This is a genomic window from Streptomyces sp. NPDC032126, assembly GCF_055580085.1.
Genome location: NZ_JBVIMA010000008.1, coordinates 171333 through 226167, shown reverse-complemented (window position 1 = coordinate 226167; position 54835 = coordinate 171333). Strand labels below are relative to the sequence as shown.

Annotated in this window: 54 protein-coding genes and 1 pseudogene (1 of these 55 running past the window's edge); 29 read left to right on the top strand and 26 right to left on the bottom strand. The window is 70.3% G+C overall.

Annotation, left to right across the window (positions count from 1 at the left end; all coding sequences use genetic code 11):
- The 8 genes from ACZ5NW_RS28490 to ACZ5NW_RS28455 all read left to right on the top strand — a co-directional run.
- A protein-coding gene (locus tag ACZ5NW_RS28490) for a winged helix DNA-binding domain-containing protein (RefSeq protein WP_468746794.1) crosses the window boundary here: on the top strand, positions 1 to 476 show its end. The gene continues 619 nt to the left of window position 1, outside the view; the window shows 476 of its 1095 coding nt (coding positions 620-1095); the start codon falls outside the window, past its left edge; its stop codon occupies positions 474 to 476.
- Positions 477 to 706: 230 nt separating this feature from the next.
- On the top strand, positions 707 to 1351 hold the full coding sequence (locus ACZ5NW_RS28485; RefSeq protein ID WP_468746793.1) for a LysE family translocator: 645 nt from the start codon (positions 707 to 709) through the stop codon (positions 1349 to 1351).
- 274 nt (positions 1352 to 1625) lie between these two features.
- Positions 1626 to 2477: a class I SAM-dependent methyltransferase gene (locus tag ACZ5NW_RS28480; protein WP_468746792.1), complete on the top strand. Its 852-nt coding sequence runs from the start codon at positions 1626 to 1628 to the stop codon at positions 2475 to 2477.
- Positions 2478 to 2679: 202 nt separating this feature from the next.
- Positions 2680 to 3618, top strand: coding sequence for a tetratricopeptide repeat protein (locus ACZ5NW_RS28475; RefSeq protein ID WP_468746979.1), 939 nt, complete (start codon positions 2680 to 2682; stop codon positions 3616 to 3618).
- Positions 3619 to 3656: 38 nt separating this feature from the next.
- Positions 3657 to 4622: a DUF1152 domain-containing protein gene (locus ACZ5NW_RS28470; protein ID WP_468746791.1), complete on the top strand. Its 966-nt coding sequence runs from the start codon at positions 3657 to 3659 to the stop codon at positions 4620 to 4622.
- A 303-nt stretch (positions 4623 to 4925) separates the two neighbouring features.
- A complete protein-coding gene (locus ACZ5NW_RS28465) occupies positions 4926 to 6668 on the top strand; it encodes a VanW family protein (RefSeq protein ID WP_468746790.1) in 1743 nt (580 codons plus the stop codon).
- 82 nt (positions 6669 to 6750) lie between these two features.
- The gene (locus ACZ5NW_RS28460) at positions 6751 to 7308 is read left to right on the top strand and encodes a PadR family transcriptional regulator (protein WP_468746789.1); all 558 of its coding nucleotides are present in this window, start codon (positions 6751 to 6753) and stop codon (positions 7306 to 7308) included.
- Positions 7309 to 7371: 63 nt separating this feature from the next.
- Entirely contained in the window at positions 7372 to 9096 is a 1725-nt protein-coding gene (locus ACZ5NW_RS28455; protein WP_468746788.1) for an acyl-CoA dehydrogenase family protein, read from the top strand.
- Between the two features lie 53 nt (positions 9097 to 9149).
- Here the strand turns inward: ACZ5NW_RS28455 and ACZ5NW_RS28450 are convergent, their stop codons facing one another.
- Entirely contained in the window at positions 9150 to 10019 is an 870-nt protein-coding gene (locus ACZ5NW_RS28450; protein WP_468746787.1) for a helix-turn-helix transcriptional regulator, read from the bottom strand.
- 112 nt (positions 10020 to 10131) lie between these two features.
- Between ACZ5NW_RS28450 and ACZ5NW_RS28445 the strand changes: the two genes are divergently transcribed.
- Positions 10132 to 10341, top strand: coding sequence for a 4-oxalocrotonate tautomerase family protein (locus ACZ5NW_RS28445; RefSeq protein ID WP_468746786.1), 210 nt, complete (start codon positions 10132 to 10134; stop codon positions 10339 to 10341).
- A 5-nt stretch (positions 10342 to 10346) separates the two neighbouring features.
- Here the strand turns inward: ACZ5NW_RS28445 and ACZ5NW_RS28440 are convergent, their stop codons facing one another.
- Positions 10347 to 11990, bottom strand: coding sequence for an LGFP repeat-containing protein (locus ACZ5NW_RS28440; protein WP_468746785.1), 1644 nt, complete (start codon positions 11988 to 11990; stop codon positions 10347 to 10349).
- A 237-nt stretch (positions 11991 to 12227) separates the two neighbouring features.
- On the opposite strand from ACZ5NW_RS28440, the gene ACZ5NW_RS28435 reads away from it, so the two are divergent.
- Positions 12228 to 13025 carry a VOC family protein gene (locus ACZ5NW_RS28435; RefSeq protein WP_468746784.1) on the top strand — a complete coding sequence of 266 codons (798 nt, stop codon included), beginning with the start codon at positions 12228 to 12230 and terminating at the stop codon, positions 13023 to 13025.
- Positions 13026 to 13065: 40 nt separating this feature from the next.
- Here ACZ5NW_RS28435 and ACZ5NW_RS28430 read toward each other — a convergent pair whose 3' ends face one another.
- Positions 13066 to 14244: an epoxide hydrolase family protein gene (locus ACZ5NW_RS28430; RefSeq protein ID WP_468746783.1), complete on the bottom strand. Its 1179-nt coding sequence runs from the start codon at positions 14242 to 14244 to the stop codon at positions 13066 to 13068.
- 127 nt (positions 14245 to 14371) lie between these two features.
- Between ACZ5NW_RS28430 and ACZ5NW_RS28425 the strand changes: the two genes are divergently transcribed.
- The 4 genes and pseudogenes from ACZ5NW_RS28425 to ACZ5NW_RS28410 all read left to right on the top strand — a co-directional run bounded on the left by ACZ5NW_RS28425 (position 14372) and on the right by ACZ5NW_RS28410 (position 17818).
- A complete protein-coding gene (locus ACZ5NW_RS28425; RefSeq protein WP_468746782.1) occupies positions 14372 to 15076 on the top strand; it encodes a VanZ family protein in 705 nt (234 codons plus the stop codon).
- A gap of 80 nt (positions 15077 to 15156) precedes the next feature.
- Complete coding sequence (locus ACZ5NW_RS28420; protein ID WP_468746781.1) at positions 15157 to 15879, top strand: response regulator transcription factor; 723 nt, start codon at positions 15157 to 15159, stop codon at positions 15877 to 15879.
- Positions 15869 to 16950 (top strand): annotated as a pseudogene (locus ACZ5NW_RS28415) (sensor histidine kinase). Before ACZ5NW_RS28420 ends, ACZ5NW_RS28415 begins: the two are co-directional and overlap by 11 nt.
- Before the next feature lie 178 nt (positions 16951 to 17128).
- On the top strand, positions 17129 to 17818 hold the full coding sequence (locus tag ACZ5NW_RS28410) for a DUF4232 domain-containing protein (RefSeq protein WP_468746780.1): 690 nt from the start codon (positions 17129 to 17131) through the stop codon (positions 17816 to 17818).
- A gap of 12 nt (positions 17819 to 17830) precedes the next feature.
- On the opposite strand, the gene ACZ5NW_RS28405 is transcribed toward ACZ5NW_RS28410, so the two are convergent.
- Positions 17831 to 20542 (bottom strand): LuxR C-terminal-related transcriptional regulator, encoded by a 2712-nt coding sequence (locus ACZ5NW_RS28405; protein WP_468746779.1) that lies wholly within the window; start codon positions 20540 to 20542, stop codon positions 17831 to 17833.
- Between the two features lie 115 nt (positions 20543 to 20657).
- Positions 20658 to 21362, bottom strand: coding sequence for an IclR family transcriptional regulator (locus ACZ5NW_RS28400; RefSeq protein ID WP_468746778.1), 705 nt, complete (start codon positions 21360 to 21362; stop codon positions 20658 to 20660).
- Positions 21363 to 21679: 317 nt separating this feature from the next.
- Here ACZ5NW_RS28400 and ACZ5NW_RS28395 point away from each other — a divergent pair, with 317 nt between their 5' ends.
- The 3 genes from ACZ5NW_RS28395 (at position 21680) to ACZ5NW_RS28385 (ending at position 23171) form a co-directional block, all read left to right on the top strand.
- Complete coding sequence (locus tag ACZ5NW_RS28395; protein ID WP_468746777.1) at positions 21680 to 22054, top strand: hypothetical protein; 375 nt, start codon at positions 21680 to 21682, stop codon at positions 22052 to 22054.
- Between the two features lie 205 nt (positions 22055 to 22259).
- On the top strand, positions 22260 to 22586 hold the full coding sequence (locus ACZ5NW_RS28390; protein ID WP_468746776.1) for a hypothetical protein: 327 nt from the start codon (positions 22260 to 22262) through the stop codon (positions 22584 to 22586).
- Between the two features lie 93 nt (positions 22587 to 22679).
- On the top strand, positions 22680 to 23171 hold the full coding sequence (locus ACZ5NW_RS28385; RefSeq protein WP_468746775.1) for a GNAT family N-acetyltransferase: 492 nt from the start codon (positions 22680 to 22682) through the stop codon (positions 23169 to 23171).
- A gap of 96 nt (positions 23172 to 23267) precedes the next feature.
- Here ACZ5NW_RS28385 and ACZ5NW_RS28380 read toward each other — a convergent pair whose 3' ends face one another.
- The 6 genes from ACZ5NW_RS28380 to ACZ5NW_RS28355 all read right to left on the bottom strand — a co-directional run bounded on the left by ACZ5NW_RS28380 (position 23268) and on the right by ACZ5NW_RS28355 (position 27274).
- Positions 23268 to 23852, bottom strand: a complete 585-nt coding sequence (locus tag ACZ5NW_RS28380) for a DinB family protein (protein WP_468746774.1) — start codon at positions 23850 to 23852, stop codon at positions 23268 to 23270.
- Between the two features lie 33 nt (positions 23853 to 23885).
- Positions 23886 to 24104: a helix-turn-helix domain-containing protein gene (locus tag ACZ5NW_RS28375; RefSeq protein ID WP_468746773.1), complete on the bottom strand. Its 219-nt coding sequence runs from the start codon at positions 24102 to 24104 to the stop codon at positions 23886 to 23888.
- Positions 24104 to 24595, bottom strand: coding sequence for a DUF2975 domain-containing protein (locus ACZ5NW_RS28370; protein ID WP_468746772.1), 492 nt, complete (start codon positions 24593 to 24595; stop codon positions 24104 to 24106). The genes ACZ5NW_RS28375 and ACZ5NW_RS28370 overlap by 1 nt, the downstream gene beginning before the upstream one ends.
- Positions 24596 to 24726: 131 nt before the next feature.
- Positions 24727 to 25380 carry a LysE family translocator gene (locus tag ACZ5NW_RS28365; RefSeq protein WP_468746771.1) on the bottom strand — a complete coding sequence of 218 codons (654 nt, stop codon included), beginning with the start codon at positions 25378 to 25380 and terminating at the stop codon, positions 24727 to 24729.
- An 89-nt stretch (positions 25381 to 25469) separates the two neighbouring features.
- On the bottom strand, positions 25470 to 26135 hold the full coding sequence (locus tag ACZ5NW_RS28360) for a response regulator (RefSeq protein ID WP_468746770.1): 666 nt from the start codon (positions 26133 to 26135) through the stop codon (positions 25470 to 25472).
- Positions 26126 to 27274 (bottom strand): sensor histidine kinase, encoded by a 1149-nt coding sequence (locus tag ACZ5NW_RS28355; RefSeq protein ID WP_468746769.1) that lies wholly within the window; start codon positions 27272 to 27274, stop codon positions 26126 to 26128. The genes ACZ5NW_RS28360 and ACZ5NW_RS28355 overlap by 10 nt, the downstream gene beginning before the upstream one ends.
- Before the next feature lie 307 nt (positions 27275 to 27581).
- Here ACZ5NW_RS28355 and ACZ5NW_RS28350 point away from each other — a divergent pair, with 307 nt between their 5' ends.
- A complete protein-coding gene (locus ACZ5NW_RS28350) occupies positions 27582 to 28715 on the top strand; it encodes a serine hydrolase domain-containing protein (RefSeq protein WP_468746768.1) in 1134 nt (377 codons plus the stop codon).
- Between the two features lie 67 nt (positions 28716 to 28782).
- Here the strand turns inward: ACZ5NW_RS28350 and ACZ5NW_RS28345 are convergent, their stop codons facing one another.
- Entirely contained in the window at positions 28783 to 29238 is a 456-nt protein-coding gene (locus tag ACZ5NW_RS28345; protein WP_468746767.1) for a MarR family winged helix-turn-helix transcriptional regulator, read from the bottom strand.
- Positions 29239 to 29359: 121 nt separating this feature from the next.
- On the opposite strand from ACZ5NW_RS28345, the gene ACZ5NW_RS28340 reads away from it, so the two are divergent.
- From ACZ5NW_RS28340 to ACZ5NW_RS28330, 3 genes are all read left to right on the top strand, one after another.
- Entirely contained in the window at positions 29360 to 30226 is an 867-nt protein-coding gene (locus tag ACZ5NW_RS28340) for an NAD(P)H-binding protein (protein WP_468746766.1), read from the top strand.
- 222 nt (positions 30227 to 30448) lie between these two features.
- Complete coding sequence (locus ACZ5NW_RS28335) at positions 30449 to 31708, top strand: SLC13 family permease (RefSeq protein WP_468746765.1); 1260 nt, start codon at positions 30449 to 30451, stop codon at positions 31706 to 31708.
- A gap of 3 nt (positions 31709 to 31711) precedes the next feature.
- Entirely contained in the window at positions 31712 to 32212 is a 501-nt protein-coding gene (locus tag ACZ5NW_RS28330) for a universal stress protein (RefSeq protein ID WP_468746764.1), read from the top strand.
- Positions 32213 to 32279: 67 nt separating this feature from the next.
- On the opposite strand, the gene ACZ5NW_RS28325 is transcribed toward ACZ5NW_RS28330, so the two are convergent.
- Positions 32280 to 32951 carry a response regulator gene (locus ACZ5NW_RS28325; protein WP_468746763.1) on the bottom strand — a complete coding sequence of 224 codons (672 nt, stop codon included), beginning with the start codon at positions 32949 to 32951 and terminating at the stop codon, positions 32280 to 32282.
- Positions 32926 to 34101: a sensor histidine kinase gene (locus tag ACZ5NW_RS28320; RefSeq protein WP_468746762.1), complete on the bottom strand. Its 1176-nt coding sequence runs from the start codon at positions 34099 to 34101 to the stop codon at positions 32926 to 32928. Before ACZ5NW_RS28320 ends, ACZ5NW_RS28325 begins: the two co-directional genes overlap by 26 nt.
- 308 nt (positions 34102 to 34409) lie before the next feature.
- Here ACZ5NW_RS28320 and ACZ5NW_RS28315 point away from each other — a divergent pair, with 308 nt between their 5' ends.
- A complete protein-coding gene (locus ACZ5NW_RS28315; protein WP_468746761.1) occupies positions 34410 to 36593 on the top strand; it encodes an MMPL family transporter in 2184 nt (727 codons plus the stop codon).
- Positions 36594 to 36601: 8 nt separating this feature from the next.
- On the opposite strand, the gene ACZ5NW_RS28310 is transcribed toward ACZ5NW_RS28315, so the two are convergent.
- Together ACZ5NW_RS28310 and ACZ5NW_RS28305 are read right to left on the bottom strand one after the other, a co-directional pair.
- The gene (locus tag ACZ5NW_RS28310) at positions 36602 to 36961 is read right to left on the bottom strand and encodes a DoxX family protein (protein ID WP_468746760.1); all 360 of its coding nucleotides are present in this window, start codon (positions 36959 to 36961) and stop codon (positions 36602 to 36604) included.
- A 13-nt stretch (positions 36962 to 36974) separates the two neighbouring features.
- Positions 36975 to 37469, bottom strand: a complete 495-nt coding sequence (locus ACZ5NW_RS28305; RefSeq protein WP_468746759.1) for a cupin domain-containing protein — start codon at positions 37467 to 37469, stop codon at positions 36975 to 36977.
- 81 nt (positions 37470 to 37550) lie between these two features.
- On the opposite strand from ACZ5NW_RS28305, the gene ACZ5NW_RS28300 reads away from it, so the two are divergent.
- A complete protein-coding gene (locus ACZ5NW_RS28300) occupies positions 37551 to 38402 on the top strand; it encodes a LysR family transcriptional regulator (RefSeq protein ID WP_468746758.1) in 852 nt (283 codons plus the stop codon).
- A gap of 22 nt (positions 38403 to 38424) precedes the next feature.
- Here the strand turns inward: ACZ5NW_RS28300 and ACZ5NW_RS28295 are convergent, their stop codons facing one another.
- Together ACZ5NW_RS28295 and ACZ5NW_RS28290 are read right to left on the bottom strand one after the other, a co-directional pair.
- Positions 38425 to 39933, bottom strand: coding sequence for a DUF4246 domain-containing protein (locus ACZ5NW_RS28295; protein WP_468746757.1), 1509 nt, complete (start codon positions 39931 to 39933; stop codon positions 38425 to 38427).
- 129 nt (positions 39934 to 40062) lie between these two features.
- The gene (locus tag ACZ5NW_RS28290) at positions 40063 to 41205 is read right to left on the bottom strand and encodes a GlxA family transcriptional regulator (RefSeq protein WP_468746978.1); all 1143 of its coding nucleotides are present in this window, start codon (positions 41203 to 41205) and stop codon (positions 40063 to 40065) included.
- 119 nt (positions 41206 to 41324) lie between these two features.
- Between ACZ5NW_RS28290 and ACZ5NW_RS28285 the strand changes: the two genes are divergently transcribed.
- Entirely contained in the window at positions 41325 to 41621 is a 297-nt protein-coding gene (locus ACZ5NW_RS28285) for a DUF1330 domain-containing protein (protein ID WP_468746756.1), read from the top strand.
- 82 nt (positions 41622 to 41703) lie between these two features.
- On the opposite strand, the gene ACZ5NW_RS28280 is transcribed toward ACZ5NW_RS28285, so the two are convergent.
- Positions 41704 to 42222 carry a hypothetical protein gene (locus tag ACZ5NW_RS28280; protein WP_468746755.1) on the bottom strand — a complete coding sequence of 173 codons (519 nt, stop codon included), beginning with the start codon at positions 42220 to 42222 and terminating at the stop codon, positions 41704 to 41706.
- Between the two features lie 233 nt (positions 42223 to 42455).
- Between ACZ5NW_RS28280 and ACZ5NW_RS28275 the strand changes: the two genes are divergently transcribed.
- Positions 42456 to 43361 (top strand): S41 family peptidase, encoded by a 906-nt coding sequence (locus ACZ5NW_RS28275; RefSeq protein WP_468746754.1) that lies wholly within the window; start codon positions 42456 to 42458, stop codon positions 43359 to 43361.
- Positions 43362 to 43398: 37 nt separating this feature from the next.
- Here ACZ5NW_RS28275 and ACZ5NW_RS28270 read toward each other — a convergent pair whose 3' ends face one another.
- From ACZ5NW_RS28270 to ACZ5NW_RS28245, 6 genes are all read right to left on the bottom strand, one after another.
- On the bottom strand, positions 43399 to 44688 hold the full coding sequence (locus ACZ5NW_RS28270; protein ID WP_468746753.1) for an MDR family MFS transporter: 1290 nt from the start codon (positions 44686 to 44688) through the stop codon (positions 43399 to 43401).
- Positions 44685 to 46490, bottom strand: a complete 1806-nt coding sequence (locus ACZ5NW_RS28265) for an ABC transporter permease subunit (RefSeq protein ID WP_468746752.1) — start codon at positions 46488 to 46490, stop codon at positions 44685 to 44687. Before ACZ5NW_RS28265 ends, ACZ5NW_RS28270 begins: the two co-directional genes overlap by 4 nt.
- A 77-nt stretch (positions 46491 to 46567) precedes the next feature.
- Entirely contained in the window at positions 46568 to 48094 is a 1527-nt protein-coding gene (locus tag ACZ5NW_RS28260) for an ABC transporter substrate-binding protein (RefSeq protein WP_468746751.1), read from the bottom strand.
- A gap of 74 nt (positions 48095 to 48168) precedes the next feature.
- Entirely contained in the window at positions 48169 to 48648 is a 480-nt protein-coding gene (locus tag ACZ5NW_RS28255; protein WP_468746750.1) for a GNAT family N-acetyltransferase, read from the bottom strand.
- Positions 48649 to 49046: 398 nt separating this feature from the next.
- Positions 49047 to 49385 carry an inner-membrane translocator gene (locus tag ACZ5NW_RS28250; protein ID WP_468746749.1) on the bottom strand — a complete coding sequence of 113 codons (339 nt, stop codon included), beginning with the start codon at positions 49383 to 49385 and terminating at the stop codon, positions 49047 to 49049.
- A gap of 78 nt (positions 49386 to 49463) precedes the next feature.
- On the bottom strand, positions 49464 to 50036 hold the full coding sequence (locus ACZ5NW_RS28245; protein ID WP_468746748.1) for a hypothetical protein: 573 nt from the start codon (positions 50034 to 50036) through the stop codon (positions 49464 to 49466).
- A gap of 367 nt (positions 50037 to 50403) precedes the next feature.
- On the opposite strand from ACZ5NW_RS28245, the gene ACZ5NW_RS28240 reads away from it, so the two are divergent.
- Complete coding sequence (locus ACZ5NW_RS28240; protein ID WP_468746747.1) at positions 50404 to 51099, top strand: response regulator; 696 nt, start codon at positions 50404 to 50406, stop codon at positions 51097 to 51099.
- On the top strand, positions 51096 to 52214 hold the full coding sequence (locus ACZ5NW_RS28235; RefSeq protein WP_468746746.1) for a sensor histidine kinase: 1119 nt from the start codon (positions 51096 to 51098) through the stop codon (positions 52212 to 52214). Before ACZ5NW_RS28240 ends, ACZ5NW_RS28235 begins: the two co-directional genes overlap by 4 nt.
- 323 nt (positions 52215 to 52537) lie before the next feature.
- On the opposite strand, the gene ACZ5NW_RS28230 is transcribed toward ACZ5NW_RS28235, so the two are convergent.
- Positions 52538 to 52753: a hypothetical protein gene (locus ACZ5NW_RS28230; RefSeq protein WP_468746745.1), complete on the bottom strand. Its 216-nt coding sequence runs from the start codon at positions 52751 to 52753 to the stop codon at positions 52538 to 52540.
- Between the two features lie 214 nt (positions 52754 to 52967).
- On the opposite strand from ACZ5NW_RS28230, the gene ACZ5NW_RS28225 reads away from it, so the two are divergent.
- Together ACZ5NW_RS28225 and ACZ5NW_RS28220 are read left to right on the top strand one after the other, a co-directional pair.
- The gene (locus ACZ5NW_RS28225; RefSeq protein ID WP_468746744.1) at positions 52968 to 54215 is read left to right on the top strand and encodes a DUF418 domain-containing protein; all 1248 of its coding nucleotides are present in this window, start codon (positions 52968 to 52970) and stop codon (positions 54213 to 54215) included.
- A 50-nt stretch (positions 54216 to 54265) separates the two neighbouring features.
- Positions 54266 to 54496, top strand: coding sequence for a leucine-rich repeat domain-containing protein (locus tag ACZ5NW_RS28220; RefSeq protein WP_468746743.1), 231 nt, complete (start codon positions 54266 to 54268; stop codon positions 54494 to 54496).
- Positions 54497 to 54835: the final 339 nt, after the last annotated feature.

Genomic DNA, 54835 nt, shown 5'->3' with positions numbered 1-54835 from the left:
AACTGCTGCGCCGCTATCTCGCCGCCTACGGGCCCGCCGCCAGCTCGGACCTACGCGCCTGGTGCGGCCTCGCCGGCCTTCCCGCCGCGATCAAAGCCGCCCGCGAAGAACTCGTCGTCTTCCGCGACGAACGCGGCCGCGAACTGCTCGACCTGCCCGACGCACCCCGCCCCGACCCCGACACCCCCGCCCCCGTCCGGTTCCTGCCGGCCTTCGACAACGCCGTCCTCGGCTACCACGACCGCAGCCGCATCATCGACGCCTCCCACCTCGGCCTGTCCGTCGCAGGCCACCGCATGGTCCTGGTCGACGGACGCGTCACCGCCACCTGGACCGTGCGCAGCAACCACCTGCGCATCAGTCCCCTCCGACCCCTCACTGCCGTGGAGCAAGAAGCCGTCCGCGCCGAAGCCCAGGATCTGACCGCGTTCCTGGGCGAGGACATCGAGCACATCCAACTCGACACCGAGAAATGACGATGGGGCCCTCTGATCGGAGCGGAGTTCTCGCCGGTTCGGCCTGGTAGACGACCAGTTGCTGTCATCGGCCGACGGGTGTCAGGGTGCACGCCGATACCGACCGGCAGGGCCGTATCCTGAGGCAGGCCGGCGCTGCAGCACTGCCTGTGCGTCGCCATCGTCCGACACTGCCGGGCGCTGCCTCACCCCGGGTAACGGATACCCGGCGAACGATCGGGAGTTGACCGTTGATCAGCCTGGCCGCACTGGGGGGAGTGGCCCTGGTCGAACTGGGCATGGCCCTGACTCCGGGACCGAACATGATTCACCTCGCGTCTCGCGCGATCACCCAGGGCCGCAGGGCGGGCCTGGTCAGCCTGAGCGGGACCGCCGTGGGATTCGTGTGCTATCTGCTGGCCGCGGCCGCGGGCCTGTCCGCGTTGTTCGCCGCCGTGCCGCTGGCGTTCACGGTGGTCAAACTCGCCGGAGCCGCCTACCTGGCTTACCTGGCGTGGGGGATGCTCAAGCCCGGCGGCCGCTCGCCCTTCGCGCCGGCCGAGGACCTGCCTCCGGTCTCCGACGCCCGCCTGTTCTCGATGGGGCTCCTGACCAACCTGCTCAACCCCAAGATCGCTCTCATGTACGCCGCTCTTCTGCCCCAGTTCATGGATCCGCAGGCGGGCCCGGACTGGGCGCAACTGCTCCAGCTCGGTGGTGTGCAGATCATTGTGGGGATCTCGGTGAACGCTCTGATCATGCTGGGCGCGGCACGGGTGTCGGGGTATCTGGCCACCCGGCCCCGCGTGATGAGCGCTCAGCGCTTCGCGTCAGGCGGCTTGCTCGGCGTCTTCGCGCTGCGCACCGCCCTGTCCCGCACGCCCGTCTCGGCCTGAACCAGCCGACGAGGGGCTGCCGCGGGGTTTCGCCCTGGCGTTCCAGCGTCTCGTCCCCTGGGGTGGCGAGGGCTGGCGCCGGGCCGTCGCGGGCACCGACCACATGCTGGCGTCCGCGCACGAGGGCGGAGTCCACCGAGACTTCCCAGCCGATCTCGCCCGCTGCGTCGGCCGGGGCCTGGACTCGTGGTAGCAGCACTTCCCAGGCGCCGTCCGCGGAGCAGAGGGGCTGAAAACCCACCCAGTCTCAGGAACCCTTCTCTAGGCTGGCGCGATGACTGATGAGCAGCAGCGGATGCAGCCGTCGGGAGTGTGGGCCACAGCGGTAGGGGTGGCGAGAGTGCGGGCGCTGGAGACCGAGCGGGAGAACGCGCTGTTCCGCGACCCGCTGGCACAGGCCTTCGCCGCCGCCGGCGGTCTCTGGCCCTCCTCGCCGCCACCGCCCGATGACGAGGTCGCGCGACGACGTCGGCTGGCCGTGGCGTTCTCCATCGTCATCAGGACGAAGTTCCTCGACGACCTGCTGCGGCAGGCCTCCGCATGCGGGGTCCGGCAGGTCGTACTGCTCGGCGCCGGCATGGACAGCCGGGCCTTCCGGATGGACTGGCCCGAGGGCACCCGTCTGTTCGAGGTCGACACCGCAGCGCCACTGGACTTCAAGGCTTCGGTGCTACGTCAGGAGCGGGCCGCCGCGCGCTGTGAGCGGATCACCGTCGCGGTGGATCTGCGGGACGACTGGCCGGGCGCGCTGGCCGCCGCAGGCCACGATCCGGCCCTGCCGACCGTATGGATCGCCGAAGGACTGCTGATCTATCTGCCTGCGGATGCGGTGGAACTGCTGCTGGCCCGGATCAGCGCGCAATCGGCGGCGGGCAGTCGGATGGGGCTGACGTTGGGCTCGCAGGGGGTGATCGAGCGCTTCGGCGCGGACGCCGTACCGGGGTCGGCGGCATCCATGTGGGTCTCGGAGATGCCCGACGACCCGGTGGGTTGGCTGGCCGGGCATGGCTGGGAGGCCGAGAGCCACACCCTGCGCGAGTGCGCTGCCGCCTACGGCCGCCCGATCAACACCCCGCCGCAGCGCGAGGAGCGCCCCGGCGGACTGATCGCGGCGGTACGCCGGTAGCGCCTGCCGGCGCCCGTACCCCCTCGGCATCGTCGCGTCTGCCGGCGGCGTACCACCGGCATCGTCGCCGCCCCTTCGTCAGCACCCCGCCCTGAAGCGGTACCGCCCGCCCGAAGTGCTCGCAGAACCTTGGCCCAGCCACGGCTATTCTCCTGCGGTGTCGAATCAGTCGGTGGCGGCGGGAGTCAGTCTCGCTGGTGTTATGGCGCATTGCGGTGGCAACCCCGTCGGCGCGGTGCGGCTTCTGGTGGGGGCCATAGCCTCGGCACCGGCGGCTCCGGAACCCTACGCGGCCCTCGCCGAGTTGTGGCGGGACCGGCGTTCGGAACTGAAGGAGAGCCTCGAAGAGGACGGCTCCTTGAGCGCTGTGCTGGCGCAGGCGTACTTCTTCTTCCTCGAAGGGGACATGGACAACGCGGCGATGGCTCTGGGTTCGGTCACCGGTGTGCGGCCCGACGTGCCATGGGGAGCCGCACCTTGGTTCGGCGACGCGCGCTTTCTCGACGCGGTGAGTGCCGAGGCGCTGGCCGAAGCGTGCCTGCGGACGTTGGACTACGGCCACGACCTGGATACCGACGAGATGCGTGAGCGGTTCGCCCCTTGGTTCCATGCCCTTGATGTGGTGTCCGAACGGAGCCCTGTCCCGGAGTCGCTGGCCTCCATGGCCCGGCTGCCCCGCTCCTGCGGTCGTTACGAGCTGGCCCTCGCCCTGTGCGATCGCGCCGATGCCGTCGATCGGGTCATGTGGACCGCGGTCGCTCGAGCGGCCACCTGGCGCGTGATGGGCGACCTGGATCAGGCCGCGGCGGCCTTCGAAACAGCCTTGCTCCTGGACCCCGCCAACTGGTCCCTCTATCTGGACCTGGCGGACGTGCGTGCCGAGCAGGGCGACTTCGCCGCGGCCGTGAGCCTCGTCGAACAGGGCCTGGCCCACGAACCCCACGAAGTCGTCCTGCGCGCAGCGGGCGCCGCCTACCGCACGCGCCTGTCCGGTTCGTCCGACGACCTGAACGCCCTGATCGACCTGGCTCCGAAGCTCGCGAACACCACCTACCGGAACCTGTTGATCGACTACGCGTGCGCAGGACCGAAGCTGCCTCGCGGACTCGTCACCAAGGCTCACCGCATCCGTAGCAGTTGACGCGCCCGGTGCCGGATTGCCCCTGCTAGCGTTCTGCGGTGATCTCTCTGGGGGAACCCGCGCTCTTCACCCGTCTGCGGGACGCGCGGCGGGTGCTCATCGCCGGTGCGGGCGGCGGCTTCGATGTGTACGCCGGGCTGCCGCTCGCCCTCGCGCTGCGGTCGGCGGGCAAGGACGTGCATCTCGCCAACCTGTCCTTCGCCGACCTGTACGGCCTGGACCTCGATGTGTGGGTGGACCAGGACGTCGCGGCCGTCGGACCCGACACCCCCCTGCGCGGCGACTACTTCCCCGAGCGGACCCTCGCCCAGTGGCTCGCTACGCAGGATCTTCCGTCGACCGTGTACGCGTTCCCGGGCATCGGGGTCCGTCCGCTGCGGGCGGCCTACCGGACGCTGATCGCGCATCTCGGCGGTGTCGACGCGGTCGTCCTGGTGGACGGCGGCACCGACATCCTGATGCGCGGCGACGAGCACGGTCTCGGTACACCGGAGGAGGACATGGCGAGCCTGGCCGCCGTGAGCGGGCTCGACGAGGTCCCGCACCGGCTGGTGGCCTGCCTCGGCTTCGGGGTGGACGCCTACCACGGGGTGAACCACTCGCTCGTACTGGAGAACCTGGCCGCCCTGGACCGGGACGGCGCCTATCTCGGCGCGTTCTCGCTGCTCGGGGCGGCGCGGGAGGGCGCGCTGTATCTCGACGCGGTGGCGCACGCCCAGCGCCACACCGCGAGCCACCCGAGCATCGTGAACGGATCCGTCGCCGCCGCCGTACGCGGTGACTTCGGAGACGTCCGGTTCACGGAGCGGACCAAGGACAGCGAGTTGTTCGTCAACCCTCTGATGGCCCTGTACTTCTGCGTGGACCTGCCGGGACTGGCCCGCCGCAATCTCTACCTCGGCCTGCTGGAAGGGACTTCGCTGATGCGGCAGGTGAGTTCCGTGATCGAGGAGTTCCGCACCAGCCTGCCCCGTCAGCGTGCGCCGCGGGCATTCCCGCACTGATCCCTCTCCGGTACGGGCGCGTACGGGATCCGTCCCTGTTCGGACGGTCGCCGACCACGACACACCCCCTCGCCGCCACGATCTGCGCTCAGGCCATCACGTTGTGTACGCGGCCTCTCGGTCGGCGCGGCGGACGGCCTCCCGGGGATCGCGCGCGGAATATGCGCCCTGACCAGCCACGAAGGCCTCCGCGTGACGTGAGACATAGGCATCCGGTGTCCGTTTGTGGATAGTTTGATGCTCTTGCCCTGCGCGCAGAGCTGCGTCATCGGGCGCCCGTTCAGTCGATCTTCCGGGAGATTCATGCGCCCCCGCATACCCTCCACCAAGCCCATATCCGCACGTCCGTCCTTCGCCCTGGCCGGAGGTGCGCTCGCCGTCGGCCTGGGAGGTCTGTATCTCACCGGGCTGCTCGTCACGGGTGGCGAGATCGAGGCGGGGACGACGGTGCGCGGGGTGGACATCGGGGGCCTCAGCCCCGCGGAGGCCGTCCGCAAGCTGGAGAAGCCCCTGGCGGAAGCCGGCTCGCATGAACTGGCGGTCAAGGTCGGCGACCGCCGGGGCGCGGTCGATCCTCGGCAGGCCGGACTCGCCTTCGACGCGCAGCGCACCGTCGAGCGGGCGGCGCGCACCGGCTCCGATCCGTTCAGTGTCATCGGCGGGCTCTTCCACTCGGGCGGGGGTGACATCGAGCCGGTCGTACGGCACGACGACGACAAGACCCGGGCGGCCCTGCGGAAGCTGGCCGGCTCACTCGATCAGAAGCGCCGGGACGGCGCCGTCACCTTCGCCGACGGCCAGGTCCGCCAGACCGCCGCACGCGACGGATACGCCCTGGACGTGGACGCGGCAGCCGCCCCCCTGCGCACCGCCTTCGCGCGCCAGGAAGCCCATGCCGTCACGGCGCTGCCCGCCCGCGAGAGCAAGCCGAAGGTCACCACCGCGGAGGTACGGCGGGCCGTGCGCGAGGTCGCACAGCCGGCCGTGTCCGGTCCGGTCACCCTCACCGTGGGCGGCAAGCGGTTCACCATCAGCCCAACCGTCCTGAGCCAGCACCTCACCCTGCGGCCGGACGACACCGGCCGGCTCACACCGCGCCTCGACGTCAAGGGCCTGCGCGCCGCACCCACGGTCGCCCGCTTCCTGAACGACATCCCCCGCAGGCCCGAGAACGCCAAGCTGCGCCTCGCCGGTGACAAGGTCCAGGTGGCAGCCGACGCCATACCCGGCCGAGAGATCACCGACAAGGCGCTGAGCGAGGCCGTACTGCCCCTGCTCACCAAGTCCGGCGCCGCCCGCACCGGCGAGGTGGCCACACGGACGATCCAGCCGCAGGTGACCCGCGAGAACGCCGCGAGGCTGGGGCTGACGGAGAAGATGTCCTCCTTCACCGTCCACTTCGAACGGGCCGCGTACCGCACGAAGAACATCGGCAGGGCCGCGGAGCTCATCAATGGCTCCGTCGTCATGCCGAACCAGACCTGGAGCCTCAACCGGACCGTCGGCGAGCGCACCGAGGCCAACGGCTTCACCGAGGGCATCATCATCCTCGACAACGAGTTCACCAAGGCCGCGGGCGGCGGTGTCTCGACCGTGGCCACGACGGTCTACAACGCGTTGTTCTTCGCCGGGGTCAAGCCCCTGGAGCACGGCGCCCACTCCTTCTACATCGAGCGGTACCCCGAGGGCCGCGAGGCGACGGTCGCCTGGGGCAGCCTCGACCTCAGGTTCCAGAACGACTCCGGCAAAGCCATCTACATCCAGGCCGAGTCGACCGACACCTCGGTGACCGTCACGTTCCTCGGCACCAGGAAGTACGACGAGATCAAGTCGGTCAAGGGGCCCCGCACCAATGTGCGGCAGCCGGTGAAGAAGGTGAGCACCGCTGAGCAGTGCGTGCCGCAGACGCCGCTCGAAGGCTTCGACGTCACGGTGGAGCGGGTCTTCTACAACGACGGCCGAGAGGTGAAGCGGGAGCCGTTCCGGACCCACTATGTCCCGCGCGACGAGATCGTCTGCGAGCCGCCCAGCGGCGGGGTTCAGTGAGGGAGAGCCGCTGCCGGTAGGTGAGCCGGGTCTCACCGTGCCCCTGTTGCTATGCAACGAGGTGCATAGGAAGATCATGTGCATGGCGCTCGAGCACGCGATCCTCGTCTCCCTGCTGGAGAAGCCCGGCTCCGGGTATGAGCTGGCCCGGCGGTTCGAGCGGTCCATCGGGTACTTCTGGACCGCTACCCACCAGCAGATCTACCGCGTTCTGAAGCGGATGGAGAGCGACGGGTGGGTCGACGTCCGGGAGGTCCCGCAGTACGGGCGTCCGGACAAGAAGGAGTACTCCGTCGCCGGGCCCGGACGGGACGCGCTCTCCGCGTGGCTGCATGAACCGACCGAACCCGAGAGTGTCCGGCACGACCTCGCGGTGAAGGTCCGCGGCGCCGCCTTCGACGATCCGGCCGCTCTGATCCATGAGGTCGAGCGGCACCGGCAGGCGCACACGGACCGCCTCGCCCACTACCTCGCGGGCGAGGTCCGCGACTTCGGCGACGCCCCGGCGGACGGTCCTCCCGATGCCGAGCGGGAACTCCAGCATGTCGTCCTGCGGGGCGGCATCGCGTACGAGCGCATGATGATCGCCTGGCTCGACGACGTCCTCGTCACGCTCGCCGGCTTCGACGCCGACCACTGACCGGTCGCCCAGCCGGCGCACCCTCACCCTCACACCGCATCCCTCAGCCGAAAGGCGGCACCCATGGCCGACGCGCTGCTGTTCAACCCGCGCACCTACGACCCCGCGCACTTCGACCCGGAGACCCGCCGGCTGCTGCGCGCCACCGTCGACTGGTTCGAGGAGCGGGGCAAGCGCCGGCTGATAGAGGACTACCGGACGCGAGCCTGGCTCGGCGACTACCTCGCCTTCGCCGCCAAGGAGGGCCTCTTCGCGACGTTCCTCACGCCCGCCTCCGCCGCCGCGCAGGGCGAGGGCGACAAGCGCTGGGACACGGCCCGCATCGCCGCCCTCAACGAGATACTCGGCTTCTACGGCCTCGACTACTGGTACGCCTGGCAGGTCACGATCCTCGGTCTGGGCCCGGTCTGGCAGAGCGAGAACGCCGCCGCTCGCGCCCGCGCCGCCGAACTCCTCACCCAGGGAGAGGTGTTCGCCTTCGGCCTGTCCGAGAAGGCCCACGGAGCCGACATCTACTCCACCGACATGCTCCTGGAGCCCGACGGCGACGGCGGCTTCCGGGCCACCGGTTCCAAGTACTACATCGGCAACGGCAACGCCGCCGGGCTCGTCTCCGTCTTCGGCCGCCGCACCGACGTCGAGGGCCCCGACGGCTACGTCTTCTTCGCCGCCGACAGCCGCCACCCGGCGTACCACCTCGTCAAGAACGTCGTCGACTCGTCCAAGTTCGTGAGCGAGTTCCGCCTGGAGGACTACCCCGTCGCCGCCGAGGACGTCCTGCACACCGGCCGCGCCGCCTTCGACGCCGCCCTGAACACCGTCAACGTCGGCAAGTTCAACCTGTGCACCGCCTCGATCGGCATCTGCGAGCACGCCATGTACGAGGCCGTCACCCACGCGCAGAACCGCATCCTCTACGGCCGCCCCGTCACCGCGTTCCCGCACGTGCGCCGGGAGTTGACGGACGCGTACGTCCGGCTGGTGGGCATGAAGCTGTTCAGCGACCGCGCCGTCGACTACTTCCGCACCGCGGGTCCCGACGACCGCCGCTACCTGCTCTTCAACCCGATGACGAAGATGAAGGTGACCACCGAGGGCGAGAAGGTCATCGACCTGATGTGGGACGTCATCGCCGCCAAGGGCTTCGAGAAGGACAACTACTTCGCCCAGGCCGCCGTCGAGATCCGCGGCCTGCCGAAGCTGGAGGGCACCGTCCACGTCAACCTGGCGCTGATCCTCAAGTTCATGCGCAACCACCTCCTCGCCCCGGTCGACTACGAGCCCGTCCCGACCCGCCTCGACGCGGCCGACGACGACTTCCTCTTCCGGCAGGGCCCGGCGCGCGGCCTGGGCTCGGTGCGCTTCCACGACTGGCGTCCCGCCTTCGACGCGTACGCCCATCTGTCCAACGTCGCCCGCTTCCGCGACCAGGCCGACGCGCTCTGCGAGTTCGTCACCACGGCCGCCCCGGACGAGGAGCAGAGCCGGGACCTCGACCTGCTCCTCGCGGTCGGGCAGCTCTTCGCACTCGTCGTCCACGGGCAACTGGTCCTGGAGCAGGCGGCCCTGACAGGCCTCGACGAGGACGTCCTCGACGAACTGTTCGCCGTCCTGGTACGGGACTTCTCCGCGCACGCCGTCGAGCTGCACGGCAAGGACTCCGCGACCGTGCAGCAGCAGGAGTGGGCGCTCGGTTCGATCCGACGGCCGGTCGTCGACGAGGCACGCACGGACCGCGTCTGGCAGCGCGTCGAGGCCCTGTCCGGAGCGTACGAGATGGCCCCGTAGCCACGCCCCGCGCATCGACACCGGTGGCCGGGCCGCTTCGGCCCGGCCGCCCTTCAAGGCGTCGAATCGGCGATCTCCTGGGTGCCGATGACGGTGAGCAGGTCGAGCAGGTCGGCACTGTCCGTGCCGAGCGCGGGGGTGAACCAGAGCAGTCGTTGCCGGCCGTCCTCACTGAACAGGCTGAGGCAGTTGACCTCGATGAGCCCGAGCGTGGGGTGGTTGAGGCGTTTGCGGTCGTCCCGCCGGAACGCCACGTCGTGCTCGGCCCACAGCGCGGCGAATTCGGACGAGAGGTCGAGCAGCGCACCGACCATCGAGCGGGCTTCGCCGTCCCTCGCGTCCCGCCGGGCGGCGGCTGCCCGCAGATCGGCGACGAAGGCGCGGGACTGCGCCTCGTGGTCCGCTTCCGGGTAGAGCAGCCGGGCTTCGGGTTCGGTGAACCACCGGTGGACGAAACTCGCCCGCGGGCCACGGAAGCCGGACTGGTCTCCCAGCAGGGCCACCGCGAGCGGGTTCTGCACCAGAGTGACATGCAGATCGGTGATGACCTGCGCGGGTGTCGACGTCAGACGCTGGAGCAGATCGAGCATGCCGGGGTGTACGTGCGAGGCGGCCCCGCCCTGCACGGGCACCGGGCGACCGGCGAGATGGTAGAGGTGGTCGCGTTCGTCGGCGGTCAGCCGCAGCGCCCTGGCCAGGGCGGCGATCATCTGCTCGGACGGCTGGGATCCGGCTCCGCGCTCGAGTTCGTTGTAGTAGTCCACCGATGCCCCGGCGAGCTGGGCGACCTCCTCACGCCGCAGCCCGGGCACCCGGCGACGGGGCCCGGTGGGGAGACCCACCTCGGCCGGGCGGATGCGGTCCCGCCGCGAGCGCAGGAAGGCTCCCAGTTCGGTGTATTTGGCAGAACTCATGTGCCCCATTGTCGGGGGCGGTCGGGCCCGGACCCAGGGGATGACGTCCCCTGGTTGCGCCGGTCGGCGCCGTCCAGGATGAAGTCACCGAGCGAAGACTTCGACACCAGGAGAAACAGCCATGCCTTTCGCACATTTCAAGGTCCCTGCCGGCACCCTTACCGCCGAGGACAAGAAGAAGATCGTCGAGCGCACCACCGAGCTTTATGCGGAGATCTACGGCGAGCGGGCTCGCCCCACGACCGTCGTACTGGTCGACGAAGTCACCGACGGCGGCTGGGGCGTCGCGGGGAACGTGCTGACCGCCGCGATGCTCAACGGCGGCGCTTGACAGGGTCAGAGGCTTTCGCTGGTTGTCCCCAGATAGAGGTAGCTGTCCCCAGGGATGGCGAAGAGAGTGGGCGGGTTGGCGGGACCGTCCTGGAAGTCTTCCATGTACGGAAGGTCCGGGGCGCTCACCCGGTAATCAAGCATGCGTGACTTCCACTGACCGACCAACGGCCGGTCCGGGATCTGCCAGTGCCGCCAGTCGGCTTCGTACTCGAAGACTTGGCGCCGCCAGCCAGGGCCGACCTGGAACGGCCCCTTCCAGTCGTTGTCCTGGAATTCGTAGACCCAGTTCGGGAACCAGTCCTCGTTGTCGGGCGCGATGTAGGTCTCATCGCTGACGGGATAGCCGTGGGACCCGAAGGGGCCTCCGTTCGCCCAGTAGACACGGAAGACGTTCCACCCCACGCCGAAGGCGCCGTGATCAGGGTGGTAGAAGAGACCCGCGACCGGATCTCCCTGTCCGTTGTCCTCTCGGAAGAGGATGTACCGCCCCCCTCGGGGGCCCGGCTGCCAGTCGTCCCTCGTCGTGCGTGCGCCCAGATTCTCCCGACGGAAATGCGGGGAGATGAGGTCGTCGTGGGCGAGGATCCACTCCCACTTCGCCGCGAGGGGGTCCTCGTCCCGGATGCGGCGGGGGAAGGGCGGTGGTACGGGCACGTCTTCGTCGGGGGCGATCACGCATTCGTCGATGTCGCCGGCGCAGGCCGTGGCGCGCCGAGCCCAGCGCGCGAGCCGCGCTTCGAGAGCGGCTCGGTACGCCACGAGCGGCGTTTTGTCGAACGCTTCGAACTGGTCCGGGTAGCGCAGAATGAAGCCGACATCATTGCGCTGGGCAAGACCGTCGATCACCTGCTGACCGCACTGATTGATGATGTTCTCCCGCAGCACCGATTCCACCCAGCTGGGACCGGGCGGCAGTGGGAGGTACTTCAACTCCTTCAGGCTGGCCTGATAATCGACTGGATGATCACGGACCGCGATATTGAAGTCGCGATACAGCCGCTGCAGATCGGCGAGGTCGGAAGGGTTCTGCAACCCTTCCCCGCCATCCATCAGAGCAATGATCGACATGTTGGTCTCTTGTCGGAACTGATCGACAGTCCGCTGGAACGCGGCGGTGAACTCACCGCCGGCCAGGAAGGTCCCGATGCTCGCGCGCAGCTGCAATTGAAGATCGTTATGAGACCGCTCGCTGCGTGTTTCGAACTTGAAGAGGCCGAAGAATTCCCCACCGCTGTAGATCTCATCGATGAAGTAGTCGCCGTAGAGCGACCGGAAGTCCTCGGGGCGAGTCTTGTAGAGAGTGTCCGCGGGCTCGGTGAGACGCGCTCTGACCATACGCCGCGCGGGATTGCGTACGTGTGCCCAGAACTGGACGTACAGAGAGTGCGCGTTCACGGCGCTCTCCTGGAGGAACTGCGCCTTCGCCTCGGCCGACGCCAGGCCGTAGTGGAACGACGCCCCCACGGAGATGTTCAGACTCTGCATCAACGACTCTTGCGACTCGATCAGCCGCACGCCCGCCTGGGTCTGCGCTCCACCGCTGTTCGTCGTCTCTCCGTCGAACTCGATGACCTCGCCGCGGACACCTTCGGTCAGGCCGTCCATGCCGATGCCGAAACGCATGCCCTCGCGCATGTTCACCAGCATGTCGATCCCTCACGTCTGCTCGGCCGCGGGCTCCCCGCACGGGTCAGATGGGCACTGACCGCCCGCTCCTTCAGACTTACCGCCCGATCGGCTTGATCAACCAATGCGATGGGCCGCGCCGGGCGCCCAGAGGTCGTGGCGTCCGCTTCCCACGCGGCCGCGGGCGGCCGGCGCGCGATGATCGCCGCCCGGTGCCAGGCTGGGTCCAGAAGTGATCCACCGAAGGGAACCATCGCCATGATCACCACGGACTTCGCCCCCGGCTCCCCCTGCTGGCTCGACCTCGGTACCCCCTACGTCCGGCCCACCGTGTCCTTCTACGGCGACGTGTTCGGCTGGCAGTACGAGTCCATGGGCGAGGGGGAGGACATGGAAGGCGGCATGTTCCGCAAGGACGGCAAGATCGTCGCCGGGATCGGCAAGCTCACCGAGGAGGGCGCGCGCTCGGCCTGGATGATCTACTTCAGCGTCACCGACGCGGACGCCACGACCCAGGCGGTCGAGCGCGCCGGCGGTACGGTGCGGGTGGCGCCGAGGGACCTCGACGGGTGGGGCCGAATGGCGCAGTACAGCGACCCCTTGGGGGGCCAGTTCGCCGTCTGGCAGCCGGGGACGAGCAAGGGCGTCGAGCTGGTGGACCAGCCCGGCTCGCTGTCCTGGACCGAGCTGTACACGAGCGACGCCGCTGCCGCCAAGGAGTTCTACGGGGGCACCCTCGGCTGGCAGTTCAGTGACACACAGCTGCCCGGCGGCGCGGGCGTGTACTCGCTCATCACACCCGCCGGGCTCCCCGAGGAACGCATGCAGGGCGGCCTCATGGAGATGCCCAAGGAGAACCTCGCCCTGGCCGACGGGCGGCCCTACTGGCACCCCGTCTTCAACGTCACCGACTGCGACGCCGTGGTGGCCAAGGTCACCCAGAACGGTGGCAGCGTGCAGATGGGACCGACGGACGTGGAGGGCGTCGGCCGACTGGCCGTCTGTCTCGACCGGTCGAACGCGGACTTCGTGGTGCTCACCCCGTCCCCGAGCTGAGTCGCCGGTCATGGCGAGGCCGGTGGGCCCGCCCGCAGGTTCAGCCCGCCGCCGCCCGGTAGGGGCGGAAGAACGCGCGCACCTCCTCGGCGTAGAGCTCGGGCTCCTCGAACGGCGCGAAATGGCCACCGCGAGCCGGCTCGGTCACCCGCACGACGTTCGCCGTGCGGTCGAGCCACGCCCGTGGCGGGCGCACGAGGTCGCCGGCGAAGAGTGAGAAACCGGACGGCACCTCGACCCGGCGGGCATGCTGCGCCGGCGGGATCGCGGCGTTCGCACGGTACATGCGCATCGACGGGCCGATCGTCGCGGTGAGCCAGTAGATCGTGAGGTTCGTGAGGATCTCGTCCTTGGTGAAGCGCCGCTCGACATCGCCGTCGCAGTCGCTCCACGCGCGCAGCTTCTCGACGATCCACGCGGCCAGCCCGGCCGGCGAGTCGGTGAGTCCGACGGCGGCGGTCTGGGGCTTCGTACGCTGCATGGCGGCGTAGGCGCCCTCCCCGGCGCCCCAGGCCGCGGCGCCCTCGAGCCAGGCGCGCTCCTCGGGCGCGAGGTCCGCCGGGTCACCGGTGAAGACGGGCAGGCCCGCGTCCATGCGGTGGACGGCCACGACCCGGTCGGCGTGGTCGAGGGCGAGATAGCGGCTGACGTGGCTGCCCAGGTCGCCGCCCGCCGCGCCGAAGCGCGCGTAGCCGAGAACGCCCATGAGGTCGGCCCACAGGTGGGCGACGCCGATGGAGTCCAGGGGCGGCCCGGTGGGGTGGTCGGAGTACCCGTAGCCAGGAAGGTCGGGGACGACCACGTCGAACGCGTCGGCGGGGTCGGCGCCGTGCGCGCCGGGGTCGGTGAGCAGGGAGATGACCTTCGTGTAGCGCCAGAACGAGTCCGGCCAGCCGTGAGTGAGGATCAGCGGCAGGACAGGACCGGCCGGTGCGGCGGCCCGGGCGTGCACGAAGTGGATCCCCAGGCCGCCCACCCGGACGCGGAAGCGCGGCAGCCGGGCGAGCCGCGCCTCCTGCGCCGGCCAGTCGAACCCGTCGGCCCAGTAGGCGGTGAGCTCGCGGAGGTAGGCCACATCGGTCCCCAGCGACCACCCGGCGTCCTCGGGGGCGTCCGGCCAGCGCGTCGCGCGCAACCGCGCGCGCAGGTCCTCCAGCGCCGCGGTGCTGGCACGCGGGCTGAACGGCTCGATGCGGGGCGAGGCGGCGGCATCCGGCATGTCACGCACCCTACAGACCGACGGTGTTGGACGCCGTCGCGTCGCGGGCCGACACGACCGCCGTATATCGCGGGCGTATCGAAAATCGCATACGCCACCGCAACGGCCCACCACCTGCAATGGGGGCATGAGCCGTAACGCATCCCTGTCGGTACCGCTGCGCCGCACGCGCACGATCGTGCTCCTCGGCCTGGCGATCCTCGGCATCGCGAGCGCCGCGTTCGTCGTGCGGCGGCCGCTCATGATGGCCGCTCCCACGTGCATGGCCGGGCGGTGGCACGGCTGCTTCGACACCTTCAACGGCGTGGTGCTCATCACGCTGGTCACGCTGCCGTTGGCCGCGTCGGTGGCGTGGGTTCTGGCGCGCCGTCGGCGTGCCGCCGGTGTCACCGGGGTGTGGCGGATGTCGCTGGCCGACGTGGGCATGGTCCACGGGACGGTGCCGTTCCTGTGGATGACCATGATGCCGGGCGCCGCGCCCGGCACGGCCCCCGCCCGGGTGAGCCTGGTACCGCTGCGGGACCTGGTCACGATGGGGCCGCTCGGGATCATCGGCAACCTGCTGGTCTTCGCGGCACTGGGGTTCTTCGCCCCCATGCGGTGCGCGGCGCTGGCGTCCGTGCCTCGGGTTCTGGCGCTCGGGGCGGGCTGCTCGGTCCTGGTCGAGACCGCGCAGTACGTCCTGCGGCTGGACCGGGTGTCCTCCGTGGACGACGTACTGGTCAACGCCGTCGGCGCCGCGCTGGCCGGGCTGGCGTCGCGCCGCTGGTGGCGCACCACGGCGGACGCGCCGTCGGACCGGCCCCGCCCCGCACCGGCACCGGCGCGCTGAGTCGCGTGTCCGGTCCGCCCCCGTCATCGCGGGTGCCCTTGCATACGTCGGAGATATGCGGTGCTGCTTAGGCTTCGGACATGCGTGTACTGATCGTGGAGGATGAGCCCTACCTGGCCGAAGCCGTCCGTGACGGTCTGCGTCTGGAGGCGATCGCCGCCGACATCGCGGGCGACGGCGACTCCGCCCTGGAACTGCTCAGCGTCAACTCCTACGACCTCGCGGTCCTCGACCGCGACATCCCCGGCCCTTCCGGCGACGAGGTCGCCCGGCGCATCGTCGCCTCCGGGAGCGGGATCCCGATCCTCATGCTCACCGCTGCCGACCGGATCGACGACAAGGCGTCCGGGTTCGAGCTCGGCGCCGACGACTACCTCACCAAGCCGTTCGAGCTGCGGGAGCTCGTCCTGCGGCTGAGGGCGCTCGACCGCCGACGCGCGTACGCGCGGCCCCCGGTCCGCGAGATCGCGGGGCTGCGCCTCGACCCCTTCCGCCGGGAGGTCTTCCGCGACGGACGCTACGTCGCACTCACCCGCAAGCAGTTCGCCGTGCTCGAAGTCCTCGTCGCCGCCGAAGGCGGGGTCGTCAGCACGGAGGAACTGCTGGAACGGGCCTGGGACGAGAACACCGACCCCTTCACCAACGCCGTCCGCATCACCGTCTCCGCACTGCGCAAACGGCTGGGCGAACCCTGGGTCATCGCCACGGTGCCGGGTGTCGGCTACCGCATCGACACCCCCTGCGAAACCTCGGATACCTCTCACACCCCCGCCACCCGCCCCGGCCGTAGGCATGACGCGTAGACGCCCGGGGCTCAGCGTCCGACTGAAACTCACCCTCAGCTACGCCGGGTTCCTCGCCGTCGCCGGCGCGCTCCTGCTCGCCGTGGTGTGGTGGACCTGCTGCGCTACGTACCCGACAACTCCCAGGGCCTCCTCGGGATCTCACCCAACCGCTACCTCCTGGTGCACACCTTCGCCCCGGCCGCTGCCGTGGCGATGGCCTTCCTGCTCGTGTTCGGACTCGTCGGGGGATGGATCCTCGCCGGCCGGATGCTCGCACCGCTCACCCGGATCACGGCCGCGGCACGGACTGCCGGGAACGGATCCCTGTCCCACCGGATCCGCATGGAGGGCCGCCAGGACGAATTCCGTGAACTCGCCGACTCGTTCGACACCATGCTCGAACAACTCGAGTCGCACGTCGCCGAGCAGGAGAGGTTCGCCGCGAACGCCTCCCACGAACTGCGCACCCCGCTGGCCATCTCGCGGACGCTGCTCGACGTCGCCCTCAAGGACCCCACACGCGACCGGGACGAACTCCTCCAACGCCTGCAAGCCGTCAATACGCGCGCGATCGACCTCACCGAGGCCCTTCTGCTCCTCAGCCGCAGCGCCCGCGGGAACTTCGTCCGTGAGAGCGTCGACCTCTCCCTCGTCGCCGAAGAGGCCGCCGAAAATCTGTTCGGCCTCGCCGAACAACGGGGAATCACCCTCCACGTCACCGGCGGTGCGACACCGACCAGCGGCTCCGCGGAACTCCTGCTGCGGATGGTGTCGAACCTCGTCCAGAACGCCATCGTCCACAACCTCCCCGCCGGCGGCACCGTGACGGTCCGTACGGAAACGGTGCGCGGCGCGAGCGTGCTGCGGGTCGAGAACACGGGCCGGCCGGTGCCACCTGAACTGGTACCGACCCTGACCGAGCCGTTCCAGCGCGGAACGGAACGCGTACGCACCGACGAGCACGTCGGCGTCGGCCTCGGCCTGGCCATCGTGCACAGCATCGTTCGCGCCCACGACGGGATCCTCGACCTCGCCCCCCGTCCCGACGGCGGCCTCCTCGTCACGATCAGGCTGCCCGGCACGCCGTGACGTCAGGATGGCGGCCTGCTCCAGCCTTCGCGGACGCGCCGCCTCCTCCACAACGGGCCCTGTCACCACCCTGTCACAGGTGGCTCACCGGGGAACCCGTCCCCGTGCCGGCCCGGTCTCCATCGGCGAGTGCCGGGGGAGACCAGGCCCTGCGCGCCATCCGATCTCGGGGGACCTCATGCAGTACATGAACAGCATCCGCTATGCCGCGCCGGCGATGGCAGCGATCGCGGCCGCCCTGACGCTGACCGGCTGTCAGCCCGCTGCTTCCACGTCCGGCGCCGACGCGCCCTCGAAGGCGTCGAACAGCGCGGCTCCCTCCTCGCCCACTTCCGCGGCCGCGGAGCCCTCCGACCTCGCCTCTTCTCCCGCTGGACGTGACACCGCGAGCGCTGTTGCCACCTCCCCCTCACCGGCGAGGCCGGAGAGGACCTGCGCGGCCGACGCCCTGACGGCGGCCGCCTTCCAGGCCGCCGACCGGCCGGCCGGCACGGGAATCGGAGCGGCGGTCGTGGAGTTCCACAACGTCTCCGCACGGTCCTGCGTCCTGCGGGGCCATCCCACGGTGGCCGGCGCGGGCAACGGTTCCCCGCAGCACAACGCGCCGCTCAAGGTGACGCCCTCGGGCCCCGCCTCGCCGGTGCGGGTGGCGCCGGGCGGCAGCGCCTGGCTGAAGCTGACCTTCGTCCAGGTGCAGGGCGAGGCGGACGGCTACTGCGAATCCGGATCACAGCCCGTCGCCTACCCGACCCTGGTAGTTGGTCTGCCGGGATCCGGGGCGCACCAAGTCGCGTTGGAGGACGGCCTGTTCGCGGAGTGCGACAACACGGTGACCGCCACGGCCGTATCGGCGACGAAGCCTTCCTGAGCCCACCGGCGATCAGCGGGTCGTGGCGTCCGCGTCCGACCCGTTCCGTCGCCGCCGCAGGGCGTCGGCCAGGTCACGGCGGTTGGTGATGCCGAGTTTCGTGTAGACGCGCTGCAGATGGTTGTCGACGGTGCGGACGGAGAGCAGGAGTGAGTGGGCTATGTCCTTGCTGCTCGCGCCGGTCGCGGCGAGCAGAGCGATCTCGTGTTCTCGTGGGGTGAGGGCGAGAGTGGCGGCGCCGGTGTTCAGCAGGGGCGTGCCGACGGTGCCGCAGGTGGCTCGCAGGCCGGCGGCGCGTGTGTCGGCCGCGACGGCCTGGCGGTGCATGCCTCGTGCGCGCAGCGTCGCGGAGGCGACGGTGGCCGCCTCGGCGGCCATCAGGTCGGCTCCCGCTTCGTGCAGGGAGTCGGCCGCCGCAAGGAGCTGTACGGGCTCCCCGGTGGTGAGAGCCGCGGCGAACCGGGCCCGGGCGGGGGCGAGCGAGCCCTGGCACCGGTCGCCGAGAGCGGACAGTCGGTCGGCGACGTCCTTGGCGCCGCCCAGACGCGCCACGTCGGTGAGCAACATCATCTCGGTGGTGAGGTGCCCGCCGGCGCCCGCGGTGCGTGCCGCTCGGCGCAGGGCGTCGCGTGCCGCGACGAGATCGCCGCGTGCCGCGGCCGTCCAGGCCCGTCCGAGCTCCGCTTCGCTGGGGCACAGCAGGCCGGAACGGGGACTCGGGTCGTCCGGGGGACCGGCGGCCGGATCGGTCAGGTGCTCCAGTTCCGTCAGGGCTTGCTGGGCGGCCGCGAGGTCATCGCTCACCGCACAGGCAGCGGCCATGCCCCCGAGGGCGATGCGCAGTGCGTCACGGTGGTCGAACGCCCGGGCGGAGGCGATGGCTTCGGCGTACCAGCGGCGGGCGGTCGCCGCTCGGCCGACGAGCCACTCGACTCTGCCGAGCAAGCAGGCCAGCCAGATCCGGGGATACAGCACTCCGGCGGCGACGAGTTGGGCGAAGGCCTCTTCTCCCACGGTCCGCGCCCGTACGAGGCAGCCGTCCTCGGTGTGGGCGAGCACCATGGCTCGAAGCAGCCCCGCGGGATGCATGGTGGGAAGGACAGGGGCTTCGAGGCACACGGAGTGGATCTTCTGCGCCCAGGTGATGGCCTCTCCCGTCCGGCCGACTGCCGCGAGTGCCACGGGTTTGAACTCCGCCAGGCTCAGCCACACGGCGACACGCGCGGGGGAGGACGGCTCCGGTCCGACGTCGGACAGCAGGGCGAGGCCCTCACGCGGGTGCCCTGACGCCATCAGAAGAGAACCCTCGTTGGCGCGTAGTTCGGCTCGGCATGCCGTGTCGGACAACTGTGAGCGCGCCTCGGCGTTCATGGCCAGGACGTGGTCGGGCGGGCGGCCCTCGTCGAGCAGGTTCGCGGTGCGCAGCACCGTGACGGCGACACGTTCCTCCTCCGTCAGGCCGCTCTCGTCGATGCCCGCGAGGGTCTGCTCGGCGGCGCGCGAGCTGCCGGTGATGAACCTGGTCTGCCCGAGCAACAGCCGCGTCGCGACGGTGTGCTCGGATTCCGGAACGGCCTCCAGCAGCGGCAGCGCGGCGCAGTAGTCGTACCTGCGCAGCGCGTGGGTCGCGCCCCGGTACAACAGGGCGGTGTCGGCGCGGCCGGTGGACTGCAGCGTCCAGGTGGCCACGCGCTGGGCGTCGTCCGCGCGCCGGCACCCGCGCTCCTGGATCCGCTGGGCCTGACGCAGCAGGATGGAGCGTCGCCGCAGTGGGGGGATCCGGCCGCGCAGTACCTGCCCGTACAGCGGCTCGGCCAGCGTCACGACCGTACGGCGTCCCTCCTGGGCGGCTTTGATCAACCCCGCGGTCTCCAGAGCGAGGAGGACGTCCAAGGGCGCCGTGTCGTCCAGATCAGCCGGTGCGACGGGTTCGCACAGCGCCACCACGTCCAGAGCATCGCGCGCTGCCGCCCCGCTCAGGCTCAACCGTCGCTCGACCAACTCGGTCAGCCGAGGCGTCCCCAGGTAGGTGCCGTCCTCCCATAGCTCCATGAGGCCGCCGTTGCGCCGCAGCGCCCCTGAGCGCAGCGCCCCCAGGGTGAGTTCGCGAAGGAACAGGGGGTTGCCTCCACTGGCCCGGAAGAGGGCGTATGCCGCGCGTTTGACGGGGGGTTGCTCCAAGGAACGCGTGAGCAACTCCTCCACGTGCTCAAGGGGCAGTGGCGCCAGATCGAAACGCATCATGCCGTCGCCGGGTAGCAGGACGTCGGATGCCGCGGTTCTGCAGCCCGGCTGACCGGTGGGCAGAGTCGCGATCAGCCGGACGGTGTCCGTTTCGACCAACTGCCGTAACAGCAAGGCGGAGGGAGTGTCGAGAAGGTGTGCGTCGTCCACGAGCAGGACCCGGGGACGTGCGTCCGTTCCGCTCAACGCTCGGGCGGCTGCCGTGAAACGGCTCATCGGGGTGGACAGGTCGGCGTCCCCCGGCAGCAGATGGGCCAGCGCGCCCAACGCGACCGCGGAGTATCCGGCGCTCGTCACCGCGCGTGCGGTGGCCGCTCCGGCGGCAGCCGCGCCCGCCAGGAGTTCCTCCGCCAGCCGGGTCCTGCCCACCCCCTGCGGTCCACAGAGCAGCACGCCGTAACAGCTGGGTGCGTCCAACAAGGCGTTCACCGACTGGAGTTCGCTGTCCCGCCCGGCTAACGGCCATAACATGTCGGCCATGGGGCGCACCGTCACCTGCATCGGACGAATGCCCACCACCCACCCCCCATCAAGGTTCGGCCACCAGGACCGTACAACCTGGCGGCTCGGACGATGCGTTCTTCGCGATGTGATGTCAACGCCCTTGTCGGCGGCGGCCGTTGACGTCCCGCGTGCAGAGAGCCCCGCCTGATGGCGGCCGTCTACGCAGTCCGCCCTCGATCGCGCGGCCGGTCTGTACCGCGGCCCGGGCGAGTCGATCGAGCGGCTGTCCCGGTGTGGCCAGTACGCACAACGCCCCGACAGGTGTGCCGTTCGGGGCTCGCAGAGCCACTGCCGCGCAGCAGACGCCCTCCACCACCTGTTCGTGATCGTAGGCAACGCCCTCACCACGAATCCGTGCCGCCTCACGCGGCCACCACGAAGGCATCGGGTCCAGCGGGACCTCCGGGCTCGCGGCGATCTGTGCTTTGCCCGCCGCGGTGAACCATGGCCACGTGACATCGTCCAGCAGCGGGCCGAAGGGCGTGTCCGGGCCTGCGGTCCAGTCCAGGGTCAGGGTATGGCCGCCCCGGACCACATTGATGGCCGCGCTCGTCCCCGTCGCCGCGACGAGGCGGCGCACCGGCTCGCGCGCCGCAGAACGCAGTCCGGGATGCGGCTGCCACCTCCGGCCCAGGAGGAACATCTGCGGCCCCACGCCATAGTGAGTGCCGCGCCTTTCCACGGCCCCGAGTTCCGCCAGTTGCGTCAGCACGCGATGGGCCGTCGACTTCGGCAGTCCGCTGTCCGCGGCCAGCCGTGTCACGCCGGCCTGACCTCGTCGTTCCAGCGCGGCCATCAGCCGGAAGGCGCCTTCGAGGACGCCTCGGCCCGCAGGCGTCTGATGGCTCCCGAGCGTTGTGGTCGCGTGGTGTGTGACAGATGCGGTCCCCGTCTTCTGCGGCACTTCGTCCCCCCTGTCAGCGCGTCCCCTGCGCGCTGTCGTCCGGCACCCTGCCCCGGCGGCGGACGTCTGCGCATGAGCAGTGATTACTCACCGCGGACTCCCGCTGGCCAAAGCGGCCTCGTGCCGCTGACCGGACCCCGGCGCGACAACCGAGGGCGTGGCGGCGCACGCTCGGCATCGCAACCGACGAGCGAGACGAAGGAGCAAGCATGAGGCACAAGTTCGGCCGTCGAGGCGCGATGATGGCGGCTGTCGCCGCACTGAGCGCGGGCGGGCTGATGCTGTCGGCGACGGAAGCGTCCGCGACGGCGGCCATCCCGTTGAGCACGGAGTTCAACGCCCCCGTCTACCGCAGCACCAATGTGTCGTCGGGCAAGGTCGGAGTGACCGACCTCGCACCCGGCGACGTGATCATCGCGGACTGCTGGAGCCGGGGCCAGAACCTCGGGCGCGGCAACGTCTGGTACCACACCCTGGGGGAGCGCTACCGCAACGGCACCGAACTGTTCATCACGGGGTGGACGTACGGGGCCTTCGTCGACGGTAACGACGCGTTCCACGACGGCTCCGTACCGGCCTGCTGAGACCGAGACAGTCGGTCGAGTGGGTCCGTGCGGAAGAGGTAACCGCCTCCGGGTTGATGCCGGAGGCGGTTCTCTGCCTCCGGGATGAGTAGCCGTACTTATTGCGGCATTCGAGGGATCCTCGGGAGACGGTGCAACTGACACGGTGGGCCCCGCGACTTCATGGGGCAGAGACAGGCACCACCCCGAGCGAGGGAGATCCGCGGTGAACCCGTACAGCGACACGCTCGCCCCGGTCCAGGACATCTGGTCCATGAGTGACTCCTCGACACCCACCATCGATCTCGGCCCCCAGCGTCCCCCCACCAGTGAGCGCGGCGGTGACTACCTTTTGCCGCCTCCTGACCCGAGGCAGCGTCTGGACATCCACGTCAGCCCCGCCGACCGGCGACGCTTGGACCTGTTCGCCGCACTCACCATCCGAGGCATCGCACCCCTCCCCGGCGATCAGGATGCCGTGACCGCCATCAGCGCCCTCGGCGATGCGGTGGCCACGGCTGTCCTGCGATGGGTGTCGCACCCCGTCAGCTGATGCGGCACGAGCGATGTGGCGCGGACTGAGGGCAGACACGGCCACCGTTTACTCAGTTGCAGTGAACCTCATGCGACTCCAACACTCGAGGCCATGAGTGATTTCGTGATCCGTGCGGCGATGACGGCTGACGCATCGTTCTTGCAGGACATGCTCGTTGAGGCGGCGAACACGCCCAGTCACCCGGGGCGGAGCCGAGCGGACACGTTGGCCGTCCCGGAGGTTGCGCGCTACGTCGACGGGTGGCCTCGCGCCACCGACCTCGGTGTGGTGGCCGTCGAGGTCGACGGGCGCGCCGTCGGTGCGGCATGGCTCAGGTTCTTCACCGAGGCTGAGCCTGCCTACGGCTTCGTCCATGCCGACATCCCCGAGCTGGCGATCGGCGTTGTCGCTGATCGGAGGGGGCGCGGTGTGGGTCGTGCGCTGCTGCGGGCGCTGGCCGACACCGCCCGACAGCACGGCTTGGAGTACATCAGCCTCAGCGTGGAACGCGTCAATCCTGCTGCCGCGCTCTACCACGCGGAGGGCTACCGGGTGGTCGAGAGCCGCGACCATGCTGACACCATGCTGCTCGACCTGCGGTAGGCCCGCTGCGGACGACAGTCACAACACAGACCTCGGCGGGCGGTAGCGGCCACGAGATCGCCCGCTCGATCACCCACCTGCGGCATGGGAAACCGTCTAAGCCTTGATGCCTGCCGCCGACCTGGCGGCCTGCTCGATCTTCGCGCGGTAGGCCGCACGGGCTTCCTCGTCGATCTGCTGCTCGTATTCGGCGCGCAACCCGGTCCGGCCGTCGAGGCTCTCGCGCAGGATATCGGCGTGCCCGGCATGCCGGATGGACTCGCCGAGGACATGGACCATGACGGCGAACAGGTTCGTGTTGGGATAGGGCTCCGACCACCACGGCACATGGCCGGGGGCGTCGAGGGGAAGCTCGTTGATCGTCGCGTCCGAGTGTTCCCACGTGCGCCGGTAGAACCCGATGATCTGCTCGCGGGTCTCGTCCTCGGTCGCCCACTGATCGCTGCCGTCGTGGTCCTGCCACCGGGGCAGCGGTTCCGGGGAAGGGCGGTCGAAGACCTCGCCGAAGTACCTGGCCTCGACGGTTGCCACGTGTTTGACCAGGCCGAGCAGATTGGTCCCGGTCGCTGTCAAAGGCCGGCGGGCGTCGTATTCGGACAAGCCGTCGAGTTTCCAGAGCAGCGCCTCGCGGTCCCGCCGCAGTCTCCCGTGCAGGTTGTGCTTGGCGAATTCATCGATCATGCGGCATGAGCCTGCCATGGGCTGCTCGGGGTCTCAACATCCCGCATCCTCCGCCTCCCAGCGCAGCAGGTCACCCGGCTGGCACTCCAGTACCTCGCAGAGCGCGGCGAGCGTCGTGAAGCGCACCGCCTTGGCGCGGCCGTTCTTGAGAACCGCGAGGTTGGCGGGCGTGATGCCTACGCGGTCCGCGAGCTCGCCCACGGACATCTTCCGCCGGGCCAGCATCACGTCGATGTCCACGGTGATCGGCATCAGATCACCTCGTCCAACTCGGCCTGCATCTGCGCCGCTTCGACATCGCGCGCGACGGCCTGGGCGAGCAGCATCCGCAGCACCTGCACGATGAGCGCGACGCCCAGAATGGCCACGCCGACCCCGCCCATGATGACGGTGACTCCCGGGTCCTCCCGCTGGCCCGGTGCATTGACGATGGTGACCGCGAACCACACGAGGGCGGCTGCCACGATGGCACCGATCACGCCGTCCACGTACCGGAAGGCGGCGTGGGAGAACACGGTTCCGCGCCGCACCATCGACACCAGTCGCCCGACGCAGACCAGGGCGACCTGGACCGACACCATGCCCAGGATCGTGATCACGCGCAGCGGGGTCAGGGGGACCGATCCGTCCTCCGGGTCGTTCCCGCTGACCAACGTCCACACCATCAAGGCCTGTACGAACACGGTGCCGGCGAACACCACCGCGAGCACGGCACGCAGCGCACGCACTGTCAGCTTGCCCAAGGCTCATCCTTCCATCGACTTGCGATGGGAATCTATCGACTCTCGATAGATTGGGCAAGGGCTGGGGCGGAGGGTGCACGGCGGATTCCCATCAACGGAGGGCGCCGCCCTCCCCTCTCCTCGGGGCGTCTTCAGTTGTCCCCGAGTGCCAGCTTGATGCCGAAGCCGACGAGTACCGTTCCTGTGGTCGCGTCGATGGCCCGCTGCACCGAGCCGCGGTTCAGCCACCGGCGGACGAGCTGGGTGCCGTATATCAGCGCGCTGAACCAGACCAGCCCCTCCAGATCGTGCACGGTCGCCAGGACGACGCCCATCAGCAGATGCGGGGCGTCGGCGGGGATGAACTGGGGCAGCATCGCCATGTAGAAGACGCCGTTCTTCGGGTTCAGCAGGCTCGTGCCCAGCCCGCGCGCCCAGGACCCGGCCCACGTCGCCTCCACGATCGTGGCTCCCGCCCCGCCCGGCACGTCCCCCGACGCGGGCCGACCGCGCTCCTTGAGCGTCCGACGGAGCATGGCGATCCCCAGCCAGGCCAGATATCCCGCACCGGCCAGACGCAGCCCGTCGTACAGCAGATGGGATGCCGTGAGCACCGCCGAGGCACCGACCGCGGCGGCCACGCCCCATACGAGGACGCCGCTGAGGATCCCCAGCGCCGTCGCGAAGGCTCGGCGCCTGCCCAGGGTGATGGCGGAACGCAGCACGAGAGCGGTGTCCAGGCCCGGCATGACGGTCAACATGCCCGCCACGACGGCGAAGGAGGCGATAGCGGAGGGAACGGTCATGCGCCCATCCTGAAGCGGCGGTATCGATCACGTCCAACGCGTCTTGCTTCACGGGTCATTAGCGGGACTGATGCCCAACCTCACCCGTCTCAACGTCCGTTGAGATGGCTGCCGTCGTGGCGGCGGAGGTAGGCCAGGACGGCGCGGACCCGGCGGTGGCCGCTGTCGCCGGTGGACAGGCCGAGTTTGAGGAAGACGCCGCCGATGTGTTTGTGGACGGCGTTGTCGGTGATGAAAAGCCGCTCGGCGATGGTGGCGTTGTCGTGCCCTTCGGCCATCAGCGCCAGGACCTCGCGTTCGCGGGGGGTCAGGGCGTCGACGGGATCGCCGCGGACGGCGAGAAGCTGGGCGATGACCTCCGGGTCCATGGCCGTACCTCCCGCGGCCACGCGGCGCAGCGCGTCGGTGAACTCCGCGATACGGCTCACCCGGTCCTTGAGGAGATAGCCGATGCCGCCGCGGGTGTCGGAGAGGAGGCGGCCGGCGTATTCCTGCTCGACGTACTGGGACAGGACCAGGACGGGAAGTCCGGGGCGGTCGCGGCGGGCCCGGAGGGCGGCGCGGATACCCTCGTCGCGGAAGGTCGGGGGCAGCCGCACATCGACGATGGTGACGTCCGGGCGGTGGGTCTCGACGGCGGCGAGGAAGCCGGCGGCGTCAACGGTGATCGCGGCCACCTCGAAGCCCTGGGAGCCCAGCAGGAGTTCGAGTCCGGAGGACAGCAGCACGTTGTCCTCGGCGATGACTACACGCACGGCAGCTCCACGGTTACGGTGGTCGGCCCGCCCGGCGGGCTGCTGATCTTCATGGTGCCGTCCAGAGCGGCGGCGCGGCGGCGAATTCCGTCCAGACCGCTGCCCCGGGACGCGTCCGCCCCGCCTCTCCCGTCGTCGGTGATCTGTGCGGACAGCGTCGCGCCGGTGCGGATGACGCGGACGGCGGCCTTGGTGCCTCGGCTGTGCCGGGCGATGTTCGCCAGCGCCTCGGCGACGGCGAAGTAGGCGACCGCTTCGACCGTGGCGGGGACCTCACCGAGCTCACCGACGTCGATGCGGGTCGGCACGCCGGCCCTGGTGGCCAGGGTGCCGAGCGCGCCCACGAGGCCCTGGTCGGCCAGGACCGGCGGGTAGATGGTGCGGATGACCGAGCGCAGCTCGGTCATCGTCTCCTCGGTCTCGGCCTGGGCCTGCCGTACGAGCGCGGCGGCCGCGTCGGGGTCCCGGGGAAGGGCCTCCCCGGCCACCGCCAGCCGCATGGCGATGGCCACCAGCCGGGCCTGGGTGCCGTCGTGCAGGTCGCGTTCGATCCGGCGGAGTTCCGCGCCGTGCGCCTGCAGGACGTCTGCGCGCGTCCGGGTGAGCTCGGCGACGCGCACGGCCAGCTGTTCGGCGGATGCCGGTGCCAGGACGGCCAGGCAGCACCGCGCGTGCGTCCGGGCGAGCGGTGGCAGGACGAGGATCGCCACCGCCGCGAGGAGCAGGAACTGCACGAGGTTCATCGTCAGTGCGGGGACCCAGCCGTCGACACGGACGTCGATCAGCAGCAGCCGTGGCGGATCCGACGCGGGAAAGGCCCACCACGCGACGGTGGCGACCAGGGTGAGGAGCAGATTGCCCAGGCACAGCAACGCAAGTGCCCCTGTGGGCAGGCCGGTTGCCACCTGAGTCACGAGCCACGCGAGGTCCCGGCGGAGGGCCGGTCGGCGCGCCTCCACCGGTCGGCCCAACAGTGCCCCGGCGCGCCGGCGGTGAGCTTCCGCCCACCCGGCCGCCAGCGACGGGACGCACAGCAGCGGCGCCGCCACGAGCGTCACCGTCGCGGTGATGAGGGTGCCGAGCAGGTAGCGTCCGCTGCGCCAGGTCTGGATCAACCGTGCGCGGGCCTCGCCGTTCATGCCGAGCACTGGTCCGCCCTCGTCTGTCGTACGGACCGGGACCGGCCCTCGGATGTCGTACGGGACCGGGACCGGCCCTCGGAGGCGCCACTGTATGTGCCGGGCGCCCCTGCGGCACTACAGCCTGCTGTAGGTTTCCGGCGGTTGTCTGCCGTAGCGACACGCAACGCGACACGTACCTAGCGTGCGATTCATGAGATCAACGACTCAGGCCGCCGCGCCGCAGCACCGTCCCTCCCAGAAGCGTCGACGTCGGATCGGCCGGGGGTGGTCGGCCGTCGCGGCGGTCGCACTCGGGACAGCGGGTGTGGCCATCGCTGTCCAGTCCCCGGGCGGCGCGGGCGCGACGTCCGCCCCCGGCTACCGGCAGGACGACCTGCGCCGGGACACTCATGCCCTCCACGCGTTGGGGGTCACCGGCGTTCAGGCGCGGGTGACCATCGCATCCGGCCGGGATCTGGTCGCCACCGCCGGTGTCGCCGTGGTGGGCACGAAGCGCCCGGTGCCCCCCGACGGCTACTTCCGCATCGCCAGCACCGGCAAGGCACTCATGGCCACGGTGATCCTGCAACTGGTCGACGAGGGCAAACTGTCCCTGGGCGACACGGTGGACCACTGGCTTCCCGGCGTCATCGAGGGCAACGGCAACGACGGACGGAAGATCACCGTGCGTCAGCTGCTGCAGAACACCAGCGGCCTCCACGACGACCTGCCCGGCTTCGACACCCCGCAGCAGTACTACCAGCACCGCTACGACACCTACACCCCCGAACAGATCGTCGCCCGGGCGATGAAGCACCACCCGGACTTCCGCCCCGGCACAGGCTGGAGCTACTCCAACACCGGCTACGTCGTCCTCGGCATGATCGTCGAAAAGGCCACCGGCCGCCCATGGCAGGAGGAGGTCGACAGCCGCATCCTGAAGCCGCTCGGCATGAACCACACCTACCTGCCGGGCACCACTCCCACCCTTCGTCGCCCGCACGCCGACGGCTACCAGGTCTTCGCCTCCGGTGAACGGACCGACGTCACCGAACAGATCGTCCCCGACCTCGGCGGGTACGTCTCCACCACCGCTGACGTCAACCGCTTCTTCCAGGGACTGCTGGGCGGCAGGCTGCTTTCCCCGGCGCGCAGGGCCGAGATGCAGGACACCGTCCCGGTCGACAAGCGGATCGAGACGTTCTGGCCCGGCGGACGCTACGGCCTCGGCCTGGTCAGCCGTCCTCTGACCTGCGGCGGCAGCTACTGGAGCCACGAAGGGGGAGAAGCCGGCTACATCACTCTGAACGGCGCCACGGACGACGGCAGCCGCACCGTCACCGTCTCCCTGTCCACCAGCGTGAGCGACCTCGACACAACCGTCCGACAACACAAGGCCGCCAGCGACCTTGTCGACCACGCACTGTGCGACACCTCCAGCAACAGACAGGGAAGGTGACCGGGGAGGTCGACCGACTCTGGTACACCGCCGGCGAAGGCAAGGCCCCACACGGGACGTGGGCGTGTCAGGTGGCGGCCGAGTCGCGGTGATCGATGGGTTCGTTGAGCAGCTCCCTCGCCGCCTGGTGGACCTTCGTCAGGGCGTTCAAGAGGGCTTCGCGTTCGGTCGCGGTGAGATCCGCGGTGACCTTCTCTTCGATCGACCGCCGCTCCGCCTCGACCGGCTTCTGCAACGCACGCCCCGCGTCGGTGAGCCAAAGCCTCACGAGGCGGTTGTCCCGGTCGTCGCGGCGACGGGTGAGCAGGCCGGCCGCGGTCATCCGGTCGGCCATCTTGACGACGGTGGGAGTCGTGACGTTCAGCGCGGCGGCGAGTTCGCCGGGCGTGCTGCCGTCCCGCTCCCACAGCGCGGCGAGCAGGTAGTTCTGTCCGACGTGCAGCCCGTGGCGTCGCATGGCCGCGTCGGACAGGGCCCGGAGCACCTTCGACGTCCTGCCGTGCAGGTCCAGGAACTCTGACATCGCGGCCTTTCGGTGAGTGCGGGAGTGGCTTCCGGAGCCACACACAGCTCGATTGACGGCTAATCATTCACCGGCTAACGTTCCCTCAGGTTCGCTAGACGGCAAACGATTTTGGGGAGACATGATGATACTGGTCACCGGAGCCACCGGGAACATCGGCCGCGAACTCACCCGCGAACTCGATGCGAGAGGTGCGACGTTACGTCTCCTCGTCCGCGACCCGGCCCGCGCCGCACAACTGCCCGAGCGCGCCGAGCGCGCCGTGGGCGACCTTGGAGATCCCGCGACACTGACGCCCGCCTTCGCCGGCGTCGACCAACTCTTCCTACTCACCCAGGGCATCGGCACCGACCACACCGCCGCCGCCATCGCCGCCGCCCAGGCCGCAGGCGTCCACCACATCGTGCACCTGTCCTCGTTCCACGTCACCCTCGACCCCATACCGGCCATGGGGCGCTGGCACCACGAACGCGAGCAGATCATCCGCGCCTCCGGCATACCCGCCACCTTCCTGCGGCCCGGCGGCTTCATGACCAACGCCCTCGACTGGCTGCCCACCATCCGCGAGGGGAACTACGTCCTCGACCCGGTCGGCCCGGGCCGCTACGCACCCATCGACCCCGCGGACATCGCCGCGGTCGCCGCCCTCGTCCTTACCGAAGCCGGCCACCAGGACCAGGCGTACGTCCTCACCGGCGACGAGACGTTCACCGTCACCGAGCAGGTCCGGATCATCTCCGAGACGATCGGCCACGACATCGAGGTCCGGGCAGCAGCCACACCGGCCGAGGTCGTACGCTTCCGCTTCCCCGCCGGGGCGCCCCAGGCACTCGCCGACGCCATCACGGAGGGCTTCACCCTCATGCGCAGCGACACCACCGGGTTCCGCACGGACACCGTGCGGCGGCTGCTCGGACGCAGGCCGCGGACGTTCGCGGACTGGTGCGCGCGCAACGCCGACTCGTTCCGAGCGCCTCAGACCGCCTGACCCGACGGCCACCCGCGCCCTCGACACCGCCTCGAACGGGTGATCGCGCTCCAAGAGCTTCCCGTCCACCGGACAGCGGTGAGAATCCCTGCCGCGAAGCTCTGATGGCCCCACAGAAGCCCTCCCGAGATCCGCGGGCACCGGCCCAGGCCCGCGGCGACGCGGCGACTTCGAGGCCGGCCTTCCCGGCCGCCGAGCCGCAGTTCCGGGGAAGATGGCGGGGTGAGTACTGCGCTGGCGGAGGCCCTGTCCGTCGTTCTGCTCGTGGTCGTGCTGGCATGCGCCGTCATCCGCCCGTTCGGCTGGCCGGAGGCGGTGGTCGCCGTTCCGGCCGCCGGTGTCGTCATCGCCACCGGGGCGATCACCCTGGACCACGCGGTGGACGAGGCCGCGCGGCTGGGTCCCGTGATCGGCTTCCTGGCGGCCGTGCTGGTCCTGGCCCAGCTGTGCGACGACGAGGGCCTGTTCCAGGCATGCGGCGCGTGGATGGCCCGCACCGCGGCCGGACGGCCCCGCCGCCTGCTGGCGCAGGTGTTCGTCCTCGCCTCGGTGATCACCGCGGTCCTCAGCCTGGACGCCACCATCGTGCTCCTGACCCCGGTCGTCTTCGCCACCGCCGCCCAGCTCGGTGCCCGGTCCCGACCCCACGTCTACGCCTGCACCCACCTGTCGAACACGGCATCCCTGCTGCTGCCCGTCTCCAACCTGACCAACCTGCTGGCGTTCAGCGCCAGCGGGCTGAGCTTCACCCGGTTCGCCGCCCTGATGGTCCTGCCCTGGCTGGTGGCCATCGGCGTCGAGTACGTCGTGTTCCGCCGGTTCTTCGCCACCGACCTGGACGCCGGGGCGACCGCCCAGGCCATCGTCCAGCCGCGTGAGATGCCGGTGTTCGCCCTGGCCACCGTGGCGTGCACGCTGGTCGGCTTCGTGGTCACGTCAGCGGTCGGGATCGACCCGGCCTGGGCGGCGTTCGCGGGTGCCGCCGTCCTCGCCGTCCGCGCCCTGGCGCAGCGCCGCACCACCCCCGCCGCCATCCTGCGCGCCGGCACGGTGCCGTTCCTCGCCTTCGTCCTGGCGCTGGGCATCGTGGTGCGGGCCGTCGTGGACAACGGCCTCGACACGGCCCTCGGACACCTGATCCCCGATGGCACCGACCTGCCCGCCCTGCTGGGCCTGGCGGCGCTGGCCGCCGTACTGGCGAACGTGATCAACAACCTGCCCGCGGTGCTGGTCCTGCTGCCGCTGACCGCCCCCTCCGGGGCCGGCGCGGTTCTCGCGGTGCTCCTCGGGGTGAACATCGGGCCGAACCTCACCTACGCCGGCTCGCTGGCCACACTGCTGTGGCGGCGTATCGTGCACGCCCACGACGCCGAGGTGGAGCTGAAGGAGTTCACCCGGCTCGGCCTGTATGCCGTACCTGCGAGCTTGGGCGCCGGAGTACTGGCACTGTGGGTTTCACTGACCGCGATCGGAGGAGGCTGACCCATGGCCGTAGTGGTCTGGATCGTCGAGGGCACCTGGCCCGCCTGCGTGGACGCCGCCCGCACCCACGCACCCGAGGACGCGGACATCGTCCTGTTCCATGTCACCCCGGCCGACGTCCCGGGCGCGGCGCACGGCGCGTTCGCCGGTCTGCTCGGCCGGGGCCACCCCGAACGCGACCCCGGCACCCGCCTCGAACACCTCGCGGCGGCCTCCGCCGACCAACTCCTCACCGACGCCGCGCAGCGCCTGGGCCGCCCCTGCGCCCGGACGGAACGCACCGGCCGCGTCGAGCGCGAGGTCGTCGCCGCCGCCGAAGGAGCCGACCTCCTCATCCTCGCCCGCGACGGCGACCGCACCCACCTCGGCCCTCACAGCCTCGGCCCGGCCAGCCGCTTCATCGTCGATCACGCCCCCTGTCCCGTCCTACTGGTCTGGCCCGAGACAGCGCCCGGCATCGCCACCATCCCGCCCCCGCCACCGCACCCGCCCCACCACCGGTAGCGGTGCCTTCGGGCGACGTGTCGGTGCGCGGACGACACGGTGCCGGATGCCGGCGGTGGCCGGGCGCTCAGTCCGTGAGCCAACCGGGGCTGACCATGCCGTACTCGTAGGCCATGACCACGACTTGGGATCTGTCCCGGGCGCCGAGTTTGGCCATGATGCGGCTGACATGGGTCTTCGCGGTCAGCGGGGAGACCACCAAGCGCGCGGCGATTTCGTCGTTGGTGCATCCGGCGGCGATCAGCCGCATGACTTCGCGTTCGCGGCCGGTCAGTGCGTCGAGACGCTGGTCGGGCTTTCGGGTGGGGTCCGGGCGGTTGGCGAACTCGGCGATGAGCCGACGGGTGACGGAGGGGCTGATGAGCGCGTCGCCCCGCACGGCGACGCGTACCGCGTGCAGGAGTTCTGCCGGTTCGGTGTCCTTGACGAGGAAGCCCGTGGCGCCGGCCCGCAGGGCCCCGTACACGTACTCGTCGAGGTCGAAAGTCGTCAGCATGACGACCCTCACTCCGGCCAGTCGCTCGTCACCGGTGATGCGACGAGCGGCTTCCAGTCCGTCCATACCGGGCATGCGGATGTCCATCAGCACGACGTCGGGCCGCAGTTCGCGACAGGCCGCGAGCGCGGCATGCCCGTCGGCGGCCTCGGCGACCACGTGGAAGTCGTCCTCGTCGTCGAGGATGCCGCGGATCCCGGCGCGCACGAGGCGCTGGTCATCCGCCAGCAGGATCCTGATCATCAACTGCTCCGCCGATCGGCTCGTGGTGGTCTGCGAACGGTAGCCGGGCCCGGACGGTGAACCCGCCCGCGCTGCCAGACCCGGTGTTCAACGTTCCGCCCAGCGCGCGTGCTCGTTCTGTCATGCCCGCGATCCCGCTGCCGGCAGCATGCCCGGCGAGAGCGGCACCCTTCCCGTCGTCCTGGACACTGAGCATCAGTTCCCGGTCACCGTGGTGGAGGCGGATGACGACGTGCTGGGCGCCGCCATGGTTGACGGCGTTGGTCAGTGACTCCTGGACGATGCGGTAGGCGGCGAGGTCCACCACTGTCGGCAGGGATGAGATGGCTCCGCTCCGCTCGATGCGTACGTCAAGGCCCGCCCGGGCCGCTGAGGAGACCAACTCGTCGATCCTGGTCAGCCCTGGTGGGGGTGTGGTGGGGGCTCCGTCGTCGACCTGCCGCAGTACACCGAGGGTGGCGCGCAGCTCTCGTAGGCCCTCCTTGCTGCCCTGTTTGATGGCGGTCAGTGCGTCCTGGGCTTGGCCGGGGTCCTTGTTCATGCGGTGCAGGGCGGAGGACGCCTGCACGTGGATCATCGACATGGTGTGGCCGATCACGTCGTGCAGTTCACGGGCGATGCGCAGCCGTTCCCGGGTGGCCCGTAGTCTGGCCTGCTCCTCGGCGTAGGCGACGCGGCTGTGGCGCATCGCGCCGAGCGCCATCACCGCGACCAGCCAGCCGGTCAGCATGAAGACCGCCGTGCCGTTGACGTTACCGGTGCCGGCCGGCGCACCCGTGCCCACTCCGATGACCATCACGGCGGCCATGGCGACCGCTGCCTGGATTTGTCCTCGGGCCGCCAGCGCGTACAGGGCGGTTACGGGGATCACGACGAGCGGGCCGTCGACCGTGCTCGACAGGTAGTACAGGCCGGTGCCGAGCACCGTGAACCAGCCCACCGCCACCGGGTGACGACGGCGTAGCGGCAGCGCCGCGCACACCGCTGCCGCAAGGAGCCAGGACACGATCACGGATGGGGTGGCGCGCCAGTCCGGGCCCAGCCGTTGCCCCTCGGCCACCCCGGCCAGCGCCAGGACGACCCCGGCGAGCGCCATGTCGGCACGCTGCCCTGTGAGCAGGCGGAGGCGGGTGACGTCGAGGTGCGGCATTGCTTCATTCTGCCTGCGACACGATGGTGCCCAGCCTTTATCTCCTCATTTGTCTCACAGGTGCGTGCTGGAGGAGTACGCGGAAGTCGGGGCGTACAACTGCTGGTGTACGGCGCGGTGGTCGTCTGCCGCCGCTGGTGCAGGCCGGCTGTCAGCCGTGGGCCGACGCCCGCGCCGGGATGCGCGGGCAGGCTCGACGGCATGTCGTCGTCCCTCGCTCCCCTGCGGATCAGGACTGCCCTCGTCGGCGCGGTCGTGGGCGTGGCGGTGACTCCCAACACCACTCGCTGGAATTCGAGGTAGGCATCATGTCTTCCCCCCGCGGCTCCGCCGCGCCCTTTGCCCCACCCCCGCCGCGGGACGGCACGTCCGCGCCCGTGGGAGGGTTCGGCGCCCTGGCAGGTTGGGCGCAGCGCCATCGCTGGGCCGCCCTCGTGCTCTGGATGGCTGTCGTGGCCGCCATCACGATGGGCTCCACCGCGGCCGGCTCCGCGTACCGGAACGACTTCTCGTTGCCGGGCACCGATTCCCAGGCGGCCACCGACCTGTTCAGGAAGCACGGCAGTGATCAGGCGGGCGACAGCGTCGAGATCGTCTTCAAGGACACCGCCGGCGCCGAGAGCGCCAGGAGCAGTGTCGAACCGATGCTGGCCAAGGTGCGGCAGATGGCGGGCGTCGCCGATGTACGCAGCCCCTTCACCGACGCCTCAGCGGTGTCCAAGGACGGCACGATCGCCTACGCGACCGTCACGTTGGACGGCAAGACGGAGGACGTCCCCCAGCGGAACGTCGCCGAGATCATCGATACCGCGCGGAGCATCGCCACCGATCATCTCCAGGTCGAAGTGGGCGGTGAGGCCGCGCGTAACGCGGAGGACAAGGCGGGACCGACGGCCGAACTCGCCGGGATCGTGGCCGCCCTGGTCATCCTTGTGTTGTTGTTCGGTTCGCTGCTCGCGGCGTCCCTGCCGCTGATCACCGCCCTGTTCGCCGTCGGCGGCGCCATCGGCCTGATCGCCCTGGCCTCGCACCTGTTCACCGTCGCCGATTTCACCCCGCCCATCCTGATGCTCGTCGGCCTCGGCGTCGGCGTCGACTACGCCCTGCTGATCTTCTACCGCTACCGCCATGAACTGCTGTCCGGCAGCCGGCCCGAGGAGGCCGGCCGAAGGGCCCTCGACTCCGCCGGCCGTACGGTCTTCTTCGCCGGCTGCACGGTCATCGTCGCCCTGCTGGGCCTCGCCGCCCTGGGGCTCGGCTCGCTGCAGGGCATCGCCCTCGCGGTGGCCATCACCGTCCTGATCACCATGGCCGCCTCCCTGGTGCTGCTGCCCGCACTGCTGGCCCTGTTCGGCGACCGCATCCAGCGCCATGTCCTCGAACACCAGGCCAAGACCAGCGAGAAGGGCAGGACCGAAGGCGATCGCTGGCGCGCCATGGCGCGTGCCGTGCAACGCCGCCCGCTCCCGACCCTCCTGGTCGGCGTGATCGCGCTCGTGGCGCTGTCCGCACCGGCACTGGGCATGCGCCTGGGCTTCGCGGACTCCGCCAACGACCCAGAGGAGACCACCTCCCGCCACGCGTACGACCTGCTCGCCGAGGGCTTCGGTCCCGGCTTCAACGGTCCGCTCATCGTTGTGGTGAAGGGCGGTCAAGAGGCGGGCAGGACCGTCCGGGCCAAGCTCGCCACCACCGACGGTGTCGCCCAGGCCGGCCCCGCGATGCCCTCCGAGGACGGCGAGCTGTCGACCGTCTTCGTCTACCCCACGAGCTCACCGCAGGACGAGGGGACCGTGGACCTCGTGCACCACCTGCGTGACGACGTGGCCCCGCCCCTGGAGCGCACCACAGGAGCCGAGATCCTGGTCGGAGGCGCGACTGCCGCTTCCCAGGACGTCTCCGAGACACTCGCGAACAGGCTGCCCCTGTTCGTCGCCGTTGTCGTCGGCGTTTCCTCGCTCCTGCTCCTGCTGGTGTTCCGGTCCATCTGGATTCCCGTCAAGGCGGCCGTGCTGAACCTGTTGTCCATCTCCGCGGCGCTCGGCGTGGTCACCCTGGTGTTCCAGCACGGCTGGTTCGGCGCACAGCCGGGGCCCGTCGAAGCCTTCATCCCAGCGCTGATCTTCGCGATCGTCTTCGGGCTCTCCATGGACTACGAGGTCTTCCTCATCTCACGCATCCACGAGGAATGGACCCGCACCGAAGACTCCTCGCAATCCGTACGCGAAGGGCTTGCCTCCACCGGCAAGGTCATCACCGCCGCCGCGGCCATCATGATGTTCGTCTTCGGCGCGTTCGTCCTCAGCTCCGACCGCATGCTCCAGCAGTTCGGACTGGGCCTGGCCATCGCCATCCTTCTCGACGCCGTGGTCATCCGGTGCCTCGTCGTCCCCGCAGCCATGCAGATGCTCGGCACATGGGCCTGGTGGCTGCCTGCACCACTGGCCCGCACCCTGCCCGGGGTGTCCATCGAACCCCCCGGGCGCAGCTGAGTTCGGGATCACAGTCCGGCGGCCAGCCAGACAGCCACGGCCGCGGTCGCGATGAGCCCGGCGTTGAGGGTGATCCGGCGGTCTTCGCCGGTCAGGTGGACGGCGACCGCACCGATCTGCAGGAGGACGAAGCCGACGGCGGCGGCCGGCGCCAGCCAGGGCGCGATGCCGGTCAGTGGTGGGAGGATCAGCCCGGCCGCGCCGAGTATCTCGACCGTCCCCAGCGCCCTTACGGCGGGCAACGGCAGGCGGTCGACCCAGGCCATCATCGGCCGGAGTTGATCGCGGCTGCGGATCACCTTCATGGCGCCCGCGTAGAAGTAGAAGAGGGCGAGAAGCCCCGCGACGATCCCATAGGCGATGTTCATGGCGCTACCGGCTTCAGGTGAGGTCGATCGCGGGCTCGGTCGCGTAGCGGCTCATCGCGTCGATGTTGGCCTGTGGCGTCAGCGGCCGGCCGTCGGCGAGCACGTCCTGGAGGTCTCGGAAGTACTGCACGTACAGGTCCGGGGTGAACGTGCTGAGCATGACGGCCTGTTGGGCGGTCAGGTTGGCGAAGGTGTGCGGGGTACCGGGTGGCACCATCACGAGCGTGCCCGCGGTGGCGTCGTGCTCCTCGTCCCCGACGGTGAACCGCACGGTGCCGGAGAGGATGTAGAAGCCCTCGTCGTGTCGGGCGTGGCGGTGCTGCGGCGGTCCCTGAGTGTGCGGTGCGAGGACGGACTCGGCGATCGCCAGACGATGCCCGGTGTGGCTGCCGTCCTCCAGAACGCGCATGCGCGTGGTGCCCAGAACGATCGTCTCGCCGTCGCCGGGTTTCACCACCGATACGGCGGGGTCGGCCTGTGGTCCGCTGGTCCTGTCTTCTTCGGTCATGCCCACGAGTGCACCGCCGGGCCCGTGCCGATGTCCAAGACCCATTCCGTAGCTCCGATACCCCGTGGGTATCTTTGCAGCGTGGAGCTACGGACCTTGCGCTACTTCGTGGCGGTCGCCGAGGAACTCCACTTCGGCAGGGCCGCCACCCGACTGCACATGAGTCAGCCGCCGCTGAGCCGGGCGATCAAGCAGCTGGAGGTCGAAGTCGGGGCCCCGCTGTTCGCCCGCTCGTCCGCCGGCGTCACCCTCACTCCGGTGGGCAGGGTGCTGCTCGACGAGGCGCGGGGCCTCCTCGATCATGCCGATCGCGTCCATACGGCGGTCAGCGCGGCGGCCGGCGTCATGACCATCACCGTCGGCATCCTGGGGGACGGCACCGACCCGGGGATGACCAGGCTGGCCGCCGCCTACCGTCGACGCCACCCCGCCATCGACATCCGCGTCCGCGACACCGATCTGACCGACCCGACGTGCGGGCTGCGCGCCGGACAGGTCGACGTCGCCTTGACCCGAGCGCCGTTCGACGAGACCGCCCTGACGGTGCGTGCACTGCGGAGCGATCCCGTCGGCGTCGTCCTGCGCGCCGATGATCCGTTGGCCCACCGCGACCGGCTGCGCCTGGCCGACCTGAGCGACCGCCGCTGGTTCCAGTTCCCGCAGGGCACCGATCCCCTCTGGCAGTCGTACTGGAACGGCGGCAGGCCACGCGAGGGCCCGGTGGTGCGGGCCGTCCAGGAATGCCTGCAAGCCGTTCTGTGGAACGGCACGGTCGGCCTGGCCCCACTCGGGCACGACCTGCCCCCGGAGCTGGTCGTGGTACCGCTGATCGACATGGCGCCGAGCCGAGTGGTGGCGGTGTGCAACGAGGGCGACACCAACCCGTTGATCCGATCCTTCATCGAGACCGCGGCAGCCGCGTACCGCCACTGACACCGTGTTCAGGTGAACGGGTTCAGTGCTCGCAGAGGGAGAATTCCCGTTCGTAGAGCTGCTCGTTGTGTTCGTCGACGAAGAACTTGCGTTCCTGCATGAGCTGTTCGCGGTAGAGCCGGGCCTGTTCCAGCGTCATGGTCGAGGTGTCGGCCCACGGTTGCTGCGGTGGCACATCGGAGGTCGAGACGATCCTCTCCGACGGGTCGACCAGGAAGAAAGCCAGGATCTTGCGATGTCCCGGGCGGGTGGGGTCGTCGAGGCGGAACGAGCCGACGCGATGCTGCAGGATGTTCGGGAACGCCAGGCAGCGGCCCGCCGGGGTCGACGTCGAGCCCAGGACCTGGTTCAGGGCGTCTTCGTCCTGAAGGCCGTAGACCTCACGCAGACCGTTGTCGTCGTTCTGTTCGTAGTGCGGGTCGTCGAGTGCCGCCCGGAAACTCAGCCGGCTCTCGGTGATGTTCTCGCTGTCCCAGTAGTAGATGCCGGTCGAGACGATCCGCTCGTTCAGCATCCCCTCGACGTGCCAGGAACCGCCGGGGTACTCGGGCTTGTCCGGGGTGAGATGAATCGTGGCGAGCTTGACGATGACCTGCAGACGGCGGCCACGCAGGTCGACCCTGGCGAAATCGTCGGGTATCTCCGGCGCGGTGAAGGCGGGGGCGTCCGGGACGACCGGGCGGCGGTTCTCCCACCAGTCGTCCTGGGCCTCCTCCCACGCACTGACGGCTTCCGTGTAGGCCTCGTCGTCACTGAAGTCAGACTTGTCCGGATACTGCGGCTGCGAGTCGTACCACCCGTAAGGATCGGCCTCGATCCGCAGGGGGCGCGGATGGCGCAGATCGGTGAGCACGTTCTCCAGCAGCGGTCGCAGGCGCGCGAACAACTCCGGTAGTACGGCGGCCAGTTCGCGATGCTTCTCGGGGTGGACGTTGTTGACGTACGAGCTGAAGGTGATATCGCCGTCCGCATGGACGTCGACGTCCGTGGGCAGCCACTGGAATCGCTCCGAGAACTCGTAGCGCGAGTAGCGGTCCGTCGGGTTGTGCCAGGCCTCCTCCGGCGCGCCACTCGCCTCTCTCACCAAGCAGAACAGTGAGGGATGAACCAGATCCAGGACCTGGCCGTCGGAACCGGGATGCCAGTCGAGTTCTTCTTCCGGAACCTCTTCGAGGACGCGGACCGCTTCGCGCAGGCGGGAGTTGAGCTGGTCCTCGATGAGCGTGTCCGACTGCCACACCCCGTCGACGGCGGACACCTCGACGCCGGTGTGGGCGTCCCGCAGCTCGGCGTAATGCGCGAGTTCGGCCAGCACGTAACGGACCTGCGCCTCGGTGAGGCCCTGGGCGAGAGCTTCCCGCGTCCACCGGGCGACGATGTCGGCATCCTTCATCTTCTCGAACCATCCCGGCTTCGCCCGGATCTGGGCGCTGCACTGCATCATCTGAAGTTCTCGCAGCGTTCGGGGCGTCGCGAACGACACGGTACGGGACGCGTGAAAGGGCAGCGGGAAAGCAGACAGGCCAGTCAATTCTCTTGGTCCTCCCAGACGGTGTGCGGTCGGCCGGAACAGTACTTCAGCCCACTGACATCACCACCACAGCCCTGGGAAGCGCGGCCCGACGATCGCCTACGGCGATGGAAGCGTGGTGCGTCGTGGCTAGGCGGGAGCGGAGCCCGCGTCGCCGGCGGCCTGATCCGGGGCACGGAAGGTGCGACGGTACGCCGACGGGGCGACTCCGGCCTCCGCCGCGAGGTGCCGCCGCAGCGAGGTGGCGGTGGCGAATCCAACCTCGTGGGCGACGCGTTCCACCGACAGATCGCTGGACTCCAGCAGGTGCCGGGCCCGACGCAGCCGCTGCGAGGTCAGCCAGCGGCCGGGACTCACACCGGTCTCCTCCTTGAAGCGCCGCGCGAAGGTACGGGTGCTCATCGCCGCGTGCGCGGCCAACTCGCTGAGCGACAGCGGAAGTTCAAGTCGCTGCAATGCCCACTCGCGGGTCGGCCCGGTACCGGTCGCGCCCGTCGGCGGCAGGGGCCGCTCGATGTACTGGGCCTGCCCGCCGTCCCGGTACGGCGGCATGACGCAGTAGCGGGCGACCTGGTTGGCGACCTCGCTGCCGTGGTCCTGGCGCAGCAGGTGCAGGCAAACGTCGAAGCCGCTGGCCGCCCCCGCCGAGGTCAACACGTCACCGTGGTCGACGAAAAGAACGCCGGCGTCGAGCTGGACCCGGGGGAACAGTTCCCGGAAGCGGTCGCTGAGCGCCCAGTGGGTGGTGGCCCGACGCCCATCGAGGAATCCGGCGCCGGCCAGCAGGAAGGCACCGCTGCAGATCGACACCAGACGGGTGCCGGGCCGGACGCTGGAAAGCGCCTCCAGGGCCTTCGCGTTCGTGGCGGCGGCCGAGGCCTGGGTGGTGATCGCGTACCCGGGAACGATCACGGTGTCCGCCTCGGCCAGCACCTCAGGGCCGTGCCCGGGGATGACGGTCAGGTCCGAGACGGTGCGCACGGGCTTCCCGTCCACGCCCGCGGTCACCACCTCGTAGCGGCCACCGGCGGAGCCCAGGACGTGTTGAGGTATGCCGAGTTCGAAGGGGTAGATCCCGTCGAGTGCGAGGACGACCACCTTGTGGGCGCCAGGCCCCGGTTCTGGGCGCCTCGCGCTTTCGGGTTCGGCGGTGCGACCGGCTGGATCGCGGTCGCCAGGAGTACCGGGGGCGGCATGGTGGACGCGCATGGCGAGAATGTATCGGAGGCTGACCTTTCCGCCATGGTCGGAGCCGGCTTGAACGGCAATGATCAAGTCATGACCTCGACGGAGACCTTGGAGGACCTCGACCTCCCGGGCCGTTGTCGGGATCGAGCAATCCGAGTGTCCATACGACGGCCGACATGTCCGGCCGAACACAGGAGGCTTCCATGGCCAAGGGCTACTGGGTCAGTGTCTACCCCGACATCTCCGACCCTGAGATGCTGACTGCCTACGGCGAGCTGGCGAGGCCGGCTGTCCGGGCCGCCGGCGGGCGCGTGCTGTCCCGTGGCGGTTATCGGGTCGTCGCCCACGAAGCCGGAATCACGGAACGCGTCGTCCTGATCGAGTTCGACAGCTTTGAACAGGCGGTCGCGGCATACGAGAGCGAGGCATACCAGAAGGCACTGGTGGCCCTCCCCGACGGCTTCCAGCGCGACTTCCGCATCATCGAAGGCGTCGACTGACCGGCGGGCTGGTCCTCCTGGCCCGCGCGGTACGCCCGGCGGATCTGGCTCCGGCCGCCTGGCAGATCGCACCGGTGAGAGTTCAGCGGGCTGAGGGAAAGCCCAACTGATCGATCAGCGCGGTGAAGAGGTCTTCGACGAAGGTTTCGTGTGAGCGAAGCAGATCCTCGATTCTGGCTGTCCGCGGCGTGGCGGAGATGCCGGCGGCTATGGCCCAGGCAACGGCACCCATGGCGTCGGTGGGCACCTCGGCATCGAGCTCGGCGCGCTTGTGCCTGACGGCTTCGTGGAACTCCGGTGTGTCCAGCCACAGCAGTTGATCTTCGAGGTCTTCGGGCTCCTCGGCCAGATGCCTGGCGGCGATGTCCAGGTTGAGCCATGCCTGCCAGCGCTGTCCGTTGGTGTCCAGCCCGGTGACGAGAGCAAGGGAACTGTCGGAGACGTCGGCGACGCAAGCCGGTGCCCTGCTCCACTCCACCAGGGCGGGCAGGTCCTCGTCGTCCCATGTTCCGAAATCGATCTGGAGCGTCTGCCAGCCGCCCGACCGTGACTCCCATGGACGTACGGTGGCCTTGAGCTCCTCATTGAGGCTGTCGAACACGGGAGCTTCCAGCAGGGGGCGGCTGCTGCGAGCAAAGACAAGGTGACCCGAGAATCCCACGGCGTTCCTTCCTTGGAGATGTCGGGCGCACCTTATGGGCTGCCGCTGACAACGCGGGCATGGGTCGGCAACCGCTCGGTCGGCCGGACGGCAGGTCGGAAGGCGTATCGGGCGTGGCCAAAGTGCCTAAATTTTCCGGCGGTTCCAACAGAGACAGTGCTCTACTACCTGCCATGACGACACTTACGGAGCTTCTGCCTGCCACGGTCATCGACGAGACCGCCGGGCTGCTGACCGAGCATTACGTCTTTCCCGAGATAGCCGAGCAGGTCGCCGCCCTGCTGCACCGACGCCTCGCCGCAGGCGCCTATGACGTCGACGACGCCGAGGAGCTCGCCCGGCTGGTCACCGCGGACCTGCAGTCCGTCAACGGCGACCGACACCTGCGGCTGAAGCACCACCCCGACCCGGTGCCGTCCGAGCAGGGGGCGGCCACCTTGGCTGCCATGCGCCGGGACTTCGACACCTCACTGGGTGGTGCGCCCCGGGTGGAACTGCTCGACGGAGGTGTCGCCGTGCTGGAGCTGGCGCCGATGCTGTTTCCGCTGGAGTGGGCCGCCGAACCGCTGGGCGCCGCACTCACCCTGGCCTCCCGCGCCCAGGCACTGATCGTGGACCTCCGCGCCAACCGGGGCGGCGACCCCGACACGGTCGCCTTCGTCTGCAGTTACCTCCTGGACCAGCGCACCCACCTCAACACGATGCACTGGCGCGACGGCGAGCGCCGCGAGCAGTCCTGGAGCCAGCCCCACGTTCCCGGCGCCCGTTTCGGTGGCAGCAAGCCGTTGTACGTGTTGTCCAGCGACAGCACCTTCTCCGCCGCCGAGGAGCTGGCCTACGACTTGCAGCAGCTGGGTCGCGCCGTGGTCGTCGGCGAGCGCACCCGTGGCGGCGCACATCCGTGCAAGGGCTGGACGGTGCACCCGCATGTGGAGGTCACCATCCCCATGGGCCGTGCCGTGAACCCCGTCTCCGGCACGAACTGGGAGGGCACCGGCGTGCAGCCGGACGTCCCTTGCGCCGCCGCTGACTCCCTGGACCACGCACACGCGCTGGCCCTCGCCCGACTGGCAGCCTGACCCAGCCCGCGCGCAGCCGCCTCCCCTGATTCCCTGCTCAGCAGCGGCGGGCGGTCGGTGACGGTCGCCGATGCGGGCGTGGCAACAGCGTGACCGCCAGGGCCGGTACGGCGGCCAGGACCAGCCAGGGCACGGCGGGTGGCAGGGCGAGGTCGAGGAGGGAGCCGGTGGCCGAGCTGCCGGCGAGGACGATCAGGCCGGAGACGGAGGAGAGGGCACCGGTGTAGAGGCCGATGCGTCCCTCCTCGGCGAGGTCGGGTACCCAGGCGCGGGCGGCGGGTACGAGGAGCATCTGGCCGACGGTGAGCAGGACGACGTACCCGGCGGCCGGCAGAAGGCCGGTGAGGCCGGTCCAGCCCGCCGGGCGCGCCGCCGCCACGACCACGAACCCGGCCGCGACCAGGAGCAGCCCGCCGGTCATGGAGCGTCGCAGGTCGAGCCGGTCGCCCGCCCAGCGGGTGAACGGGAGCTGGGCGACCACGACCAGCAGGGAGGACAGGGCGAACAGCCAGGACAGGGCCGTCTGGGAGCCGGTGGCCCGTTCCACCTCGTCCGGGAGGGCGAGGTAGAGCTGGTTGTAGGCGAGCAGGTAGCTGCCGTAGGCGCAACACAGGGCGAGGAAGGCGCGGTTGCGCAGCAGTTCGCGGAAACCGCCCGGGTTCCGTGCCCGCGTACGGCCGGGGATGTGCTGGGGCATCAGCCACGCGTGTCCCGCGAGGACGAGCACGAAGACCCCGGCTCCGGCGAGGCACGCCGTGCGGAAGTCCGCGGCGAGCAGCAGACCGCCGAGCAGGGGGCCGACGAAGGCTCCGGCCTGCCCGGCGGCGGAGAACAGGGCCAGTACCCGGGTACGGGGGCCGTGGCCGCTCTCCTCCCACACCACCGCCTGCCGGGCCACCTCGGACTCCACCGCGGGGGAGAACAGCGCGGCGGCGAAGCCGATGAGCAGCACCGAGCAGATCACGGCCCAGGGAGCCCGCGCGTACCCCAGCCAGGCGAACCCGGCGATCCGCAACGCACAGCCGGCAAGGACGACCGGGCGTACGCCGTGCCGGTCGACCAGCCAGCCGCCGACCACGAACAGTCCCTGCTGGCTGAAGGTGCGCAGGCCCAGGACGAACCCCACCAGCCAGCCCGCCATGCCGACGGCGGTGCCGAGGTGCTCGGCGAGGAAGGGCAGCACGGCGTAGAAGCCGATGTTGAAGGCCAGTTGGGTCAGGATCAGCAGGCGCAGGAGCGGGGAGAGGTGTCTCCAGGTGTGCCCGCGCGGGCGTTTCTCGGTGGGGGTGGCCGGGTGTGTGGGGCTGTAGGTGGCGGGTTCTGTCATGTGGTGTCCGTGGGGGTGGTGGTGAGTGCTATGGGCCGCCTGGCGGGCCGCGGTTGCCCGGGTGCGGGTGTTCGCTGCGGTGCGTCGGACGGGGCGGGTGGCGGTGAGGGTGTCCGCCCGCGCCGGGGGAAGCGTGCTCCGGCTGCCGCAGTGACGGCCAGCGCGCCGAGCAGGGCGAGGACGGCGGCAGGGGCGAGGACGGCCCAGGGGGCGCGCTCGACGTAGGGCTGGTTCTCGGCGAGCAGCAGGCCCCACTCGGGGGACGGCGGCTGGGCACCCAGGCCGAGGAAGCCCAGCGCGGCCAGGCTCAGGGCGATGCCGGGAAGGCGGAGCAGGGCGTGCCGGACGACGGGCGGGAGAATCGCGGGGAGCAGTTCGTGCCCGAGCAGGTACCAGGGTCCGGCGCCGAGTGCGCGGGTCGCGGTCAGGTGCAGGGTGGCGCGTTCCTGCCGCAGCAGGGCGGCGGCATGGGTGGCCAGTGGCGACCAGGCCACAACGGCCACGGCGAGGGCCGGGGTCCATGGCCCGCTGCCCGCGACGCCGGTGACCAGGAGCGCGGCCAGCACGGGGGGTATGGCGTTGACGGTGTCGACCAGCGGCCCGGACAGCCGGGGCAGCAGGCCCAGCAGCACTCCGGTCAGCAGGGCGGCGGCGCTCACCGCGAGGGCGGTGCCGAGCGTGGTCACGGCCCCGTGCGCGACCCGCGCGAGCACGTCACGACCGAGGGCGTCGGTGCCGAACGGATGTGCGGCGGAAGGGGGTTGGAGACGAGCGGTGGTGTCCAGCGCGAGCGGGTCACGGGGCAGGCCGAGGGCGATGACCGCGCCGAGCAGCAGCCCGTAGACGATGGGTACGACGCTGGGTGCGGGCGGGGTCGGCCGGTGCAGGGAGTGCAAGGCGCCGTCGCGCAGCGCGGGCCCGATCAGCCGTCGTACGCCGAGCCGGGCCAGCAAGGCCGCCAGTGCCGCGAGAGCGACAAGGGCGAGGGTGCCGGTCTGGAGGACGGGCAGGTCCTGGGCGAGGGCGGCGCGCAGGGTGAGTCGGCCGAGGCCGGGGATGTCGAAGATCTGCTCGACGGCGACCGACCCGCCGGTGAGGCCGACCACGAACAGGCCCAGGTTGGGCAGCAGTCCGGGCACGCAGCGGCGCAGCGCCTGCCGGGCCACGGAGTGCGGCGGCACCCCGCGGGCGGCGGTGGCGAGCGCCCAGGGCTCGGCGAAGGCGGCGGGCAGCAGGTCGTCGAGCATCCGTCCGAGGACCGCTCCCGCGGGCAGGCCGAGGGCGAGGGAGGGAAGGATCATCCACTGCGGGCCGTACCAGCCGAGCGCGGGCAGCCATGCGAGGTGGACTCCGATGACGGATGCCAGCAGGGAGGCGACGAGGAACTCGGGCAGCGCGGCCAGGACGGCCGAACCGGTGCCGCCCTGCCCGCGCCCGCCGAGGCGGCGCCGCGAGCCCAGCCGGAGGGTACGGGCGCACACGGCTCCGGCGGTCAGCACGGCGACGACGACGGCCCCGGCCATCAGCAGCAGGGACGCCCCGAGCGCCTGCGCGACGGTGGGCAGCACCTCGGTGTCCGACACCCAGGACCGGCCCGCGTCCCCGCGCAGCAGCCCGCCCAGCCACTGCCCGAGCAGGTGCAATGGGCCTTCGTCCAGGCCGAGTTGCTCCCGGATGGCCCGCAGGGTCTCGGGGGCGGGGTCGCGTTCGGCGGAGCGCGCCTTGAGTACGGTCGACGCGGGATCGGTGCGCGAGAACCAGGGCAGCAGACCGATCGCGCAGAGGAGAGCGGCCGTCAGCACCGTCCGCCACAGCAGCGTGGGGACGCCGCCCCGCGCGAGCGTGCGCAGGGCGGCGGCGAGCCGGGCCGTGGGCGCGCTCAGTGCCGGGTCCCGGCGCCGACGAGCCCCCGCTCGTAGGGGTCGAGAAGGGCTCCCTCGACGGACGTCCCGATGCCCGTGACGCCCTTCAGGTGCGCGAGCGGGATCACCGCGTCGGTGCCGAGGATCGCGGCCTCGGCCTTCATCGCGGCGTCCTGCCGCCTGCCTGGGTCGGCCTCGGCCCCGGCGGTGGCGACCAGCCGGTCCACGTCCTTGTCGCACAGGAAGGACAGGTTGTAGGAGCCGCCGCAGGTGTAGTCGCTGGCGAGGACGGTGACCGGGTCGCCGGTGTCGAGCATCATGTTGCGGGAGACCACGGCCGCGTCGAACTTCTTGGCCAGCAGGTCGCTTTCGAGTCGTGCGTAGGTGCGTACTTCCAGCTTGACCGTGAAGCCGGCCTTTTCCAGCTGTTGTTGGAGCACCTGGGCGGTCTCGGGCAGTTCGGGCCGGTCGTCGTAGGTGGCGATGGTGATGCTCCGGCCCTGGGGGCTGGTGGCCTTCGCCCGGCCGGTCGGCTCGATCCGCTTGCCGGAGGCCCAGGTCAGGGCGGGACCGTAGAGGCCCTGGGCGGGCTCGGCGTATCCCTCGAACACGCCCGTGGCGACGGTGGAGGTGTCGATGGCCGCACGGGCGGCGGCTCGCAGGCCGGCGTCCTTGAAGACGCCCGCCTGGGTGTTGAGGTACAGGCTGGTGTTCCGCGCGGTGTTGACCTCGTGGACGGTCGCCTTCTTCAGGGAGGTGATCTGGGCGACGGGGATCGCCTCCGCGATGTCCACGTCTCCGGTGCGCACGGCGTTGGCGCGGGCGGTGCCGTCGGAGACGAACTTGGCGTCGATGCCGGACACTTGGGCACGGCCGCCCCAGTAGTCGTCGAAGCGGTCCAGGGTGGCCGATGTGTCCCCGGTGACCTTGGTGAGTTCGAAGGGGCCGGTGGCGGTGCCGACGGTGTTGACTTTGCCGTCCTTGCCGTATGCCTTGGGGGAGAAGACGGCGAGGCTGGGGTTGGTCAGCCGCAGGGGGAGGACGGGGTCGGCGGTCGCGGTGGCGACCTTGACCCGGTCGTCGCCGACGGCCTGGGCGGTCAGCTTCACACCGGAGAGCGCGGCGGGCGCCGGGTCGGCCTTGGCGGCGTGGGTGAGTGCGGCCGCGACGGCCGGGGCGGTGACGGCGCTGCCGTCCTGGAACTTGGCGTCCCGCAAGGTGAACACCCAACTTCTGCCGCCTTGTTCGCTGCTCCACGACTCGGCCAGCGCCGGCACCGCGGTGCCGTTGGCGTCGAGCCGGGTCAGTCCCTCGGCGACCCCGAGCTTGGAGAGGTCGAAGGCGTCCTGGCCGTAGGGGGAGTAGTTCTCCGTCGGCGCGAAGGCGAGCGCGACCCTCAGGCGCCCGCCGGAGCCGGGGCCCGAGGAGCCCGAGGAGTCCGAGGAGGTGTCGTCGCCGGGGGAGGAGAAGCAGCCGGAGAGGAGAGGGGCGAGCAGAGGGGGAAGCAGCAGGCTGGCTATCAGGCGTGGGCGGGGAGATCTCATGGTCCTCGTTCTGTCGTGCCGGGGCGTTCAGTGGGCGCGGCGTGGCGTCAACATCATATGAATATCATTTTCAATTAGTGAAGTGGGGCCTCGAAGTGCACGACGCCGCTGCCCCCGCCGGACGCCTCCTCCCGCTCGTCGCAGACGACCTTGCCGAGCGTCTGCCACAGCCCCATCGCGCCGGGGGAGTGCGGATATGTGTGCAGATATACGGCCCGGTAGCCGCCGTCGGCCCGCGCGAAGTCGAGAAGCCCGCTCACCAGTCGCCGGGCCAGCCCGCGCCGACAGTGCTCCGGGCGCACGTACACCCGCCGCAACTGGGCGGTCTCGCCCGAGGGATACCGCGCGGCCAGCCACTCCGGATTCGGCGGATGCGCCGGCCCGCGCGCGTCGAGGGCGCCCGTCGCGGCCACGGCCCCGTCCCGCTCGTCCACCGCCACCAGCAGCGTGTGCCGGGGCGGGAGGAGATAGAAGGACTCCGGGTCGATGATGTCGGCGTGCCAGTGCGGCACGTACCCGGTGCCGAAGTCGCGGTAGACGGTGTCCAACCTCACGTGCTACGGAAAGTAGCCATGGTCGAGAGGGGCGACACGTGGCCGGGTGTCGCCGCCTTGCGCCTGCCCCTGGGTGGCGCGAACGCGGGTCCCTGTCACCGCGGAGCCCGTGCGTCCGGCCTCTCGCGGCTGGCTGCGACCTGTCCCTCACCACGGTGGCCGCCGCTCGGCCCGTGTCGGCGGCGTAATGTCCCAACAGCGTGCGGGGTGTGGCTACCGAGACTTCCCGGCCCACCGCCCTGTCCTTGTCCTACGCCCCCATGCCCCGGTTCCCGCGTCGGCCCCGACGACCTGCCCGGCGACGGGAGCGGCCGCGCCCCTCGCGCGATGCGAACCTCAGTCCCTGTGTCGGAGCCCTCCATCCCAAGGTGCCGCAAATGTCTGTGAATACGGCTCGGTCAGGGCCAGGATCCCAGCGCGTGGACTGTCAGGAAGACGCAGAGCGTCAGTTGCACCGCCCCGATCACCCGGTGCCCGATCCGCAGCAGCACGACGGCCGTTATGCCGACCGCCAGGGCCAGAGCGCCGAAAGCCAGCACTGGCGCCCAATCCACGGGCGGTGCGCCAGTCGCCGCCTGCTCGGAATCGGCGCCCATCCGACCCAGTCCACGGACGGTGAGCACGATGATGACCAGCAGCGCGGCCGCCACGTCCGCCACCAGTACCAGGAGCAGGAGACACCCTGCGGTGAGGGCACTCTCTCCGCCGGAGGGCTGCTCGTCGGCATGTTCGATCATGGCTCAACGATCGCCCGGAATCGACCCTTCCGAACGGTCCGTCGCCGACTCGCAACCCAGCCGTATTCCGCTCTAGGCCTACTCGTCTGACGAACCACGGTTCCCGGCTGAACGGGGATTTGCGATCACTGGGCAGGAGTTCCACAGGTCCACCCCGGCCGTGATCAGTTCCAGTACCGCGTGGTGCTCCTGGGGAGTCCATGCGGCGCACTCGCCTCCGAACAGCTTCTCGTAGGCGCTGTTGTGTACCGCGCTCTGCTGAGGCAGTCGGTGGGCCTCGCCGAGTCCGCGGGCCAGATCCTCGAAGAAGTTCCACGCTTCCAGCACCGCATCCGAAGGGATGCGCCGGCGCATCGGGTCCTCCAACCAATGCTGGACACGGGTGAGTTCCAGCGTGTTGGCCTCTGAAGTGGCCGGCTTCCGCCCCCGTCGGCTCGCAAAGACCCGTGCCTGCCGAACCGTCACGAACACCGGCACCTGACAGCGATCGGCTTCCGGCAGGGCGACCACCTGATCTGGTTCGTCGCCCTCGCCGCCGATCCACAGAACTACCGCGCTGCGATCGATCCCGCGCACCCGATATGCGTAGAGACTCCCACCCCTACCGCGACGTCCGGTCGCCAACACATCCGTCATCTCGAGCTTTGCCACGCCCACACCCTGACACGGCCCGCGACAACCGTCGCGGATTTTTCCCCCGTGCGCATGCCAGCGGCGGTCTGCTCGCCAGCCGCCCATTGTGGAGCGGGCCGCCTGAGCACGCTCCAGCCTGAGCAGCTGATGGGCCGTGGACCCTCCACCAGAAGCTCTGTCGGCCGGGAGCAGCGGGGAAGAGTCCTGGTGAGGTGTCGTGCCCCTCAGGCCGGAGACCGAGCCGATCATGGACTGTCCGACAGGCGGCTGTGATGTCCCTGCCGACTGGAGGGTGCTACCCCGCCGTGTGGCTGGAGCTGCAGCTCGTTGGGCCACCGGGGGTTCCGCGTGGCTTTAGGGTCGAGGCGGCATCAAATCGGACGGCATGAACGAAGGTGAGGCGGCGCGCGTGATCCGGGTAGTGGTGGTGGACGACGAGGCACTGGTTCGCTCGGGCTTCGAACTCATCCTGGGCGCCTCGGAGGACATCGACGTCGTCGCGACCACGAGCGGCGGCGACGCTGTGGAGACCATCCGCCGGGAGCGGCCGGACGTGGTGCTGTTGGACATCCGGATGCCGGACGTCGACGGGCTCACCGTCCTGCGCGAGCTGCGGGCGGAGCCGGACGCCCCGGTGGTGGCGATGCTGACGACGTTCGACGCCGACGAGTACATCCTGACCGCGCTGCACTGCGGTGCGGCCGGCTTCCTGCTCAAGGACACCGAGCCGGAGCAGCTCGCCCACCTGGTGCGCACCCTGGCCGCGGGCGGCGTGGTGCTGTCTCCCAAGGCGTCGCGGGCCCTGCTGCACAGCCACCCCGGCATCGAGGCGGCCGTCGACGAGGAGGCCGCGCGGGTCCGGCTGCTCACCGCCCGGGAGCGCGACGTGCTGGTCCTGGTGGCGGAGGGGCTGTCGAACGCCGAGATCGGGGGCCGCATCCACCTGGGTGCCGGCACGGTCAAGGACCACGTCAGCGCGATCCTCACGAAACTTCGGGTGACGAGCCGGGTGCGGGCCGCGCTGCTGGCGCAGCGGGCCGGTCTGCTCGACGAGCACCCGCGGTCGGAGGCCGGGCGATGAATCGCGCCCGCGCGCTGTGGGAGCGGGTGCCCCCGCCCGTCGTCGACCTCGTCCTGGTGGTGGCCGCTGCCGTGGACGTGTGGCTGAACCTGTGGGACGACACGCGCCTCGGTGTCGCGCTGGCCACGCTCGGCTGCGCCGCGCTGGCCTTCCGGCGCCGATTTCCGCTCGGCGTGTTCCTGCTCACCCTGCCCATCGCGCTGACGCAGCCCGTCGCCGTCGCCCCGCTCGTGGCGCTGTTCACACTGGCCGAACGCTCCCGCAATCGTCGGCTCCTCGCGGTGTGCGTCGCACTGACCGCGGTCGCCAACAGCACGCCGTGGCCCCTGGCCGGCCTCACCGAGGTCGGCCGAACCATGACGCTGGTGACCTTCGTATACGGTCTGGCGACCGCCGCCGCACCGGTCCTCATCGCACAACTCCTCCAGGCACACCGGGACTTGGCGCGGCGGCTCGTCGAGATCGAGGAGGCCAGGGAACACGAGCGGGCATTGCACGCCCAGGCAGTACTCGCCCGCGAACGCGCCCAACTGGCCCGCGAGATGCACGACGTGGTCTCCCACCAGGTCAGCCTGATCGCCGTACGGGCCGGGGCCCTGCAGGTCGCCGCCAAGGACGCGGACGCCAAGGAGGCCGCCCGCACAATCCGTTCGCTGAGCGTCACCACGCTCGACGAACTGCGCACCATGGTCACGCTGCTGCGTGCCTCCGGCGGCCACGCCACCGAGCTGACGCCTCAGCCCACGCTGGCCGACCTTCGTAGACTGGTGGAATCCAGCGGCACTCAGGTGGAGTTGTCCGGTGAGCTGCCGTCCGTCGTGGGCACCCCCGCCCAACGGACCCTCTACCGTACGGTCCAGGAGGCGTTGACCAACGTCCGTAAGCACGCCCCCGGCGCCATCGCTCGCGTGGAGTTGTGGCAGGACGGCGACGGCATCGGGGTGACCGTCACCAACACTCGTCCCACGCGTCCCTCCCTTCCCCTCCCCGGCTCACAGCAGGGCTTGGTCGGCCTGCGGGAACGGGCCGAGCTGCTCCACGGCAGCCTGGATGCGGGCCCGACCACGGAGGGCGGCTACCGGGTGCGGCTGCGGATCCCCCTCAACGCGGACTGACCGACCCCTCGTGTTGTTCGGTCGGCTCGCGTCGCCTCACGCGTGGCCGGCTGATGTGCTACTGGGCGACCTCGGCGACGCCCTCCTTACCGGCCTCTGTGACAAGTTGCCGCGTCACTTCAGCGGGGTGCTGGCCAAGGCGACTGGCCGCACCTCAGGTGACCAGCCCCCCGGCGGCCCCGACCAGGGCGCACAGCAGGCCGAGAGGGAGGGTTCATCCGTCGTCGAGGCGGATGCCGTGTTCACGCAAATCCTTTCTTCTACGGTCTGCCTGCCGGCGCCGCTTCAGCGGACCGGCGCACCAGGGCGTGAGCCGTGCCGGCTCAGTGGACGCATGCGGCCGTCCCCGTGGCGAGAGCGTGGACCAACGCTTCGCAGACCTCTGGACGCACGACGAACAGGACGAAGGCGCCGGCCGCCAGCGTCAGGCCGAGAAACTCCAGAAACCCGCCCCTGCCAGGGGCGGCGTCACGGCCCGGTACATCGGCCGATGATCCGAGGAAGCCCTCGGTCTCCTTGTGTCGTGCGCGGCGGGTCATGCCTCCAGCCTGGACGCCCGGCTGCCGTGCGCCCATCCGGCAAGTGTCGGGTCCACCCCCGCCGAGTGGCTGGAGAAGACCGCCGTCCCGGTCGTGCCGGAGGCGGGTCAGGACGAGACTCCGCCGGTCGGCAGGGCGGTACCCGCCGGTCGGCGGGGGCGTTACCGAAGGCTGCCGGATGGTCCGCCGGCTGACGCCACGCGAGGTTCTCCGTATGAGAAAGTCGCAGCCGCTGCGGGAGACGTCAGCTCCGCAGGAGAAATTGCCTCCGCAGCCACACACAGCCCCCGACTCCGCCGTGCCGACCTCGTCCGGCCCGTCGGTAGGACGTCTCGTCGGGGTGGACCTGGCCCGCGCGCTGGCCGTGTTCGGCATGTACGTCGTGCACATCGGTCCGCCGTTGTCGGCCACGGACGGCGTCGCGAGCTGGATCCGGTACATGGCGGACGGTCACTCATCGGTCCTGTTCGCCACCCTGGCCGGCTTCTCACTGATGCTGATCGCCGGCCGCCGCCGACCCAGGACCGGCCTGGCCGGCCGGCAGGCGAAGGCCCGCATCGCGATCCGCGCCGTGATCCTGCTGGCGCTGGGCACCGCGATGGCGATGGAGTACGGGGGCGTGATCATCCTCGGCTTCTACGGTGTCTACTTCCTCCTGGCCCTGCCCCTGGTCCGTCTGTCGGGCAGGACACTCGCGATCGTCGCGGCAGCCCTCGCCCTCGTCACACCGCAGCTGGCGTACGCCCTGAACTCGCTGCTGAGCGAGTCGGTCCAGCAGAGCATCAACGCCTACGACCCGCTCCACCGCCTCAGCGACGTCGGAGTGCTCGATCTGCTGCTCACCGGCTTCTACCCGACGATCACCTGGATGTCGTTCGTGATCGCCGGCATGGCGCTGGCCCGCTTCGACCTGTCCTCCGGAACTGTCCAGTGCCGCCTGGCCGCGCTCGGTGCCGCCCTCACCGTGACCGCCTACGGCACATCCCTGCTGCTGGCCGGCCACGACGCGTTGAACAGCCTCGCGGAAGGCGGGTCGTCGTCGGGCGACTCAGGGTCGATGCCCCCCGACGGCGGATCGTTCCCCGACATGCCGGCATCCCTGCTCTTGACGGCCGGACCGCACAGCGGCACCACCTTCGACATCATCGGCAGCGTCGGAGTCGCGATCCTCGTGATCGTGGGCGCGACCGTGGCGATGGACCGCCTGCCGCGACTGCGTCGCCTGGCCACGCCGGTCATCGCCGTGGGCACCATGTCCCTGACCGCCTACGTCGGCCACTTCGTCGCACAATCCGTACTGCCTCCTGCCCCCGGCGCCGGCACCCAGGGGTCCTGGGGACCCCTGCTCACGTACGTCGTGGGGGCGATCGTGTTCGCGGCGATCTGGTCCCGCTTCTTCCGGCGAGGCCCCCTGGAGCACCTGCTCAACTTGGCTACCAAGCCGGCGAAGTACATCCGATGAGACCCGGCCGAGGTGGGACGGGCTTCGGCCTTCCAAGGAGGGATCAAGCCGTGCGGCATGTACTGAACCACTGGCGTCAACAGCTGGGAAAAGTGCCCGTGTCGGTCTGGGAGCGTACCGAGCCCGAGGTACTGATCCTCGCGGACAACGGGCTGACACGCCTCCCAGCAGAGATCGGACGGCTGCACCGGCTGACGACCCTGGACCTCGGCCACAACCACCTCACGTCCGTGCCCGACGAACTCGGCGACTTGACCTCAACGTCGGGGACAACGCCCTGACCGCCCTGCCGGAGGCCATCGGCAGGATGACCGGCCTGGTCGAGCTCCGAGCGCAGCACAACCGGCTGGTCACGTTGCCGGACAGCATCGGCCGACTCCGCAACCTGCGCGAGCTGTGGCTCCGGGGCAATGCGGTCCGACAACGCTTGCGAGCCCTCCTCGTCGTTGCTCACCGAACTGGAGCGGCGAGGGTGCGTCGTCCTCCTGTAGCCCGAAAGGCGATGCTCCGTGACAGGAGCACCGCCGCAGAACCGACTCACACCCGCCGCAGGGCCCCCGATGTCCGCCGAACGGGTGCCTGGTCCCAGCCGTGCGAGTGTTTCGCGGCAAGCGGGTACT

What these genes read in the sequence shown, in the direction of transcription:
- ACZ5NW_RS28480 (WP_468746792.1), top strand. Translation starts at nt 1,626, where the DNA reads ATGACTGATGAGCAGCAGCGGATGCAGCCGTCGGGAGTGTGGGCCACA.
- ACZ5NW_RS28475 (WP_468746979.1), top strand. Translation starts at nt 2,680, where the DNA reads ATGGCGCATTGCGGTGGCAACCCCGTCGGCGCGGTGCGGCTTCTGGTG.
- ACZ5NW_RS28465 (WP_468746790.1), top strand. Translation starts at nt 4,926, where the DNA reads ATGCGCCCCCGCATACCCTCCACCAAGCCCATATCCGCACGTCCGTCC.
- ACZ5NW_RS28460 (WP_468746789.1), top strand. Translation starts at nt 6,751, where the DNA reads ATGGCGCTCGAGCACGCGATCCTCGTCTCCCTGCTGGAGAAGCCCGGC.
- ACZ5NW_RS28455 (WP_468746788.1), top strand. Translation starts at nt 7,372, where the DNA reads ATGGCCGACGCGCTGCTGTTCAACCCGCGCACCTACGACCCCGCGCAC.
- ACZ5NW_RS28450 (WP_468746787.1), bottom strand. Translation starts at nt 10,019, where the DNA reads ATGGGGCACATGAGTTCTGCCAAATACACCGAACTGGGAGCCTTCCTG.
- ACZ5NW_RS28445 (WP_468746786.1), top strand. Translation starts at nt 10,132, where the DNA reads ATGCCTTTCGCACATTTCAAGGTCCCTGCCGGCACCCTTACCGCCGAG.
- ACZ5NW_RS28440 (WP_468746785.1), bottom strand. Translation starts at nt 11,990, where the DNA reads ATGCTGGTGAACATGCGCGAGGGCATGCGTTTCGGCATCGGCATGGAC.
- ACZ5NW_RS28435 (WP_468746784.1), top strand. Translation starts at nt 12,228, where the DNA reads ATGATCACCACGGACTTCGCCCCCGGCTCCCCCTGCTGGCTCGACCTC.
- ACZ5NW_RS28430 (WP_468746783.1), bottom strand. Translation starts at nt 14,244, where the DNA reads ATGCCGGATGCCGCCGCCTCGCCCCGCATCGAGCCGTTCAGCCCGCGT.
- ACZ5NW_RS28425 (WP_468746782.1), top strand. Translation starts at nt 14,372, where the DNA reads ATGAGCCGTAACGCATCCCTGTCGGTACCGCTGCGCCGCACGCGCACG.
- ACZ5NW_RS28420 (WP_468746781.1), top strand. Translation starts at nt 15,157, where the DNA reads ATGCGTGTACTGATCGTGGAGGATGAGCCCTACCTGGCCGAAGCCGTC.
- ACZ5NW_RS28410 (WP_468746780.1), top strand. Translation starts at nt 17,129, where the DNA reads ATGCAGTACATGAACAGCATCCGCTATGCCGCGCCGGCGATGGCAGCG.
- ACZ5NW_RS28405 (WP_468746779.1), bottom strand. Translation starts at nt 20,542, where the DNA reads ATGGCCGACATGTTATGGCCGTTAGCCGGGCGGGACAGCGAACTCCAG.
- ACZ5NW_RS28400 (WP_468746778.1), bottom strand. Translation starts at nt 21,362, where the DNA reads ATGGCCGCGCTGGAACGACGAGGTCAGGCCGGCGTGACACGGCTGGCC.
- ACZ5NW_RS28395 (WP_468746777.1), top strand. Translation starts at nt 21,680, where the DNA reads ATGAGGCACAAGTTCGGCCGTCGAGGCGCGATGATGGCGGCTGTCGCC.
- ACZ5NW_RS28385 (WP_468746775.1), top strand. Translation starts at nt 22,680, where the DNA reads ATGAGTGATTTCGTGATCCGTGCGGCGATGACGGCTGACGCATCGTTC.
- ACZ5NW_RS28380 (WP_468746774.1), bottom strand. Translation starts at nt 23,852, where the DNA reads ATGATCGATGAATTCGCCAAGCACAACCTGCACGGGAGACTGCGGCGG.
- ACZ5NW_RS28375 (WP_468746773.1), bottom strand. Translation starts at nt 24,104, where the DNA reads ATGCCGATCACCGTGGACATCGACGTGATGCTGGCCCGGCGGAAGATG.
- ACZ5NW_RS28365 (WP_468746771.1), bottom strand. Translation starts at nt 25,380, where the DNA reads ATGACCGTTCCCTCCGCTATCGCCTCCTTCGCCGTCGTGGCGGGCATG.
- ACZ5NW_RS28355 (WP_468746769.1), bottom strand. Translation starts at nt 27,274, where the DNA reads ATGAACGGCGAGGCCCGCGCACGGTTGATCCAGACCTGGCGCAGCGGA.
- ACZ5NW_RS28345 (WP_468746767.1), bottom strand. Translation starts at nt 29,238, where the DNA reads ATGTCAGAGTTCCTGGACCTGCACGGCAGGACGTCGAAGGTGCTCCGG.
- ACZ5NW_RS28340 (WP_468746766.1), top strand. Translation starts at nt 29,360, where the DNA reads ATGATGATACTGGTCACCGGAGCCACCGGGAACATCGGCCGCGAACTC.
- ACZ5NW_RS28330 (WP_468746764.1), top strand. Translation starts at nt 31,712, where the DNA reads ATGGCCGTAGTGGTCTGGATCGTCGAGGGCACCTGGCCCGCCTGCGTG.
- ACZ5NW_RS28325 (WP_468746763.1), bottom strand. Translation starts at nt 32,951, where the DNA reads ATGATCAGGATCCTGCTGGCGGATGACCAGCGCCTCGTGCGCGCCGGG.
- ACZ5NW_RS28320 (WP_468746762.1), bottom strand. Translation starts at nt 34,101, where the DNA reads ATGCCGCACCTCGACGTCACCCGCCTCCGCCTGCTCACAGGGCAGCGT.
- ACZ5NW_RS28315 (WP_468746761.1), top strand. Translation starts at nt 34,410, where the DNA reads ATGTCTTCCCCCCGCGGCTCCGCCGCGCCCTTTGCCCCACCCCCGCCG.
- ACZ5NW_RS28310 (WP_468746760.1), bottom strand. Translation starts at nt 36,961, where the DNA reads ATGAACATCGCCTATGGGATCGTCGCGGGGCTTCTCGCCCTCTTCTAC.
- ACZ5NW_RS28305 (WP_468746759.1), bottom strand. Translation starts at nt 37,469, where the DNA reads ATGACCGAAGAAGACAGGACCAGCGGACCACAGGCCGACCCCGCCGTA.
- ACZ5NW_RS28285 (WP_468746756.1), top strand. Translation starts at nt 41,325, where the DNA reads ATGGCCAAGGGCTACTGGGTCAGTGTCTACCCCGACATCTCCGACCCT.
- ACZ5NW_RS28275 (WP_468746754.1), top strand. Translation starts at nt 42,456, where the DNA reads ATGACGACACTTACGGAGCTTCTGCCTGCCACGGTCATCGACGAGACC.
- ACZ5NW_RS28270 (WP_468746753.1), bottom strand. Translation starts at nt 44,688, where the DNA reads ATGACAGAACCCGCCACCTACAGCCCCACACACCCGGCCACCCCCACC.
- ACZ5NW_RS28260 (WP_468746751.1), bottom strand. Translation starts at nt 48,094, where the DNA reads ATGAGATCTCCCCGCCCACGCCTGATAGCCAGCCTGCTGCTTCCCCCT.
- ACZ5NW_RS28250 (WP_468746749.1), bottom strand. Translation starts at nt 49,385, where the DNA reads ATGATCGAACATGCCGACGAGCAGCCCTCCGGCGGAGAGAGTGCCCTC.
- ACZ5NW_RS28240 (WP_468746747.1), top strand. Translation starts at nt 50,404, where the DNA reads ATGAACGAAGGTGAGGCGGCGCGCGTGATCCGGGTAGTGGTGGTGGAC.
- ACZ5NW_RS28235 (WP_468746746.1), top strand. Translation starts at nt 51,096, where the DNA reads ATGAATCGCGCCCGCGCGCTGTGGGAGCGGGTGCCCCCGCCCGTCGTC.
- ACZ5NW_RS28230 (WP_468746745.1), bottom strand. Translation starts at nt 52,753, where the DNA reads ATGACCCGCCGCGCACGACACAAGGAGACCGAGGGCTTCCTCGGATCA.
- ACZ5NW_RS28225 (WP_468746744.1), top strand. Translation starts at nt 52,968, where the DNA reads ATGAGAAAGTCGCAGCCGCTGCGGGAGACGTCAGCTCCGCAGGAGAAA.